Annotated in this window: 51 protein-coding genes (2 of these 51 cut by a window edge); 30 read left to right on the top strand and 21 right to left on the bottom strand. The window is 41.8% G+C overall.

Features of this window, described 5'->3' with window-relative positions; genetic code table 11:
* The 3 genes in view from QWZ01_RS13665 to QWZ01_RS13655 are tightly spaced (at most 2 nt apart) and all read left to right on the top strand, a layout consistent with a single transcriptional unit that may run on beyond the window.
* On the top strand, positions 1-2,314 hold the 3' portion of the coding sequence (locus tag QWZ01_RS13665; RefSeq protein ID WP_290324020.1) for a TonB-dependent receptor. The gene continues 44 nt to the left of window position 1, outside the view; only the last 2,314 of its 2,358 coding nucleotides appear in the window; its start codon lies beyond the left edge, outside the window; the stop codon is at positions 2,312-2,314.
* 2 nt (positions 2,315-2,316) lie between these two features.
* Complete coding sequence (locus tag QWZ01_RS13660) at positions 2,317-3,768, top strand: PepSY domain-containing protein (RefSeq protein WP_290324018.1); 1,452 nt, start codon at positions 2,317-2,319, stop codon at positions 3,766-3,768.
* 2 nt (positions 3,769-3,770) lie between these two features.
* Positions 3,771-3,980: a heavy metal-binding domain-containing protein gene (locus tag QWZ01_RS13655; protein ID WP_290324016.1), complete on the top strand. Its 210-nt coding sequence runs from the start codon at positions 3,771-3,773 to the stop codon at positions 3,978-3,980.
* Positions 3,981-4,038: 58 nt separating this feature from the next.
* Here QWZ01_RS13655 and QWZ01_RS13650 read toward each other — a convergent pair whose 3' ends face one another.
* Positions 4,039-4,407 (bottom strand): hypothetical protein, encoded by a 369-nt coding sequence (locus tag QWZ01_RS13650; protein ID WP_290324013.1) that lies wholly within the window; start codon positions 4,405-4,407, stop codon positions 4,039-4,041.
* A 164-nt stretch (positions 4,408-4,571) separates the two neighbouring features.
* On the opposite strand from QWZ01_RS13650, the gene QWZ01_RS13645 reads away from it, so the two are divergent.
* Together QWZ01_RS13645 and QWZ01_RS13640 are read left to right on the top strand one after the other, a co-directional pair.
* On the top strand, positions 4,572-6,587 hold the full coding sequence (locus QWZ01_RS13645; RefSeq protein ID WP_290324011.1) for a glycoside hydrolase family 127 protein: 2,016 nt from the start codon (positions 4,572-4,574) through the stop codon (positions 6,585-6,587).
* Positions 6,588-6,595: 8 nt separating this feature from the next.
* Positions 6,596-8,812 carry a putative Ig domain-containing protein gene (locus QWZ01_RS13640; RefSeq protein ID WP_290324009.1) on the top strand — a complete coding sequence of 739 codons (2,217 nt, stop codon included), beginning with the start codon at positions 6,596-6,598 and terminating at the stop codon, positions 8,810-8,812.
* Positions 8,813-8,954: 142 nt separating this feature from the next.
* On the opposite strand, the gene QWZ01_RS13635 is transcribed toward QWZ01_RS13640, so the two are convergent.
* The 5 genes from QWZ01_RS13635 to QWZ01_RS13615 form a co-directional block, all read right to left on the bottom strand.
* Positions 8,955-9,857, bottom strand: a complete 903-nt coding sequence (locus tag QWZ01_RS13635; protein WP_290324007.1) for a hypothetical protein — start codon at positions 9,855-9,857, stop codon at positions 8,955-8,957.
* Between the two features lie 135 nt (positions 9,858-9,992).
* Positions 9,993-10,433, bottom strand: a complete 441-nt coding sequence (locus QWZ01_RS13630) for a hypothetical protein (RefSeq protein ID WP_290324005.1) — start codon at positions 10,431-10,433, stop codon at positions 9,993-9,995.
* Between the two features lie 87 nt (positions 10,434-10,520).
* Positions 10,521-11,357: a sterol desaturase family protein gene (locus QWZ01_RS13625; protein ID WP_290324001.1), complete on the bottom strand. Its 837-nt coding sequence runs from the start codon at positions 11,355-11,357 to the stop codon at positions 10,521-10,523.
* 159 nt (positions 11,358-11,516) lie between these two features.
* Entirely contained in the window at positions 11,517-12,557 is a 1,041-nt protein-coding gene (locus QWZ01_RS13620; RefSeq protein WP_290324000.1) for a fatty acid desaturase, read from the bottom strand.
* Positions 12,558-12,675: 118 nt separating this feature from the next.
* Positions 12,676-13,680, bottom strand: coding sequence for a YncE family protein (locus QWZ01_RS13615; RefSeq protein WP_290323998.1), 1,005 nt, complete (start codon positions 13,678-13,680; stop codon positions 12,676-12,678).
* Positions 13,681-13,927: 247 nt separating this feature from the next.
* On the opposite strand from QWZ01_RS13615, the gene QWZ01_RS13610 reads away from it, so the two are divergent.
* Entirely contained in the window at positions 13,928-14,341 is a 414-nt protein-coding gene (locus QWZ01_RS13610; protein WP_290323996.1) for an EamA family transporter, read from the top strand.
* Between the two features lie 126 nt (positions 14,342-14,467).
* A complete protein-coding gene (locus QWZ01_RS13605) occupies positions 14,468-16,984 on the top strand; it encodes a TonB-dependent receptor (protein ID WP_290323994.1) in 2,517 nt (838 codons plus the stop codon).
* Positions 16,985-17,084: 100 nt separating this feature from the next.
* Here the strand turns inward: QWZ01_RS13605 and QWZ01_RS13600 are convergent, their stop codons facing one another.
* Positions 17,085-17,714 carry a DUF47 domain-containing protein gene (locus tag QWZ01_RS13600; protein ID WP_290323991.1) on the bottom strand — a complete coding sequence of 210 codons (630 nt, stop codon included), beginning with the start codon at positions 17,712-17,714 and terminating at the stop codon, positions 17,085-17,087.
* 189 nt (positions 17,715-17,903) lie between these two features.
* Here QWZ01_RS13600 and QWZ01_RS13595 point away from each other — a divergent pair, with 189 nt between their 5' ends.
* The 6 genes from QWZ01_RS13595 (at position 17,904) to QWZ01_RS13570 (ending at position 23,673) form a co-directional block, all read left to right on the top strand.
* A complete protein-coding gene (locus QWZ01_RS13595) occupies positions 17,904-18,143 on the top strand; it encodes a hypothetical protein (protein WP_290323988.1) in 240 nt (79 codons plus the stop codon).
* A gap of 110 nt (positions 18,144-18,253) precedes the next feature.
* On the top strand, positions 18,254-18,457 hold the full coding sequence (locus QWZ01_RS13590) for a hypothetical protein (RefSeq protein ID WP_290323986.1): 204 nt from the start codon (positions 18,254-18,256) through the stop codon (positions 18,455-18,457).
* Between the two features lie 271 nt (positions 18,458-18,728).
* Complete coding sequence (locus QWZ01_RS13585) at positions 18,729-19,247, top strand: DUF2911 domain-containing protein (protein ID WP_290323984.1); 519 nt, start codon at positions 18,729-18,731, stop codon at positions 19,245-19,247.
* Between the two features lie 147 nt (positions 19,248-19,394).
* The gene (locus tag QWZ01_RS13580; protein WP_290323982.1) at positions 19,395-20,486 is read left to right on the top strand and encodes a DUF3810 domain-containing protein; all 1,092 of its coding nucleotides are present in this window, start codon (positions 19,395-19,397) and stop codon (positions 20,484-20,486) included.
* 377 nt (positions 20,487-20,863) lie between these two features.
* Positions 20,864-23,053, top strand: a complete 2,190-nt coding sequence (locus QWZ01_RS13575; RefSeq protein WP_290323980.1) for a penicillin acylase family protein — start codon at positions 20,864-20,866, stop codon at positions 23,051-23,053.
* Positions 23,054-23,226: 173 nt separating this feature from the next.
* A complete protein-coding gene (locus QWZ01_RS13570) occupies positions 23,227-23,673 on the top strand; it encodes a DoxX family protein (protein ID WP_290323978.1) in 447 nt (148 codons plus the stop codon).
* Between the two features lie 97 nt (positions 23,674-23,770).
* Here QWZ01_RS13570 and QWZ01_RS13565 read toward each other — a convergent pair whose 3' ends face one another.
* From QWZ01_RS13565 to QWZ01_RS13550, 4 genes are all read right to left on the bottom strand, one after another.
* Complete coding sequence (locus QWZ01_RS13565) at positions 23,771-24,046, bottom strand: UBP-type zinc finger domain-containing protein (protein WP_290323977.1); 276 nt, start codon at positions 24,044-24,046, stop codon at positions 23,771-23,773.
* Complete coding sequence (locus QWZ01_RS13560; RefSeq protein ID WP_290323975.1) at positions 24,046-25,707, bottom strand: response regulator; 1,662 nt, start codon at positions 25,705-25,707, stop codon at positions 24,046-24,048. Before QWZ01_RS13560 ends, QWZ01_RS13565 begins: the two co-directional genes overlap by 1 nt.
* Before the next feature lie 52 nt (positions 25,708-25,759).
* Entirely contained in the window at positions 25,760-27,160 is a 1,401-nt protein-coding gene (locus QWZ01_RS13555; RefSeq protein ID WP_290323973.1) for an ATP-binding protein, read from the bottom strand.
* 512 nt (positions 27,161-27,672) lie between these two features.
* Positions 27,673-28,872 (bottom strand): outer membrane protein, encoded by a 1,200-nt coding sequence (locus tag QWZ01_RS13550; protein WP_290323971.1) that lies wholly within the window; start codon positions 28,870-28,872, stop codon positions 27,673-27,675.
* A 153-nt stretch (positions 28,873-29,025) separates the two neighbouring features.
* Here QWZ01_RS13550 and QWZ01_RS13545 point away from each other — a divergent pair, with 153 nt between their 5' ends.
* From QWZ01_RS13545 to QWZ01_RS13510, 8 genes are all read left to right on the top strand, one after another.
* Positions 29,026-29,892, top strand: coding sequence for an AraC family transcriptional regulator (locus QWZ01_RS13545; RefSeq protein WP_290323969.1), 867 nt, complete (start codon positions 29,026-29,028; stop codon positions 29,890-29,892).
* 234 nt (positions 29,893-30,126) lie between these two features.
* Positions 30,127-30,459, top strand: coding sequence for an L-rhamnose mutarotase (locus QWZ01_RS13540; protein WP_290323966.1), 333 nt, complete (start codon positions 30,127-30,129; stop codon positions 30,457-30,459).
* 21 nt (positions 30,460-30,480) lie between these two features.
* A complete protein-coding gene (locus QWZ01_RS13535; protein ID WP_290323964.1) occupies positions 30,481-31,842 on the top strand; it encodes an alpha-L-fucosidase in 1,362 nt (453 codons plus the stop codon).
* Positions 31,843-31,895: 53 nt separating this feature from the next.
* Positions 31,896-33,557 carry a UxaA family hydrolase gene (locus QWZ01_RS13530; protein WP_290323962.1) on the top strand — a complete coding sequence of 554 codons (1,662 nt, stop codon included), beginning with the start codon at positions 31,896-31,898 and terminating at the stop codon, positions 33,555-33,557.
* 107 nt (positions 33,558-33,664) lie between these two features.
* Positions 33,665-34,429, top strand: coding sequence for an SDR family NAD(P)-dependent oxidoreductase (locus QWZ01_RS13525; protein ID WP_290323960.1), 765 nt, complete (start codon positions 33,665-33,667; stop codon positions 34,427-34,429).
* Between the two features lie 121 nt (positions 34,430-34,550).
* Positions 34,551-35,396: a fumarylacetoacetate hydrolase family protein gene (locus tag QWZ01_RS13520; protein WP_290323958.1), complete on the top strand. Its 846-nt coding sequence runs from the start codon at positions 34,551-34,553 to the stop codon at positions 35,394-35,396.
* Positions 35,389-36,219 carry an amidohydrolase family protein gene (locus QWZ01_RS13515; RefSeq protein ID WP_290323956.1) on the top strand — a complete coding sequence of 277 codons (831 nt, stop codon included), beginning with the start codon at positions 35,389-35,391 and terminating at the stop codon, positions 36,217-36,219. The genes QWZ01_RS13520 and QWZ01_RS13515 overlap by 8 nt, the downstream gene beginning before the upstream one ends.
* A gap of 313 nt (positions 36,220-36,532) precedes the next feature.
* On the top strand, positions 36,533-36,730 hold the full coding sequence (locus QWZ01_RS13510) for a hypothetical protein (RefSeq protein ID WP_290323954.1): 198 nt from the start codon (positions 36,533-36,535) through the stop codon (positions 36,728-36,730).
* A 185-nt stretch (positions 36,731-36,915) separates the two neighbouring features.
* Here the strand turns inward: QWZ01_RS13510 and QWZ01_RS13505 are convergent, their stop codons facing one another.
* On the bottom strand, positions 36,916-37,119 hold the full coding sequence (locus QWZ01_RS13505; RefSeq protein WP_290323953.1) for a hypothetical protein: 204 nt from the start codon (positions 37,117-37,119) through the stop codon (positions 36,916-36,918).
* 150 nt (positions 37,120-37,269) lie between these two features.
* On the opposite strand from QWZ01_RS13505, the gene QWZ01_RS13500 reads away from it, so the two are divergent.
* Together QWZ01_RS13500 and QWZ01_RS13495 are read left to right on the top strand one after the other, a co-directional pair.
* Positions 37,270-38,412, top strand: coding sequence for a glycosyltransferase family 2 protein (locus tag QWZ01_RS13500; RefSeq protein ID WP_290323951.1), 1,143 nt, complete (start codon positions 37,270-37,272; stop codon positions 38,410-38,412).
* 82 nt (positions 38,413-38,494) lie between these two features.
* Positions 38,495-41,251, top strand: coding sequence for a glycoside hydrolase family 78 protein (locus QWZ01_RS13495; RefSeq protein WP_290323949.1), 2,757 nt, complete (start codon positions 38,495-38,497; stop codon positions 41,249-41,251).
* A 137-nt stretch (positions 41,252-41,388) separates the two neighbouring features.
* Here QWZ01_RS13495 and QWZ01_RS13490 read toward each other — a convergent pair whose 3' ends face one another.
* Complete coding sequence (locus tag QWZ01_RS13490) at positions 41,389-41,727, bottom strand: hypothetical protein (protein ID WP_290323946.1); 339 nt, start codon at positions 41,725-41,727, stop codon at positions 41,389-41,391.
* A 327-nt stretch (positions 41,728-42,054) separates the two neighbouring features.
* Between QWZ01_RS13490 and QWZ01_RS13485 the strand changes: the two genes are divergently transcribed.
* Both QWZ01_RS13485 and rlmF read left to right on the top strand, forming a co-directional pair.
* Entirely contained in the window at positions 42,055-42,525 is a 471-nt protein-coding gene (locus QWZ01_RS13485; RefSeq protein ID WP_290323944.1) for a pyrophosphohydrolase domain-containing protein, read from the top strand.
* A 24-nt stretch (positions 42,526-42,549) separates the two neighbouring features.
* The gene (rlmF, locus tag QWZ01_RS13480) at positions 42,550-43,512 is read left to right on the top strand and encodes a 23S rRNA (adenine(1618)-N(6))-methyltransferase RlmF (RefSeq protein ID WP_290323941.1); all 963 of its coding nucleotides are present in this window, start codon (positions 42,550-42,552) and stop codon (positions 43,510-43,512) included.
* 147 nt (positions 43,513-43,659) lie between these two features.
* Here the strand turns inward: rlmF and QWZ01_RS13475 are convergent, their stop codons facing one another.
* A complete protein-coding gene (locus QWZ01_RS13475) occupies positions 43,660-44,811 on the bottom strand; it encodes an acyltransferase family protein (protein ID WP_290323939.1) in 1,152 nt (383 codons plus the stop codon).
* 134 nt (positions 44,812-44,945) lie between these two features.
* Between QWZ01_RS13475 and QWZ01_RS13470 the strand changes: the two genes are divergently transcribed.
* From QWZ01_RS13470 to QWZ01_RS13455, 4 genes are all read left to right on the top strand, one after another.
* Positions 44,946-45,623 carry a pseudouridine synthase gene (locus QWZ01_RS13470; RefSeq protein ID WP_290323937.1) on the top strand — a complete coding sequence of 226 codons (678 nt, stop codon included), beginning with the start codon at positions 44,946-44,948 and terminating at the stop codon, positions 45,621-45,623.
* 74 nt (positions 45,624-45,697) lie between these two features.
* The gene (locus QWZ01_RS13465; protein ID WP_290323935.1) at positions 45,698-45,952 is read left to right on the top strand and encodes a hypothetical protein; all 255 of its coding nucleotides are present in this window, start codon (positions 45,698-45,700) and stop codon (positions 45,950-45,952) included.
* A gap of 190 nt (positions 45,953-46,142) precedes the next feature.
* Entirely contained in the window at positions 46,143-47,444 is a 1,302-nt protein-coding gene (locus QWZ01_RS13460) for a DEAD/DEAH box helicase (RefSeq protein ID WP_290323933.1), read from the top strand.
* 15 nt (positions 47,445-47,459) lie between these two features.
* Positions 47,460-47,726, top strand: coding sequence for a DUF1456 family protein (locus tag QWZ01_RS13455; protein WP_290323931.1), 267 nt, complete (start codon positions 47,460-47,462; stop codon positions 47,724-47,726).
* 212 nt (positions 47,727-47,938) lie between these two features.
* Here QWZ01_RS13455 and lolA1 read toward each other — a convergent pair whose 3' ends face one another.
* On the bottom strand, positions 47,939-48,616 hold the full coding sequence (lolA1, locus tag QWZ01_RS13450; protein ID WP_290323929.1) for an outer membrane lipoprotein periplasmic chaperone LolA1: 678 nt from the start codon (positions 48,614-48,616) through the stop codon (positions 47,939-47,941).
* A 70-nt stretch (positions 48,617-48,686) separates the two neighbouring features.
* The gene (locus QWZ01_RS13445) at positions 48,687-51,278 is read right to left on the bottom strand and encodes an FtsK/SpoIIIE family DNA translocase (protein WP_290324626.1); all 2,592 of its coding nucleotides are present in this window, start codon (positions 51,276-51,278) and stop codon (positions 48,687-48,689) included.
* Positions 51,279-51,616: 338 nt separating this feature from the next.
* On the opposite strand from QWZ01_RS13445, the gene QWZ01_RS13440 reads away from it, so the two are divergent.
* On the top strand, positions 51,617-52,264 hold the full coding sequence (locus tag QWZ01_RS13440) for an ankyrin repeat domain-containing protein (protein WP_290323927.1): 648 nt from the start codon (positions 51,617-51,619) through the stop codon (positions 52,262-52,264).
* 178 nt (positions 52,265-52,442) lie between these two features.
* Here QWZ01_RS13440 and QWZ01_RS13435 read toward each other — a convergent pair whose 3' ends face one another.
* The 5 genes from QWZ01_RS13435 to QWZ01_RS13415 form a co-directional block, all read right to left on the bottom strand.
* Positions 52,443-52,934: a molybdopterin-dependent oxidoreductase gene (locus QWZ01_RS13435; protein ID WP_290323925.1), complete on the bottom strand. Its 492-nt coding sequence runs from the start codon at positions 52,932-52,934 to the stop codon at positions 52,443-52,445.
* A 13-nt stretch (positions 52,935-52,947) separates the two neighbouring features.
* Positions 52,948-54,093 (bottom strand): cytochrome-c peroxidase, encoded by a 1,146-nt coding sequence (locus tag QWZ01_RS13430; RefSeq protein ID WP_290323922.1) that lies wholly within the window; start codon positions 54,091-54,093, stop codon positions 52,948-52,950.
* A 220-nt stretch (positions 54,094-54,313) separates the two neighbouring features.
* Positions 54,314-56,317, bottom strand: a complete 2,004-nt coding sequence (locus QWZ01_RS13425) for a TonB-dependent receptor plug domain-containing protein (RefSeq protein ID WP_290323920.1) — start codon at positions 56,315-56,317, stop codon at positions 54,314-54,316.
* 108 nt (positions 56,318-56,425) lie between these two features.
* Positions 56,426-56,770, bottom strand: a complete 345-nt coding sequence (locus QWZ01_RS13420) for a winged helix-turn-helix domain-containing protein (protein WP_290323918.1) — start codon at positions 56,768-56,770, stop codon at positions 56,426-56,428.
* A 64-nt stretch (positions 56,771-56,834) separates the two neighbouring features.
* On the bottom strand, positions 56,835-57,671 hold the 3' portion of the coding sequence (locus QWZ01_RS13415; protein ID WP_290323916.1) for a sterol desaturase family protein. 228 nt of this gene lie beyond the right edge of the window; the window shows 837 of its 1,065 coding nt (coding positions 229-1,065); the start codon falls outside the window, past its right edge; it ends in the stop codon at positions 56,835-56,837.

Genomic DNA, 57,671 nt, shown 5'->3' with positions numbered 1-57,671 from the left:
AACCCTGGTCCAAGGCCAAACCACCATACAAGGAACCATTACCGATGCCAATACACACGAGGCATTGGCGGGCGCATCTGCCTGTAATGCTGATGCTGCCAATGGCGTTAAATTGGCTACAACAAATGCCAAAGGCTATTTTAAGCTAAATGTTCAGGGTATAACCAGGCTTAAATTTGCTATAGTTGGTTACAGTACCCGCATTGTAAATGTTGTTGATATCAAAAATCAAAACCTTGATATAGCTTTAGAGCCATCCACTGTTGATTTGCAGCCGGTAGTGGTAACCGCCAGTCGTGAGGGACAAGCCCGGCAGAATGCTCCAATCGCTATCAGTAAAATTAACTCCACCCAAATAAAGGATACCAAGGCTACAGCTTTATACCAATTGCTTAATAAGGTAGCCGGTGTTTATATGGTGAATTTAGGCAACGAACAGCATACTATGGCTATTCGTCAGCCTATTACTTATAACGCGCTTTACTTGTACATGGAAGATGGTTTGCCTATCCGCCCAACAGGTATTTTTAACCATAACTCGCTGTATGAGATTAACATGTCGGGCGTTAAGGATATTGAGGTGATCAAAGGCCCGGCTTCGTCGCTTTATGGGAGTAACTCTATCGGTGGGGCTGTAAACTTTATTACACAAGGGCCGCCCACAGGTTATGCCGGTAATGTATCTGTTCAGGGCGATAACTATCACTATCGCCGTGTTGATGCTGATGGTGGTTTTACACAAGGTAAGTTTGGCTTATATGTTGGCGGCTACATAGCTCACCAAAAGGACAGCTGGCAGGATTACTCTGACTTTGACAAATACTCCGGCAATTTTAAAACTACCTATGATTTTAACGCTACAACTCGTTTAACCACATCGGCAGCATATAATTATTTGAATACGCAAACGCCAGGCAGCCTGGATAGTGCTCATTTTTATGATCGCAGTTATGGCGCAAACCAGCGCTTCACCTATCGTAAAGTAAAGGCTTTCAGGGCCAGCACCCGGTTGGATCATCAGTGGGACGATAAAAACAGCACCTTTGTAACCCTGTTTTTCAGGGATAACTCTACCGCCCAACTGCCCAGCTATTTTATATCCGACGTGCGGGATAATACAGGTAAATACCTGAGCTCGAACGGGCAGGTGAATGATCAAAAATTCCAAAGCTATGGTTTACTGGCCCAACACCGGGTTGATTTTGATTTTCTACATTCACGCTTAATTGGTGGTGTTTATATGGATGATAGCCCAAGTTCGTACTATGCGCAATTCCTGAATATAGACAAAGATGTGCAGAACAACTATTACACAGGTTTTTCAAACACAGGCAGGTACATTGATAACTATAACATCAAACTATTTAATACGGCGGCTTACCTGCAATATGAATTAAAACCTACCGAAGCGTTGCGCATTGTAGGTGGTTTACGGTATGATCGTGTACATTATGATTTTACTAACAGCCTGCCCGCCGGTGAAACCAAATACAAACAGCAGGAAACCAATAACTTTAATATCCTGGCTCCCAAACTGGGCTTAACATATGATCTGGGCCGCAATAAAGGCTTTTACGCTAATTACAGTGTGGGCTTTCAACCACCTGAAACCGGCGACTTATACAGCTCGCGCCAGCTAACTCCATTAAAACAGGCTACGTTTAATAACTATGAAGTAGGGGGCTGGTTCTCGGCGTTTAATAAAAAGCTATATTTTGAACTGAGCTTGTTTGATATGGAAGGCCATAACGAGATCATTAGCCAGCTATTACCAGATAACACCACACAGAACCAAAACGCGGGAGCAACCCGTCACCGCGGTGTGGAATATGCTGTTACCGTGGCGCCAATTAATGAACTTACCTTCAGGTTTAGTGGTACCAATGCAAGACACACCTATGTAGAGTACAGTGAAGTAACCACCAACTACGCCACTGGTACCAATACAGTAACCAGCTACAACGGCAACCGCATGAATAACGCACCGGCCTGGATAGCTAACTCAGAACTTACTTATAAACCTAACTATCTGCCAGGCTTCAGGATAGCTACAGAGTGGCAGCACATTAATCAGTATTATACCAACCCGGCAAATACCAAAAGCTATAGTGGTTATGATATTTACAATTTGCGTTTGGGCTACGATATTAAAAGCGGTGTGCTAAAAGGGGCGGGCATTTGGTTCAATGTATTGAATTTAACTAACCAACTTTACGCAACCACAGTAACCAGTAACCAATATGGCGATACGTACAATGCCGCGCCGCCGCGTACTTACACCCTGGGCATTAGTTATTCTTTTTCAAAATATTGATCATGGCATCATCAGCAGTAAAAAGTAAATTTTATAAATGGCATCGTGTACTGGGCTTAATAGGCCTGGTACCAGTCATTTTCTGGACTTTGAGCGGATTCTCGCATCCCTTTATGTCAAACTGGTTCAGGCCGTTCATCCCTAAAGAAGTTTTTAGACCTTTAGCGCAAAGCCAAATGAAACCGGTACTGACCATTCAACAAGTGTTGGATCAGAACCATCTGCAGCAGCTTCGCAACTTTAACCTCATACATTTTACCAAAGGCACTTTTTATCAGGTGTTGGATAAGGATAGCGTTTACCGGTATTATTCTGCTAATGATGGAGTATTGCTGCCTAATGGCGATGTGCAATATGCAGAATATCTGGCCCGGTATTTTACGCAGGATTCTTCCTCTGCAATTAAAAGCATAGCACTGCAAACCTCGTTCGATGGCCAGTACCAGCCTATCAATCATCTTTTACCAGTGTGGAAGGTATCATTTAACCGGCCCGATGGTATGGATGTATACGTTGAAACTGCTCAAAGCCGCATGGGCACGTTTAACAACAATACCCGTAAAGCTATGCTTTGGGTGTTTGAGCAGTTACATACCTGGCAATTTCTGGCAGATATTGCAGGCGATACATTTCGGAATGTGTTTTTGCTCGTGATCATCAGCGTATTGTTATTTACGCTCATTAGCGGGTTAACCATTTATGGTTTGTTCTGGAAAAAGTTCAAGGCAATTCAGCAGAATCGAAAAGCGAAGGGTACAGAAGATAAACGATTTGTACATCGCTTTCACCGGCAAATCGGGCTTATCGTATCATTCGTGATGTTTACTTTTGTGGTAAGCGGGGCTTTTCATTTGGCGGTAAAACTGTACAATAATCAACCAGATAGACCTGATTACGGGCAGATCATTAATCGCAGCCAATTAGGTATTTCAAACCTTGCCCTGCCTGTTGCGGATAGTACTATCAAAAAAACAGGCCTGGTTAGTTTTGGCGGTAATCCCTATTACCAGTTGGTTGACAATAAAAAACAGGTTTTATATTTTGATACCAACACAGGTAAAGAACGTGAATTGGGCGATGAAGAATATGCCCGCTTTTTAAGTACTTATTACCAAAACGGTAAATCGCCTTTAAATACCTTTAAGGGTAGAGTAAAGGTTGATGTAATCAAGCAGTTTGATAACGAATACGGCTTTATCAATAAACGTTTACCGGTTGAGCGAGTAGGCTACCCCGGCGGCGACAATTGGTATATAGAAACCACCTCATCTAAATTGGCTACCAAAGTTACCGGTATTGACAGGGCCGAGGGCTTATCATTCATTTTTCTGCATAAATATTTTGGTATGAGCTGGGCCGGTAAAGATATCCGGGATATAGTTAGTATGCTGGCTGCCTTGGGTGTGCTTGTAGTATCGATATTTGGCTTTGCTTCCTTTATTAAAAATAAATAACTATGAAAAAATCAGTTATCATTGCTGCTTTGGCCGTATTAACATTGGGTTTCATAATGGCTTGTGGTAATAGCCATCAGTCAACCGAAAAGCATCAAAAGAAGGGTAAATATACGTGCATTATGCATCCGGATGTAAGCGCCGATAAGCCCGGCGTATGCCCCAAATGTGGTATGGATCTGGTAGAACGGGATACTACCGAGGATAAGTAAACGTGTTGTAATGAAAGCCATATACGTCATGCTGAATTTTATTTCAGCATGACGTTGTTTATTTACTTATTTGTTGCTTCCTTTTGAGTACGGTATGCGCTTTAGCTCCGTTAGCGGCTATATCAACACTTACCGAGTCGGTATAAAACTTGCCGGTGTGTTCAATCTCCATATCGCCCAGCACTACGGTAAATTTAAAATCATTACCGTTTACCTTACCGTCGTCAATAGGCAAATCGCCCTTAGGTGTTTTAGCTGTTCCGGTTAATTTATCACCATCAACCTTAAAGTTATAAAGCAGGGGATAAACCTCGCCGGTTTCAGTTTTGAGGGTGCCGGTCCACGTGCCGGAATAATCGCTTAATGCAGCAAAACTGGCTAAAAAGCAGCAAATTAACAGGGCGGTTGTTAAAAATGTCCTTTTCATGGTTCTTATTTTTCGATATACAAAATTAGCCTCGATATTATAACTAATCGTCAACCGCAGGTTAAGTTTTAACTCATGACTTTAGCCGGATATAACAATAATTGTAAAATTTACATTTCATATGTTACCGAAAAATGTAACTTTAAAACTTCCTGTTATAACCAATGATGAAAAAGAGTGCCTGTTTATTATTGATGATATGCTGCAGCTACGGAGTTTTAGCACAAAAACAGCAGGATTATCCCATTCAGCCTGTACCGTTCACCAGCGTAAAGCTTACTGATCAATTTTGGACATCACGTATCGAAACCAATCGTACTGCAACTATTCCCGCCTCTTTTGAGCGTTGCATAAGCACCGGCCGTGTTAAGAACTTTGAAATGGCCGCGGCGCATTCGGGCAAGTTTTGCACAACCTATCCGTTTGATGATACTGATATTTATAAAACCATTGAAGGTGCATCATATTCCCTTGCCCTGCATCCTGACAAAAAGCTTGATCTCTATCTTGATTCACTTATCACCATTGTAGGCAAGGCCCAGGAGCCGGATGGCTATTTGTATACGGCCCGTACTATCGATCCGCTGCATCCGCAGGCCTGGGCGGGCCCGGAGCGCTGGGTTAACGAACAAAAGATGAGTCATGAGCTGTATAACAGTGGGCACCTGTTTGAGGCCGCGGCCGCTCATTTTATGGCTACGGGTAAACGCAATTTCTTAAATATAGCCCTAAAAAATGCCGACCTGCTGGTACGAACCTTTGGTCCGGATAAGAGACAGGTGGCCCCGGGACACGAAATAGTAGAAATGGGTTTGGTCAGGCTTTATCGCATCAGCGGTAAAAAAGAATACCTTGATCTGGCCAAGTTTTTTATTGATGCCCGTGGTAAGAAAGACTACAACAAAAAGAGTAAGAACCCTTTTGAAAACGGCATTTACTGGCAGGATGATCAGCCTGTAGTACAACAGGATGAGGCCGAAGGCCATGCTGTAAGGGCTATGTACCTTTACTCGGGAATGGCCGATGTAGCTGCACTCACCGGCGACAAACAATACCTGACAGCCATAGATAAAATATGGGACAACATGGTGAGCAAAAAGATATACGTACAAGGCAGTATTGGGGCCATTGGCGATGGTGAACGCTTTGGCGATAATTATGAGTTGCCCAATACCACTGCTTATAACGAAACATGCGCTGCCATAGGCAATGTTTTCTGGAACCAACGTATGTTTTTGCTTCATGGCGATTCAAAATATATAGATCTGTTGGAGAAAACTTTATATAACGGATTGATATCAGGTGTCGGGTTAGATGGTAAATCTTTTTTTTACACCAACGCTATGCAAATAAGGGATAGCTTTACACATGCAGATATAGAACGCGAACGTTCAGGCTGGTTTACGTGTTCATGCTGCCCAACCAATATGGCACGTTTGCTGCCTTCTCTACCCGGATACATGTATGCTCAAAATGGTAAAAGTATTTATATAAATCTGTTTATAAGCGGTACCGCAACTATAGAGGTTAATCATAAACCTGTTAAAATTATCCAGCAAAATAATTACCCATGGGATGGTGCACTGGCATTTACCATTAACCCGGTTTCGGCCATTGATATGGATCTGCGCATACGTATACCTGGCTGGGCACAGGATAAGGCAATCCCATCAGATCTTTACAACTATGAAAAGCCATCTGCGCAAAAAATAGAAATAAAGGTGAACGGAAAGGTTGTGAATTACCAGGTACAAAACGGCTATGCGGTTATCAGCAAGCAATGGAAAAAGAACGACCGTGTAGAAATGAACCTGCCTATGGATGTGCAAAGGGTAGTGGCCAATGATAAGCTAAAAGATGATAATGGCAAAGTGGCCCTGCAACGCGGTCCTATCATGTATTGCGCCGAATGGAAGGACAATACCAGTAGCCCTTCCAGATTTATTGTTTCTAAAGATGTGGTTTTTACCCCATCTTATAACGCCGGTTTACTGAATGGTGTCACTGTTTTAAGGGCCGGGGTAAAGAGTATTAAAGTGGATGATGCCGGGCAAAATGTAAGCACTGTAAACAGCACTCTGACCGCCATCCCGTATTATGCCTGGGCCAACCGCGGCAAAGGTGAAATGACCGTGTGGTTTCCCGAGCAAGTTAAATTTATTGATATACTACCTAAATAAATACCTCAATGAGAAAACTATTTGTACTGATATTGCTGTGCGCTTGTTTTTCGCGCGTTGTTGCACAGGATATTCCGTTAACCAAAGGCTGGAAACTGGCCATTGGCGATTCGGCGCAATGGGCATCGCCAACTTTTAACGATCAGCATTGGGCAGCAGTTAATGTTGCACAGAGCTGGGAGCAGGAAGGGCATCCGGATTATAATGGCTTTGGCTGGTACCGCATTCACATTGTTATCCCTTCATCATTAAAAGAGAAAGCGTTTTTAAAAGACAGCGTGCGCATTAACCTGGGCAGTGTTGACGATAACGATGAAGTTTACCTGAATGGTAAGTTGATAGGCCGTTTTGGCGGCAAAACGGGCGATATTGTGAAAGGCGCATTTTACGGCCCGCGTACTTATACCATTGCGGCCAATAATCCGGCTATTTTATGGGATAAGGAAAATGTACTGGCCGTACGAATTTATGATACCGGGGGAGATGGGGGCATATATGGCACCAACTTCAGTATTGGAATGGCTGATGTGATGGATCATGTAAAGATAAATACCGAGGCTGATTTTGACTACGGCGAACGCAACAGTCTGAGTAAATCTATCAAACTGATCACCACCAGCCATTATAACTATAGCGGTAAACTGGGCTTTAAAGTCACCGATCCGGAAACTAATTCAGTTTTGTACGAAAAAACAAATGATGCTGCCTTTAGTAGCGCCAAACCATTTACCTATACTTTTGAGATAGCCCGTTTGGAGAAAAAATCATATACCATTACCTATACTTTTACGGATGATAAATCGGGCAAGGTGTTAACCCAAACAGAAACCACACCTTACCTGCTTACGCCTTATCCATCGGCCAAGCCCAAAATAAATGGTGCCGACGTTTTTGGTGCAAGGCCGGGCAGCCCGTTCCTTTACCTGATACCGGCAACCGGGCACAAACCATTGGTTTATAAAGCCGAAGGCTTGCCCGAAGGTTTAAAGCTTGATGCCGCTACAGGTATTATAAGCGGTGCAGTAGCGCAAAAGGGCACTTACCCGGTTACCTTAACGGTTAGCAATAAGTTGGGCAGTAAAACGAAAGATTTCAGCATAGTTATAGGTGATAAAATTGGCTTAACACCTGCCTTAGGCTGGAATAGCTGGAACGCCTGGGGTTTAAGTGTTAATGATCAAAAGGTACGTACATCGGCCAAGGCTATGGTTGATAGGCTGAGCGCACACGGTTGGGCATATATCAATATTGACGATGGTTGGGAGGCAGACCAGCGCCAGCCTGATGGTAAAATAACGGCTAACAGCAAGTTTCCGGATATGAAGGGACTAAGCGATTACATTCACAGTTTAGGTTTGCGTATGGGTATTTATTCATCGCCGGGGCCGCGTACCTGCGGTGGCTTTTTGGGCAGCTGGCAGCATGAAGATCAAGACGCGCAAACGTATGCCGACTGGGGTGTTGACTATTTGAAATACGATTGGTGCGCATACTCAGAGATTGTACCTAAACCGGATCTGGATGGTTTAAAGAAGCCATATCAGGTTATGCGCGCTTCGCTTGATAAAATAAACCGCGACATTATGTACAGCCTTTGCCAGTATGGCTGGGGTAATGTATGGGAGTGGGGAGCCGAAGTTGGCGGCAACAGCTGGCGTACCACCGGCGATATCCAGGATACCTGGAGAAGCATGTCGTCCATAGGGTTTAACCAGAATAAGGCAGCTGCTTTTTCACAGCCGGGCCATTTTAATGATCCGGATATGCTGGTGGTAGGTAAGGTAGGCTGGGGGCCAAGCCTGCACAATACACAGCTTACTTTTGATGAGCAGTATACACATATCAGCTTGTGGAGCTTGCTTTCATCGCCACTATTAATTGGTTGTGATATGGGGCACCTGGATAGGTTTACGCTAAACCTGCTCACCAATGATGAGGTATTAGCTATTGATCAGGATGCATTGGGTAAAGGTGCAAGCCAATACATCAAGAATGATAATTACCAGATATGGGTAAAGGAGCTTAAAGACGGTGGTAAAGCTATCGGTTTGTTCAATTTATCAGATAAGTATCAAACCATCAGCCTTGACAAAACCGATCCGGCATTGAACGGTTTCAACAAATTTAGGGACGTTTGGCAGCAAAAATATATCATTACAGCAGGTAAAACTTTCAGCGCGAAGGTAGCGCCACACGGTGTTATGCTGATCAAGGTAAGTAAGTAAAATTACAAAGTTAAAACAGCTTGTCATCTCGACGAGGCACGAGGAGAGATCTTATACACGTAGTTTTGTTCTATTGTGTAAGATTTCTCCCTTCGGTCGAAATGACAATCAGGATTAGTTAACAAGCGTTAAAAACCTCAATTTAATCCGGCGTTTCGTAATAGTAGATGGGCGCAAATACACCTTCACTGGTAGTATAATAACCTTTACCATCGGGTGTAAAACCTATGGCCTCACCTTGTTTTTCGGCTTTGTATGATGGCTCCTCGGGCTTTCTAAGCATGGTTTCCCAAATATGCTCGTTAGGTTCGCGTTTCCAGTAGTAAACCTTTTCGTAGCTCTTTAATAAAACATGCTGTCCATCTTTTGATATATCACCGCCGGTGATCCATTTAAAGGGCTTAAACCCATGAAAAAACAATTTGGCCCGCTTGGTTAAAACTACAGTATCCTTAACATTGCTATTCAATGGGGCGGTGTAAACACCTACTGTATCACCACGTTTGCTTACTATATAAAACAGTTTATCAATGGGGTCAACCATCATCGTTTCGGCATCTTTGGGGCCATCAGGGTATTTGAAATTGAGTGGTGTAGCATTGGCGTTGGCAACACTATCTGTAGCCCATGACTTTTTTTCCGGGGTACGATATATAGTTATATATGGCCAGGAGCTGCCGTTATCGCCAATGTCACCTATATAAACATAGCTTTTTCCTTTTACAGGTCCGGGGCCTACTGATATATCTTCGCAATCGCGTACGCCTAATGGTATTTTTTTATCACCGGTAAAAAAAATGGTGGTCTTTAGTTTTCCGTCGGGTGTTATAGCAAAAAAACGGCTTGTATCGCCGCTGTCATTATGTACATAATAAATATCGGGGTTAATGGTTGAAGCGGCTATACCCGATGTTTCGTCCATTTGTTTACTGCTGAGCGTACCAGATTGAGTGTGCCTGTCAAACAGCCTGTGCTTGGCAAAGGCCCCTACAAAAAGCAGGGTTATCAAGGGCACTATTAATTTTAATTTTTTTGATCTGCTCATCTTATTTGTTACAAATAATAACGCAAATTAACCAAAATAGTATGAGTATTGTATTGGTTAAATGGTTTTAATGAGCAAATGATGAATAAGTTAGCCTTTAAATTACTTTCAGTCAATAATAGATTTATTGCCATTTCATGCCGATTCAAATGCCAGTAGCAACGCATGCTGCTGAAATATTTCTGCCGGAGAACGATAATCTGCAAGACCAATTTCCTGCACATACTGGCAATTACAGCCATGCCCCGGCGAAATGAAAACCGGCATATCAAATCCTAATTGCTGGTAATATGGTGTTATAAACGCTTGCACCGGTAAACTGTTTGCAGTAGTAGTAATAGCCGAGGTCAACTTTTTTAAAGGCTTCAGTAACAATTTAATTTCACAAACCTTAAAATTGTCTGTCATCGGTATCCATCTGCTCACATCATCAACCATAACCTGCATTCCGTTTTGCTTTACACCGGTAAGCGTACCAATGGTTATTTGATTATTCAACAGGCTGGTGATCATTACCTGTTGGCCTATGTACCGGCTAAATATAACAAGCTGTTCGGCAGTATTCAATAAATCCATATTGCTAAAAATATTAGCAATTATAATGAATTTTTAGATTGGTTGCACCTGTGTTAATTAATTTTGTCAGTGGGTAATTTGTATCTGTTAATAATTATTGTGCTGTTGAGTTGGTCTTTCAAATTTTTGGAAAGGTAATTTAACCACACCTGCAAAATTGCCATTTAGCTGCTCATTCATGTGCGTATCAATACCAAATACAGTTTCAGTTTTGCTGAGTTTGCCATAAGTGCCAAATAGCCTGTCCCAAATGCTTAATACATCACCATAGTTACAGTCAGTATAAGGTAGTTGATAATGGTGGTGTACATGGTGCAGGTTTGGGGTAATAAAAACCAGGCCAACAATACGATTAACTTTTTCGGGCAAACGGAACTCTGTATGTGCTATAATATTAGAAAACGACTGAAAGGTTTGGCGTAAGATTAAAACGCCAATAGCGGGGCCGCAAATAAATACCCAAAGCATCAGGAAACCGGTGCGTATGGCGGTTTCGCAGGGATGTTCGCGGGTGGTGGTAGATACATCAACTTTAAGGTCGCTATGGTGAACGAGGTGAAATTTCCATAAAGCTTCAACTTTATGCATGGTAACGTGATAAATGTACTCGCACAAGTCAAGCAAAATAAACAGGCTGATGTAATAAACCCAATGATTACGGTGATGGGGTATAAAATTGATGATTCCCCAATGATGGGCAATGTCCCATTTAGAGATAAGAATAACAAAGGTTGTTAATAATAACTGTATGGGTAATGCGGTGAATATGAAAAGGGCATTTACGGTTGAATGTTTCCATTTGTATTTGATGCTTTCGGCCGATACCATGATTTCGGCAAACCAGAGGCTTGTTATGATGCCTGCGTATAAAAGTACTTGAGTTAGATCTTCGTGTCTTGAAAAAAATGAGCGCAGCTCTGCCATAGTTAAATTAATAGAGCGTTAAAAGTAAATCAATTTAGCTATAGCCTTGTAATTGATTTTCGGCTCTTCATCATTCGTTCATTTTTTCCGGGAGGTATGTAGGGCAGGATAACTTAAGACTCATGAAATAAAAAAAGGCCTTTAAGGCCCTTATGAATATTATTTGCTGATGCTTACTTCCAGATCTGGTTTCAAGGTTTCGGCCTTAACCATGTCTATATCTGGTTTAGATATATCGGTTATGGCTACACGGCCGCGGTCTTTCCTTAAGATTCGGTTGAACAATGATATTTCACGATCAAACAAAAAGCGGAAAAATAATTTGGTCCATGAGGTGTGGTAATGTAAGGTATCGTAGTATTCTGGAGCGGTTTTCTTAATTTCCGGAAGTTTGTTCCATGGTATTGAAGGGAAGTCATGATGCTCATTATGAAAACCTACGTTGAAAGCTACCACATTAAAATTACCATAATAGCTGTATGTTTCCTGCTCAACACTGTGGGTAAGGTAGTGCTCCTGTATCCAACGGGCGCCAAGTGGGTGCAAGCCAACAGAAAAAGAAAAGCTTAACAGTAAAAAAGCTACAGCAGGCCATCCCATAAAGTACCAGATGGCAGTTGTGAATATTACCTGCGATACGAAATTGGTAAATATCCAGCCATCAAAAGGGTGAATTTCACGTAATCTTGACAAACGGAAAAGCTGGAAAACCGGGAAAAACAGCAACCATAAAGCTTTACCAAAAAACGAATTGCTGATCAGTTTTGCTTCCCATTTGTTTGGCAAATCGGCATCAAGTTCATGTACGCCCTGAAAAGAGTGGTGTTTAATATGGTATTTTTCAAACGATATGGCACTTGGCAGTATTTGCGGTAAATTGGCAAACATTGCAGCCCAACGATTGGCATTACGATTTTTGAACAACAACTGATGTGTGCATTCGTGAATCATAACAAACAGGGCATGATCTGCAAAGGCGCCTAATAAATAGGCAGCGCCAAAAATAAGCCACCATGATTGGTCGCGCAAAAACCAGGCTAAAATTACCTGAAAAGCAACGAGGCCAATAATGGCAAATATGGTGTTCGGGTTTTTTCCGATAAGCTTTCTGAGCTGTGGAAATTGCTTTAAAATTTTCTTAGTGCGGATACGATGTGGTTCAGACTCCTGGGAATAAACAAAATCAGTTTTCTTTATCATATAAAATATAAACGTTAAATATATGAATAACGTGTTGAAAATATCATTTTCTGGTAAAAAAATATTATGTGTAGCAAAAACTTCATAAACATTTCACGAATATTTTATATAAAAAATGTTACTGAAGTTTGAATACCAGCACTTTAAAAGTGTTTGGTATGGTTTTTCTTGTGCCGTTTTCAAATTGGGCAACGCTTAAATAAATTTTGTGGGTTTTACTATCGAGGGCGAGGGTTCGGGCCCGTTCGGCAGTTTTTAACACCTGTACAACAGCATACTCATCGGCCGATTTTTGTTTTATAATGGTTGTTGTTCCATCGCCGCATGAACAAAATATCAACTTAGTTTCAGCATCATAAGCAACAGCATCAACCCCTGCGCCTATGGGCAAGGTACTAACTATTTTGCCCGTATTGGCATTAATTACACTTACACCTTTATTTTCTCGACAAACGGTGAATAAACGTTCATGAACCGCATCAAGAGCAAGGCCGGTAGGGCCTCCGCATGGCGCCAACGGATAGTTTTTAATAACCTTTAGTGCTTTACTATCAATTACATTAAGGCTGCTTTTATCTTCAAGATTGTTATATATTTTTCCCTTACCATCTGCCACGGCAAACTCGGGGCCGCCTCCAAGCGCAACGGTACCTGTTTGCTTTAAGGTAACCGGGTCAATTACTGACGAGTTATTGCTTTCGCCATTAAAGGTAAAAACACGGTTGGAGTACGGGTCATACATAATAGCGTCGGGGCCATTCGCTTCAGTAAGTGAAATGGTAGCAATTACCTTAAATGTTTTTAAATCAAACGCAACCACCGCGTTGGCTTTACCATCACTTATAAAACCGCGGTTTAATTTGTTTACAATGGCAATGCCATGCACCCCTTTCATGTCGCTGATTGAACCAACCGGCTTTTCTGTGGCGAGGTCAATAACGTTTACCTGTGTAGCGTGTGATACGTATAACCGGTTATTTTCTTTATCAATTGCCAGGTAATCATAGCCTCCATCGCCAGGCAATGCAATGGTTTTATCAGCTACATAGGTTTGCGCCTTTAACAATTGAGGAACCAGGCTGGTGACGGCGAACAGGGCAGCGCCTAAAATTAATTTTTTCATGGTTGTTTTAGTGAATTACCACTAAGGTGAGTACCGATTCTGTAGAAAGTTTGTGAGAAATTAATTTTTCCATGCTGCCAAAGCGTAATTATCTATTTTTTTATAAATATTTTAAATTGAAACAGATTTAATACAGAATGAGCAAGCAAATTAGCGTTTGTTTGGGTTTATATAATAAAGTATATGTTAAGCTTTTGATAAAAAAAGATCATTCAACTCATCGTCCAAAGCAATTAAAATAAAAAATATGTGGTGGATATACGCTTTACTTTCGGCACTGTTTGCTGCCCTTACCGCAATATTTGCCAAGGTTGGCATAAAAGGGGTTGATACCGATCTGGCAACTGCCATACGTACCGTAATTATACTTATACTGGCCTGGGCTATTGTACTATTCAAAGGAAGCAATCAGGGTATAGGTAATTTAACCAGGGTTAACTGGACGTTCCTTATACTTTCGGGTTGTGCCACCGGCCTCTCATGGATCTGCTATTTTAGGGCCCTGCAACTGGGCAAGGTATCGCAGGTAGCACCGGTTGATAAATTGAGTGTTGCACTGGCCATCGCATTATCTGTTCTGTTTCTGGGCGAACCACTTACGGTAAAAAATGCAATAGGGGCTTTGTTAATTATTGCCGGCACTTTGGTGCTTATTTTTTAAGATAATGGCAAGCTTAACGTAAATTTTTTAACCTTATTGTAACAAATCCACAACAATTCATAAAATTCAGTATTTATCCAATCTTTCTTTTCAAATTCGCAGCTCAATTATACTGTCTATAAAGTAATGAAGGTTTTTTACACGCTGTTTTTATCTGTTTTTATTTCTGTAAGTGTTTTGGCCCAGGTAAATCCTGCGGTTAAGGGTAAAATAAGTGGTAAAGTTACCGATGCTACCAATAAACAGCCTGTAGACTATGCCACCATATCTGTATATAAGCAGGGTAACGCTTCACCATTTAACGGAATCAGTACAGATCCTAAGGGTAACTTTACGGTGGCAAATATCCCAGCTGGTGAATACAAGATTACTGCCGATTTTATGGGCTACCAGCGTGCTACAATTGAGCACGTAATTGTTAAGGATGGTGCCGTTGTATCAATTGGTGAGATAAAACTTGCACCGGTATCGCATCAGTTACAAGGGGTAACCATTACGGCCAAAACCCCAACGGTTGAAAACAAGATCGATAAAATGGTATATAACCCGCAAAATGACCTGAGTGCGCAGGGAGGTGTAGCTATTGATATATTGAAAAAGGTACCTCAAATAACTGTTGATATTGATGGCAATGTGGAGCTTCAGGGCAACGCTAATATCCGTTTTTTGATAAACGGTAAGCCATCAAGCATTTTTGGAGCAAGCCTGGCCGATGCATTGCAAAGCATCCCGGCCAGCCAGATCAAAAGTATTGAAGTGGTTACCAGTCCCGGTGCAAAATATGATGCAGCAGGAACTGGTGGTATTGTTAATATTATTTTAAAAGATAGTAGGGTAGAGGGCGTGAACGGCAGTGTTAACTTATCAGCAGGTACACGTCGTGAAAACGGATCATTTAACCTTAATGTTCGCAAAGGCAATTTTGGTGTGAACGCGTTTTTTAGTGGGAATGCCCAGCTTAACAGTAATTCGCCTAATTCGCGTACCCGTACATCAAGAGATTCTGCAAATAATATAACTAATCTGCTGCAAAATGGCAGCAACAACTTTACCCGCAATGGTTATCAATCAGGTTTAAACTTTACCTGGAATATCAGCAAGCATGATGATTTGAATGCATCTGTTGGATTTAACCATTTTGGCAACCACGCCAATGGGGTTACTAATGAAGATACCCGTAAGGTTGATGACTCAGGTAATTTACTATCCAATATTTTAGATATCCGTAATTCGCGCAGTAAATTCAATGGCCGGTCAACCGATGTAAGTGTAGGTTACAAGAAAACATTTGAAAAAGAAGGGCAGGAACTTAATGTGTTATATACTGAAAGTTTTGGCAATAACAGCTTCAGCTCGTTTCAGCAAACAGACTTTTTAAATATAAACAGGCCCTCATCAGGTATATCAAATAATAACCCAGGTACAGACAGGGAAACCAACGTTTCTATCGACTATACTCATCCGGTAAGCAAAAATTTTACTATCGAAACCGGGGCCAAGCTTGATTTTACTCACATCAATAACAATGTGGTTACTGATACCCTGAAGGACGATGCTTTTGTACCTAATGCAAATCAAACCTATGGCTTTATTTATGATAGCAAAATATATGCTTACTACCTTTCGGCCACTATCTCATTGTTCCATAATTTTTTGGATGTGAAGGCAGGTCTAAGAGATGAGTATACTATTATTAAGGCCGATTTTAAAGGCGCTGATATTCCTGATTATAATATCCTGGTGCCATCTTTAGTATTCTCGCATAAAATAGGTGATAGCCAATCAATAAAATTAAGCTATACCCGTCGCATCGAAAGGCCTGATTATGGCGCGTTGAACCCCTTCCTGAATATCAGCGATCCGCATAACATCAGCACAGGAAACCCTAACCTTAAACCAGAGCGTGGCGACAACTTTGAACTTGGATACAATAAATCATTTGAAAAAGGAGCTAATATTAATGTAGCGGCATTTTACCGCTACAATTCTGATGATATACAACAGTTCGCCACTTTCTATCCAACCTTTAATGCTAATGGTACACCATACACAGATGTTTCATTAAACCAGTGGTACAACTTAGGTTCGCAGATCCGTACCGGAATCAATTTATATGGTTCATTACCGGTTACCAGTAAATTAAGCCTGCGCACCAACATGATATTTTCTGACCGCATCAGCAGAAATCCGGGCTCGGCCACGGTAAGCGGTTTTACATACCGTTTAAACCTGAATGCACAGTATAACTTTGGTCATGATCTTAGTGCCGAGTTTTTTGGCAATTACAATTCATCGCAAAAAGGCATTCAGGGTGTTAATCCTAAGTTTGTATTCTACAACATAGCCATGCGTAAAATGATCCTGAATAAAAAATTCAGCTTCGGCCTTACCGCCTCTAACCCGTTTGCCAATTTTGTTGGGCAGCGTTCAACAACGTTTGGCAGTAGCTTTAACCAGGTTAATATCAGGCAGGTGCCGGTACGTTCATTTGGCATAAGCCTGAGTTACAAGTTTGGTAAGCTCGACTTTAAGAAAGAGAACAATAACAAAGAAGACGACAATATAAACGGCAGTCCGGATACCCCTCCAACAGATAAAGCCAAAGAAGGTAACAACGGTGGTGGCGGCGGTAAAAGTAAATAATACCTTACCGTTAGGGTTATAATAAAAAGAGCCTCTTTTGTATTAACAAAAGAGGCTCTTTTTATTATAGGATTAAAACCCTATATAGTAATTTATATCATTAACCGTTCTTGATCAGGATACTTTCAATTACCAGGGTGGCATCTTCACAGCTATCTGTAGCTGTTTCCATAGCCATAAAAACATCTGTATACTTAATAAGTTGTATTGCATCGGTTTCGTTAGCCAGCAGGTCGGCAAAAGCTTCGTTGTAAACAGTATCAGCTTTATATTCCAACTGTTTAATGTTGCTGCAAAGTTCAAATATACTTGCCGAGTTGCTTAAATTACTCATGGCATTAATAGCTTTTTGCAGTTCGGTACTTGTTTCCAATATCAAACTTGCAAGGCTTATAATAGGCGGGGTAATTTTAGGTACATCATAAAGGTGTATCCGGCGCGATGCCATGGCAATACTATCGGCAACATCATCAAGAGCGGCAGCCAGATCGCACATATCCTTACGCTGAAAAGGTGATACCAGTTGCTTGCCTGATTCTGCAAATATCTGATGAGTAAGCCCGTAGCTGGTTATTTTCAGCTTATCGATGTGCGTGAAATTGAACTTTTGTTCAAACAAATCTGAGGTGTTTACGGCTACATCCAACAACGTTGCCATTTCTGCTACATTGGCTGCAGCCTTGTTAAATAAGTCGTAAAAAATTTTATTTGAATTGGGGAATATCGACATAGATCCTGATTTAATGATCGTTGTTTTAAATGCTGGTGAATACAAGAGCTTGTATATTAGTTAATTATACTGATTGAGCTCTCAAAAATACAGCGGCTAAATGTATATATTAATTTGTTGTTAAAGGTCATGGTATTGTTAATGTAGTGTTAATTTAATATTATTAATTCATTGACATACCTTTGCAGCATGCCCAAAAGCCCATTACCAACTTATGCCATTGTTGAATTATTGATAAGGCTATCTCAATACAATCATTTAATAGGAAACTACAAAAATCACAGTGTTTTTGATACTGGGGTTGTGGTTAAAACATCGTCGGGCAGCGTTAAACTTCCTTTAGGTATTGTGCAAAGGCAGTTTGAAAATCCGGGCTCTATAAGTGATAGTGAGCTGGCCACACTGGCTCTGCTTTTTAAACATACTTAGTAATTTTCCTGCCCCTGTTTTTACCGGAGAAATTTATATTGTAACATTTGATGTAATTTAAAACAATATGCTTAAACCGTTGATTGTATTGATATAAGCTCATCATTGTTATGGAATCCGCCGGCGATAAACATTTTAAATTCATAAACAGTAAAACTGGTTATGTAATTTATTATCACTCCATCAGCGGCGAAAGGACCGACGAAGAAGTTAGGGCCGAGCTGCGGGAGGTGAAATATCGGGTGGCAATTCAAAACGGACTGTATTGCGAAACAATTTATTGGGAAACAATGCGGGAAGATGTTGAATTGTGATATAGCACACCGGTATTAAAATAAAAAACCCTTGCCACGAGGCAAGGGTTAAAAAAAACCACAACAATTGTTTAACCTTTTGGCTATGAAACCCTAAGGTCAATTCCTAACTGCAATGCGATTTTCATTAAGGATAACAATGCCGCATGCCAATTGGTTTTAACTGTTTTTGCGTGTTATGGCATAAATGTGCGGAAATGGTTTATTTATCAAGCGATAGGTAATCAACCAAATTTCATCATATATTTATGCCAACAAAAATATGAAAACTATGAGAAAAGCATTTCAAATTAAGACAGCGCTGCTGTTTGCATTTGCGCTGTTAACAGCAACGGTTACTTTTGCGCAGGATAAAAAACCTGCCAGCCCGCATGATAGCACAACAGCGGTTGTAGCCGGTTCAACTATTAAAATTAAATACGGCAGCCCGTATGTAAAAGGCCGCAAGATATTGGGCGAACTGGTTCCTTTTGATAAAGTATGGCGTGCCGGTGCCGATTCGGCTACCAGCATTACCACCAGCAAGGCTATCAAGGTTGAAGGTAAAGCGCTTCCGGCCGGCAGATACGCGTTTTTTGTTATCCCATCAAAAAGTGGTGAGTGGACAATCATTTTTGATAAAAATCCAAAACAATGGGGTGCCTACACCTACAAAGAAAGTAATGACCAGTTAAGGGTAACAGTTAAGGGAAAAACCAGCCCTAAACAAGAAAGCCTTACTTACACCATTGGTAAAGGGGGCTTTAGCCTTAAATGGGATACTTTTGAAGTGCCTGTAGCCATCAAATAAAAACCTTTTTTAAAATTAACCTTATCACACAAAAGCCCCGAAAACGGGGCTTTTTTTATGACCATGAGGGGGTGATATTAGCCCTGATGGTTATCAATGTAAATAGTATTTTAGTAAACCACTATTCGTGCTATATTTACAAACCCCATGCGTTATAGTATAACCAAAAAGCCCTTATTAAAAAGAATAATTATTCTGTTATTGTTGGCACTGGCCATCTTTATACTTATGCAGCTGGCAGATGATGCGGCATTGGTTGAGCGCTATTACTCCAATGGGTTTTATATATATATTAGTCGTATATGGCACCCGGTTTTAAATATATTCCCCTTTAGCGTTGGCGATTTACTTTATATAGCCGTTGTTGCCTGGTTAATTTATAAAGCAGTTGTGCTGCTCAGGCTACTGTTTAAAAAACAATTTAAACAAGTAGGTATGTTGTTGCTTGGCTTAGTTATAGGTGTACAGGTAGGAATATTAGCGTTTTACCTTTTTTGGGGGATGAATTATTTCAGGCCATCAGCTGCTCAGCGTTTAAACCTGCGGGATACCTCCTTTACCACTGCCGACCTGAAAGCTGTAACCCAGGTGCTTATTGATAGCGCAAATGTTTGCAGGACCCGTGTTACCAATGCAGATATGGCTCAAAGTAACAGCGATATTTATGCTGCCGCTACACAGGCCGTCAAAGCGCTCTCTGCCGATTCAGTTAACTTTAGGGCTTATCATCCCGATATCAAACCGTCATTGTTAACGGTGTTTTTGAATTACATAGGTACATCGGGTTATTATAACCCGTTTACTTCGGAGGCACAGCTCAATTACCAGATGCCGGTTTTTAATCGCCCGTTTGTGGCTTGTCATGAAATGTCGCACCAAATGGGTTATGGGGCAGAAGATGAAGCTGATTTCGCAGGTTTTACAGTCGCTGTAAATTCACATAACAGACTGCTACGTTATTCGGCTTATCATTTGGCTGTCAGCGAGTTTATGTATTCGCTGAGCCATAGGGATACTGTCGCATTTAAAACCCTGAAAGCTACTATATCAAAAGATGTTCGGCATGATTATGCAACAGAGCGTAATTACTGGTTGTCCTACCAAAATAAACTGAGCGCCATCAGCAGTATTTTTTACGATAATTTTTTAAAGGCCAATAATCAGCCGCAGGGTTTAGAAACGTATAACCGGATGGTATTGCTGGTAATGGCATCAGAACGAAAACATTGGGTACATTGAGTAAGTAGGTATACCAATGATACTAATGAACCACTAATAAAAAAAGCGTTCCGGTATCTCACCCCCGGAACGCACTGCAATACCATCAAATGATATTGTATCAACTAAATCTCAGATATCATGCTTATGATTACCCAAGCTCTTTATAATTACTGATGCTCCGGCAGCAGTAAACAAAATTTTATTAATTTGTGGTTAGTGCTGTTCCGAGCAGTGAATTGATCAGGTACCGATTCAATTATGATGAATAATTGAAAAGAAACGCAGGTGCATTGTAAATATTGCGCTATTGACTGTCAAATTTACTGTTATTATTATCAATGCTTTACAGGATTTATACTAAAAGCCTGAGCTGTTAAAGTAAAAATATTGTTACTATGAAACATATTGTATTTATTGTTCTATTATTTTCTCCTGCGGTAATTTTTGCTCAAAATTTTAATCAAAAGGAAATAAAAAGAGCAGGCAAATATGCGAAAACAGTAAAAATTATTCGTGATAATTGGGGAGTTCCGCACATTTATGGAAAAACAGATGCCTCAGTGGTTTTTGGTTTGATGTATACCCAATGCGAAGACAACTTTAAGGGTATCGAACGTAATTACCTGTACCAGCTTGGCAGGCAAGCCGAAGTTGATGGCGATGATAAGTTGTATACCGATGTTCAGCTGCAACTCATAGCAGATAGTGCAGATGCCATTAAAGATTATAAAAACAGTGCACCATGGTTTAAAAAGCTGCTGGATGCATTTGCCGATGGTATTAACTATTACCTGTATAAACACCCGGAAGTAAAGCCGATGGTATTTAAACGATTTGAGCCCTGGTACGCCTTAATGTTTACCGATGGAAGTGTGGCCGCGACAGAAACCGGAGACATAAAGCTCAGCGAAACACAAGATTTTTATAATAGAGGTGAAGAGAGGTTAGGTGCGTTACTAAATAAGCCAATGCCCGAGTTTGATGTGGCAAACGAACGCGAAACCGGATCAAACGGATTTGCCATAGCACCGTCCCGATCTGCTTCAGGGCATGCTTTGTTGTATATTAATCCACATGTGCCTTTCTATTTTCGCAGCGAGGTAGAACTCGTAAGTGAGGAGGGACTGCAGGCCTATGGTGCAGTTACCTGGGGGCAGTTTTTTATTTACCAGGGCTTTAACCAGCATTGCGGCTGGATGCACACCAGCAGCTATGCCGATGTTGGCGATCTGTACGCCGAAAAGGTGAGTAAAAAAGATGGTAAATGGTATTATGAATATAATGGAGAACTTAAACCCCTTACTACCCGAAAGCTATTGTTAAATATTAAAAAAGGCGATAAACCGGAGCAACGCACTATTACAGGTTACTATACTCACCATGGTCCGGTATTAGGTAGCCGCGATGGCAAATGGCTTGCCCTTAAAGCCAACAACCGATCCTATAATGCCCTGCTTGAATCCTGGCTGATCACTAAAGCCAATACTTTGGCCGAGTATAAAAAAGCTATGGAACTGTTATCAAACGCATCAAACAATACACTTTATGCCGATGATAAAGGCAATATTGTATTTTGGTATGGCAATTATATTCCTAAACGTAACCCTGCTTTTGATTGGAGCCAGCCCGTTGATGGCAGTATTACCACCACCGAGTGGCAGGGGATACATCCGCTTAAAGATTTAATAACTAATATAAACCCGGCAACCGGTTGGATACAGAATTGTAATTCAACGCCATACACAGCATCGGGCAAAAGCAGTCCTGATAAAAATAAATATCCTGTTTATATGGCTCCTGATGGAGAAAACTATCGGGCCATAACCGCTATCAGATTATTAAAAGATGCCCATCATGTAACATTGGATGGGTTGATAGCAAAAGGATATGATCATTACCTGGCTGCTTTTGATGATCTGTTACCTCCTTTATTTGAGGCTTATGAAAATGCACCTGATTCTTTAAAACAATCACTTGCCGAACCTATTAGGTTATTACAGCAGTGGGACAAGCGCAGCGCTGCAAACTCAATAGCCAGCACCCTTGCTATTGAATGGGGAACGCTGATGATGAAATTGATGCCGGCTCCAATAAGCAGCGAGCAAAGTACCTTTATTACGCAAAGGATAAAAAAGCTTTCGCAAACTGATGGCAAGCAGCGATTGGCACTCTTGGCCCAGGTTTTGAAAAATTTGCAAGCCAGCTTCGGTACATGGAAAATGCCGTGGGGTGAGGTAAACAGGTATCAACGGCCTGCCGATGGTATTACGTTTGATGATCAATTGCCGAGTATTGCTGTTGGTGCAACAGGCTCAGGGTTTGGTCAGCTGCCATCGTTTCAGAGCCGTGCTGTTAATACAAAAAAGCGCTATGGTTACTCAGGTAATAGCTTTATAGCAGCTGTGGAGTTTGGCCTAAGGGTAAAGGCCAAAAGCATTATTACCGGGGGCCAGTCTTTTGATCCGAAGTCAAAAAACTTTACCGATCAGGCACAAGGTTATATTGATGGTAAGTTTAAAGATGTATTATTTTATAAAAGCGATGTACTTAAACACGTTCAAAAAGTTTATCATCCTGGCGATTGATTAACTTATGGAAAAGGAAGCAACGGTCTGTTTTCAAGGTTTTCTATTTTCCACAGCAAACAATTTGCATTTATAACAAGTTTGTTACTATATTTAGTAAAATAAGCAGCCCCTTTGATCTCCATGAAGCTGCTGCTTATGATAACCAATTAACCCTTAAAAAGGAGGCCGTAATGAACTTGGTTCATAAAATTGAAAACTGGGGCGATACTCATCACCCTAAAATTCTTGATTTGGTACGTATTGCGCTTGGCGTGTTTTTACTGTTGAAAGGTATAGCCTTTATGGATAATACGGCTTACCTCAAAGGCTTAATTGATGATCAAAACGTAATTGATCTTTCGCCTACGCTATTAATGATACTGGTTTATTATGTAACCTTTGCCCACATGGTTGGTGGCATACTTATAGCCGTTGGTATATTAACCCGCCTGGGCTGTATTATTCAGATACCTATAGTTTTGGGAGCGGTATTTTTAACCAGCATTTTTCAGGAACCCATTAACGCTATGGCCTGGCCTTCTATAACCGCGTTGGTGTTGCTGGTACTCTTTCTCATATTAGGTTCGGGTCCGATATCTTTAGATAAATATTTGAGTAACGATAGTCGTTCTGTTTGAGTAGTGATAAAATAGATATATAATTTAAGTAAAATATTTAATCTCCCTCATTTAAAAAATGAGGGAGATTAATATTCGGAGAACTAATCACTCAAAACTAATAACCTACCATCTGCTGGTCAACGTAGCACCAGATCCAGCGTTCGCCTTCTTCAGCAGAGATAACTATAGGATGACCGGTTGCTTTAAAGTGCTTGGTCATGTGCGTATTTGGTGAGCTATCGCAACAAAGTGTAACACCACAGGTTTGGCAGGTACGTAAATGCACCCACGATGAATGTATCTTCATACACTCTTCACAAACGCGTTCTTCAGGTAGTTTCACTTCAGTGATACCAGCCAGGTGCTGGCATAATTCCTCATTTTGTGTCATTATACTTCTGCTAAATATTTGTGTACAAAACTGATAGCCATTGAGCCTTCACCTACGGCAGATGCAACCCGGTTCATGGCACCGGCGCGAACATCGCCTGCTGCAAAAATACCCGAGCAGCTTGTTTCCAGTAAAAACGGATCACGTTTAAGTTTCCATATTTTACCAAACCCCTCGTAACTGCGTAGTTCACGGCCGGTTTCAATAAAGTCTTTACTGTTTTTTATAATATCAAGCTTTATCCAATCGGTGTAAGGCTTGGCACCTATAAAAATATAAAGCGCGTTGGCTGTTTTTTTAACTGTTTCCTTGGTTTTACAGTTCATCAGCGTAAGTTCTTCAAGGCTGTTGGTACCATTGGCCTCAATTATTTCGGTATTAGGTATAACCTCAATATTAGGCCTGTCGGCAATTTGATTGATCAAATAAGCCGACATGGTAGCCACCAGATCATCTCGACGGATGATGATGTATACATTTTTGGCAAATTTTGACAGGTGCATAGCAGCCTGACCAGCTGAATTTCCTCCGCCTATAACGTATACCTGTTTACCTGTACATGCGGTAGCCTCAGTAGTGGCAGCACCATAATATATGCCGGCACCGGTGTAATTTTCAACACCATTAACCTCCAGTTTACGGTAATCGACACCGGTGGTAATTACCACTGTGCGACTAATAATTTCGGGTCCATCATCCAACACAATGGTTTTATAACCGTCTTTTTGCCTGATATCACTTACCGATTGTGGTGATAGAAACTCGGCGCCCAAGCGCATAGCCTGGCTAATGGCGCGCCTGGTTAGGTCAGCACCGCTTAAGCCTGCCGGGAAACCCAGATAGTTCTCAATACGTGAACTGGTACCTGCTTGTCCGCCGGGTGCCTTACGTTCAATAAGCAATGTTTTTAACCCTTCGGATGCGCCGTAAACCGCGGCAGCAAGGCCTGCGGGGCCCGCGCCTATAATTACCACATCGTATACATCAGTAAGCGTTTGCGGGTTTGTATCCAGCTTTGCCGCGATGGCTTGTATGGTAGGTTTGGCCAAATAGCTGCCATCCTCAAACACAACCAGCGGTAAGCAATCTGTAGTAAGGTTATTTAATGCCAGCAAACTGCCCGCATCAATATTCTTTTCAACATCAAGCCATCTGTAAGGGATCAGGTTACCAGCAAGGTAATCTTTAACCACGTGCGATTGCGGCGAAAACTGGTAGCCCACTACTTTAATGCCTACAAACTCGGGTACGTAATTATTATGCCAATCTTCCAACAGATCATTTATCACGGGGAAAAGTTTTTCTTCCGGCGGATCCCATGGTTTCATGAGATAATAATCAAGCTGTACATCATTAATGGCTTTTATGGCAGCTTCAGTATCGGAGTAGGCGGTAAGTAACACGCGCTTGGCATCCGGATATATTTTTTTTGCTTTTTCTAAAAATTTAACGCCTTCCATTTCGGGCATGCGCTGATCGCAAAGGAACAGCGCAATCACATCCGAACTGTTTTTAAGTTCGGTAAGGGTCTCAAGAGCCTCATTTGCCGATGTAGTGCTCAGTATTTTGTACTCTTTACCATACTGCGACCGAAGATCGCGGCTTATGGACCGCAGTACTTGCGGGTCATCATCTATGGAAAATATAATTGGGCGGCTCATAGGGGACTTTTTCTAAACGTAAAATTATTAATATTTTATTCAAAAATTGCCGTTATCCATCAATCAGGAAACAAACACTAAACACGGTATGACCCGGATCTGATTTTACTTTTATGGAGCCACGGTGCTGTTTAACAATGCGTTGCACAACCTCAAGGCCCATGCCGGTGCCTTTACCCATCTCTTTTGTAGTAAAAAATGGATCAAATATCAGGCTTTGTATTTCCGGGGCAATTCCGGGGCCATCATCAACTATAAAAACCTCCACAAACTCGCGGTCGCGGCGGGTTTTAATAGTCAGGGTACCTTTACCGTTTACAGCCATAGCGTCAATGGCATTATCAATCAGGTTGGTCCATACCTGGTTAAGTTCACCTATCAAGGCCTTAACTTCCGGCAGGGTTTCATCAAAGTCTTCAATAACGCTAATGTTCCCTTTCCTTATTTTATAACCCAGCATGGTAAGGGTGTTTCGAATACCGATATGTATATCGGCATATTGCTTATCCTGCGCACGATCCATATGGGTAAAGGTTTTAACAGAGCTTACCAGTTCTGCTATCCGCCTTGCCGATTCCTGAATATCGCGTACCATTTTTTCGGTGATCAGCATATCGCTTGCCCAATTCAAAATGTGTGTCAGGTTTTTATTGGGCGAATATTTTTCAAACGTTTCCAGTGTTTCAATGGTGAAATTGAAATCAACAAAGCTTTCGGCAATATCATAGCTGTTTTCAATTTCATGTTCATCAAGCCATTCAATGATCTCGTCTTCGCGCTGGGTACGTTGTTTGAGGCTTAACCTTGTATGGTCTTTGGCATCAATGAGTGAGAACAAGGTATTGGTGATGGCGGAAACATCTTCGGGTTCAATTTTCATCGAAAATATGGCCTTAATACTTTCGGGCTCTTCTGATAAGTGCTTTTTCAGGGTTAACGAATCACGAACAATGGCCGATGCCGGATTATTTAACTCATGTGCAAGGCCGGCAGATAGTTTACCCAAAGCCATCATTTTTTCATTCTGTTGCTGCAGGGCCGTAAAGTCACGCACACGGGTGGTCATGATACTCACCAGGGCCTGGGTAAGTTCATAATGATTTTTGATCATCTCAGGTATTAAGCCGGTATCAAGGCTGCGTATATGCAGTTTGGTCATGGCCTGAGCATACCCTTTGGCAATTTTACCTCTTGAAAAGGGGAGATACCCGGTAATGTTACCCGGACCAATGATGGTATAATCTCTGCGGGAGGTACCCTGCATCATAAAAAAACGCATGCTGCCCTCAACCGTAATGTGAGGCCCGGTAATAGGCTCCTCGGGCTGCATTAAAAATTCGCCTTCTTCAAAAAACTGGTCTTTACTATTATCTAATAGCCATTGTAACTGATCATCAGGTACATTATTTAAAACTTCGAGCGATTTTAGCCAGGATACAGTTACCGTTTGCATGAATTAAAATTAGCTATAATTATTTAATGTTATTGAAGGCGTTATCACAACAAAATCGATCTTGAAGCTGATAGATTTGCTTTTGCTAAAATACGCATGATTTTTAATTTGGATGCCCAAATAGGTTTTAAGTTACACTAAACTGTCATTATCAGGTATAAAATGTACCATAACGATAAGCATAGTAAAATCCTTTGATTGAAACGGTTTTAAACAGAAAATTGCTTAAAACAAACAGGAATGTCTTTTGTTTATCAATAAAATAAAATCACCTCCAACGGCGCTGGATGATGCCGCTACTTACATAAGATAAAGCCTGATAAAGTATTTAAAACCTTATCATCCTTGAGAAAGATGATAAGAAAGATCAAACATGAACTTGATCTGGATTTAGTTGATTGTTATTGGTTTAATCAATAACTGTAAATTTGGTTTAATCGGTAACTGTGCGTTCCGGAGGTGAGATGCCGGAACGCTTTTATGATTGTTGGGACTACAATTTAAATTCTTGTTTAAAAATTATAGTTTAAGCCTGCTTGTAGTATAGAAATCGCTATTTCATAAGAATTGGTATTGGTAATTCCTACTGAAGGGCTGTAAGCTACTGATATATCAATTTTTTTATTCAACACTACACCTAATTTCAGGGGGAAGTAAGTCCATCCGTCTGTTACGATCAGATTCGTGTTGTTGTTATATTTTGATCCACTGAATGCTGCACCAGCTCCACCATAAAACTTAAATTTATCGGTATTATAAAAATTATATATTACCTGCGGTATAATAGATACGGTATATTGATCAATGGCAAGCATAGCATTATTCATTGAATTGATGGGATCATTAAAGTTGTTGTTACTGCGAATTTTATTACCGGTGAAAGCGGCTTCAACCCTAAATACAAACCGGCCCACATTTGGATTGCCCAATACATTTAAACCGACAGATACTCTTGGGAAAAAAGAAGTTGAACTTGTATGTTGCGGAAATATATCTTTAGTAGTAGTTGTACTTAAATTTAATCCAATGCCCACAAAAAATGTAGTACCCTTATTAAGTGTGGGTGTTTTTTCAATATCCTTTTTATCTATATTGTTAATTTTAGCAGTTATCTTTTCCAGATCCAGCAGTTTATAGTCGGCTCTTTCAATTTGTATTCTTAGGGCATCGCCTACACCATATTTAACGGCCAGTGCGTATAATTGGCGTATGTAACCGGTTTCTGTTACCGTTTTATCACCGTCGTTATATATCCTGTAAACCAGTTCTGTTGGTTTACCATCGACATTATCGGCCACAAAAAAATGGTTTTTTATTTTATCATTATATTCATATAGGCTAACCTTGCTGCCTTTTTGCAAAAATTTTAAAAACAATGTATCGGTAATAGTAGTGGTATCGCGTCCATTAATCATCAATGTAGTACTGGTTCTGTCTACATTAAGCTTGCCGATATATCTTTGATAAGAAACCAATCCGGATATATCAAAAAAAGTAATAGCTGAAGGGCCGAGGATGCGGGTTTCATTGGCATTTGCCGAAGTTTTAAAGTTGATATTCCGTGGGTCTAATTGCCATTCGCGCAGATCAATAAAACCCCTCAGCGTATCGCCTTTAACGGTAATAGCGTAGCCTGGTTTATAATTACTTTGAGCTTTTAAAAAAAATGGGAATAATGTTGCAGCAAACAACAATGCGTAGAGTTTTTTCATGTGATAGGTTTAAATTCTTTGACTAAGATATTTAAATTATTTAATCGGTAATAATTGTGATAACAATTATTTTACATGCCGAAAACGCTATTAAAATCAGTTATTTTTACAGATTTTAACTACATTTATCCAATCAATTGTAAATTAAGTTGAATGAAACCCCTTTTACTAAAAGTTTCTTCGGGCCCGGCACATTCATTTAGTGTAAGGCACGATGTGTTGCCCGACATCAATAACCGATGGCATTGCCACCCCGAGTTGGAGCTTATTTATTTTAAAAAAGGCAACGGTACACAGTTTATCGGCGATAGCATTAAACAGTTTAAAGCCGGAGATATGGTGTTGGTTGGGTCAAACCTGCCGCATTACTGGCGCTTTGATGATGTTTATTTTTCTGACGAAGCGCCGGAAGTTGAAATGATCGTAGTGCATTTTTGCGAAAATTTTTGGGGCGACCAGTTTTTACAGCTTCCTGAAAATAAACTGATCAAGGTTTTGCTTGAACGTTCAAAACGTGGTTTGCAAATAAGTGGTAACACCAAAGAAAAGGTAGCCGGAGAACTGGCCGCCATGCTGGATACCGATGGCGCCGAAAGGATAATTATGCTGCTTAAAGCATTGAATACCATGGCTGTAAGTAACCCTGCAAATTACCTTACATCCATAGGTTTTAAATATGATCATGATGAGTCTGAGAATGACAGGCTCAATAACATTTACGAATATTCGGTACGTAATTTCAGAAAGAAAATCTACCTTGATGAAATAGCTGAAATAGCCGGAGTGAGCTCCAATTCTTTTTGCCGGTATTTTAAATCAAAAACCCGCAAAACGTATTCACAGTTTATTATTGAGATCAAGGTAGGATATGCCTGTAAGCTGCTTATTGAAAATAAGTTGAATATCAAGCAACTGTGCTATGATAGCGGCTTCAATAATTTCTCCACGTTTCACAAACACTTTAAACAGGTAACCGGTAAAAGCCCCCTGATATATCAAAAGGAGTTTACTAAGAATTGACTTTGGGACTTTTGGACAAAAGATTAATAGACAAAGGATGAGTACTTTATCTATTAATCTTTTATCCATTATCTCATAGTCCAAAATCCCGTAGTCCCAAAGTCCCTCAGTCCAATAATCCCATAGTCCATCGATGCCAAAAAAGCTGAACACTTTGACGATTTAGGAATAACTATTTTAGGACAAACTTTATTTCTTTGTATTACCAATATATCCTGATTTTATAATACATCTATGGGCCACAGATATTGCTTAACACTTGACTTGGTTGATGACGAAAACTTAATTGCCGAATACGAAAAGTATCATGAGGCAATTTGGCCTGAGATACATGAAAGCATTGTAGGTTCGGGCATTACCAATATGGAGATTTATCGTTTTGATGTGCGTTTGATGATGATCATGGAAACTGATGATAGTTTTAGCTTTGAGCAAAAAGCCGCTGCGGATGCTGCCAACCCCAAGGTGCAGGAGTGGGAAACCCTGATGTGGAAATACCAGCAACCCGTAAAAGGTGCACTGAAAGGCGAGAAGTGGGTTTTGATGAATAAAATATTTGCGTTGTAACCAATTGTCAACTAAATAACTATGCTTAAAAGAACTCACTTACTATTAGCGCTTGCGCTGATTATCGCGCTGCCCACATTGGCGCAGCAAAAAATGATTGGCACAGAAACAGATGCCCAGAAAGAAAAACGTATGGAGTGGTGGAAGGATGACCGCTTTGGTATGTTTATTCACTGGGGCTTGTATTCGGGCGCGGCCAGGCATGAGTGGGTAAAGCATAATGAAAAGATAGATAACCCGGGCTACCAAAAGTATTTCGATCAGTTTAATCCCGATCAGTTTGATCCGCAGAAATGGGCAAAGCAGGCCAAAGCCGCGGGTATGAAATACGCCGTGCTCACCACCAAGCACCATGAAGGTTTTTGCTTGTTTGATTCAAAATACACCGACTATAAAGCACCCAATACCCAGGCCAAACGCGATCTGGTGCGCGAGTATGTAAATGCTTTCCGTGCGCAGGGATTAAAAGTTGGTTTTTATTATTCATTGCTTGACTGGCATCATCCGGACTATACTATTGATGAGATCCACCCGCAATCGCCAAAAGATAAAAGCGATGCCTCTTACGCCGCCTTAAATAAAAACCGTGATATGGCCAAATACCGCGAATATATGCGTAACCAGATCACCGAGCTGCTAACTAAATATGGTAAGATCGACATTCTATGGCTTGATTTCTCGTTCCCTCGTAAAGACGGTCATGGCAAGGGCAAAGATGAGTGGGGATCTGTTGAGCTGTTAAAACTGATCAGAAAACTACAGCCGGGCATCATCGTTGATAACCGCCTTAACCTGGAGGAATATAAAGACGGTGCCGATTTTGAAACCCCGGAGCAGGTAAGTACCAAAGAACTGTTAAAATATCGTGGTAAAACCTGGGAAACCTGCCAAACATTTTCAGGCTCATGGGGATATTACCGTGATGAAAATACCTGGAAAACACACCGCCAGCTGCTTGATCTGCTCATTACCTCAACCAGCAACGGAGGTAACCTGATACTCAATGTGGGCCCAACAGCCCGTGGCGAATTTGATTATCGTGCAACTAACGCGCTCGATAGCCTGAGTCATTGGATGCATGCCAACAGTAATGCTATTTACAACTGTACTTATGCACCAGATACATACAAGGCGCCGGATAGTTCTAAACTTACTTATAATAAAACTACAAAGCGCCTGTACGTTCATTTATATAACTACCCTAATACTGGCAAGCTTGTATTGCCGGGTTATAACGGCAAAATTAAATACGCGCAATTTTTAAATGATCATTCAGAGCTTTTATACAAACCATCTGAAAATGATCAGCAGGATCTGGTATTAACCCTGCCGGTTAAAAAGCCGGATTATGAAATACCTGTAATTGAATTAACCCTGCAATAATGTAACTGGCCTTCGGGCCGGTTATTGGTATAAGCGGGAAAAGATAAAATACAATGTCACAACAAAAAGAAACATTTTTAAGGATACACCCGCATGATAATGTGCTGGTAGCCCTCCAGAATTTGGAGCAGGGTACCCTGATCAATTTTGAGGGCAGCACATTTGCTTTAACAGAGCGTGTAGCGGCCAAGCACAAATTCGCTATTAATGAGTTAAAGCCTGCGCAGGAAATTTATATGTACGGTGTACTGGTTGGCCGTGCAACAAGCACTATACCGCAGGGTGGTTTACTGAGTACACAAAATGTTCATCACGCATCAGAAGGTTTTCATCTGGGCGAGCGCAAACTGCAGTGGCACCAACCCGATACCAGCAATTTTGAAGGCAAAACGTTCAATGGCTATCACCGTGCCGATGGCTCAGTAGGTACCAGTAACTACTGGATAGTTGTACCCTTGGTGTTTTGCGAAAACCGCAATATCAATGTGCTTAAAGAAGCTTTGGTTGATAAGCTGGGTTATAAAAAAGCCAAAAGCTATGAGGGTGATGTAGAGCAGCTGATGGAACTTTATCAGGCAGGTAAATCTGTAGAGGAGATCCTGAATGCAGATATCCAGGCATCTACAGATAGGCCCGATTCAAAACGTTTATTCAAAAATATCGACGGTATCAAATTCCTGAACCACAGCATGGGTTGTGGGGGCACCAAGGATGATTCTGACGCGCTTTGCGGCTTAATAGCTGGGTATATTACCCATCCTAACGTGGCTGGGGCTACGGTACTTAGCTTAGGCTGCCAACATGCCCAGGTAAGTATTTTACAAGCTGAAATAGCTAAGCGTGATCCTAACTTCAGCAAGCCGATGGTAGTGCTGGAGCAACAAAAGGTAGGTACCGAAAGCGAGTTGTTACAACAGGCTTTAAAGCAAACCTTTGCCGGTTTGGTGCAGGCCAATCAAACGCAGCGCCAACCTGCACCGCTATCAAAGCTTTGCATAGGTATGGAATGCGGAGGATCCGATGGTTTCTCGGGTATTTCCGCAAACCCGGCTTTAGGTTATGTGTCTGATATTTTGGTAAAGCTGGGCGGTTCGGTGATCCTGGCTGAGTTCCCGGAACTTTGCGGGGTTGAGCAGGAACTAAGTGATCGCTGTACCGACGAGGAAACAGCTAATCGCTTTATGCACCTCATGACCACCTATAACGCAAAAGCAGAGGCAGATGGATCGGGTTTTTACGCCAACCCTTCACCTGGGAATATCAGAGATGGTTTAATTACTGATGCCATTAAATCGGCAGGGGCAGCTAAAAAGGGTGGTACATCACCGGTAACTGCCGTGCTTGATTATCCTGAAAAGGTAACCAAACCAGGTCTTAACCTGCTTTGCACTCCAGGCAGCGATGTGGAAAGTACCACAGCCGAAGTAGGTTCAGGCGCTAATATTGTTTTGTTTACAACGGGTTTGGGTACACCTACAGGAAATCCTATTGCACCGGTAGTGAAATTATCAACCAATACTGCTATGTTTGAGCGTATGCCTGATATTATCGATATTAATTGCGGTACCATCATTGAAGGCGACGAAACCATTCAGCAGGCTGGTGAGCGCATACTGAATTATGTGATACAGGTAGCCAGCGGCGAAACAGAACCAAAAGCGGTAAAGTTAGGTCAGGACGATTTTATACCCTGGAAAAGAGGTGTATCTTTATAAGCCTCACCCAACCCTCTCCTTCAGGAGAGGGCTTTAGAGAACGAATTAGTAACATTAAATAACAAAAAAATCTCATCCTTTAGGGGGAGATTTAGAGGGGGCCAAACATGTTTAAATTAACCAATAAATCGGTAGTAATCACAGGAGGCGGCAGCGGCATAGGCAAGGCGATGTCTATCCTGTTTGCACAGCAAGGTGCCATAGTGCATATCATCGAACTAAATGATAAGGCTGCTGCCGATACCGTACATGAAATTGAAGCAGCCGGTGGCAAGGCAACAGGTTACGCTTGTGATGTTAGCAATCAGCAACAGGTGATCGACACTTTTAGCAAGATAGGCGCTATCAATGTTTTAATCAATAACGCGGGTATTGCTCACATTGGGCGGGTAGATAATACCAGCACAGAAGATTTTGAACGTGTATTTAATGTGAACGTAAAGGGTGCTTACAATTGCCTTTTCGCGGTTATTCCTATTTTTAAGGCTAATGGCGGTGGTGTAATATTAAACACAGCCTCCATAGCGGCAAGTGTAGGTATTACCGACAGGTTTGCTTATTCAACCAGTAAGGGAGCCATCTACGCCATGACGCTTTCCGTAGCGCGCGATTATATCCATGATAATATCAGGTGTAACAGCATATCGCCTGCAAGGGTACATACTCCTTTTGTAGATGGGTTTATTGCAAAGAACTATGCTGGCCAGGAAGCAGAAATATTTGAGAAACTTTCAAAAAGCCAGCCAATTGGCCGTATGGCTAAATCTGAAGAGGTTGCGGCACTGGCACTATACCTTTGCTCAGACGAGGCCGGTTTCATCACCGGTACCGATTATCCTATTGACGGCGGATTTATTACCCTGAACAACTAAGTAGGTTGTACGTTTTACGTTATAGGTTGTACGTTGAACACGAACAACAACCGCTCAAATAAATGAGGAAAACGTATCACGTACAACGTAAAATATATAACCAATAAACAACTACAACAACATGAAGCTTATACGATTTGGCGCTAACGGACAAGAGAAACCAGGACTGATTATTAACGATAAAAGGTACGATGTATCAGCCTTTGGTGAAGATTACACTGAGCAGTTTTTTGAAACTGATGGTGTAGCCCGCTTAGCAGCCTTTATAAAAGATAAACAACTGCCGGAAGTAGGTGAGGATGTACGTTTGGGCAGCCCGATAGTTCGTCCGTCAAAAATTGTTTGTATTGGGCTTAACTATGCCGATCATGCTAAAGAAACCAATGCACCGCTGCCACCAGAGCCGGTAATTTTCATGAAAGCCACTACAGCTATCGTAGGCCCTAATGATAATATTGTGATCCCTAAAAATTCCGTAAAAACCGATTGGGAAGTGGAGCTGGCTGTGGTGATAGGTAAAAAAGCATCCTATGTTGACGAAGCAAACGCGATGGATTATGTGGCCGGATATGTACTGCATAATGATGTATCTGAGCGTGAGTTTCAGTTAGAGCGCAACGGTACCTGGGATAAGGGAAAAGGCTGTGATACATTCGCTCCGCTTGGTCCGTTCCTGGCCACACCAGATGAAATTGCCGATCCTCATAACCTGCGCCTGTGGCTTAAGTTGAATGGTAAAACCCTGCAAGATGGTACTACATCAAACTTTATTTTTAACCTGCCTCATTTAATTTCATACACGAGCCAGTTCATGACACTGCTGCCCGGCGATATTATTTCAACAGGAACACCTGCAGGTGTGGGCCTGGGCATGCAACCTCCATTTTATTTAAAACCGGGTGATGTGGTTGAGCTGGGCATTGATGGCCTTGGCGAATCAAAACAAAATGTTGTAGCATATGCCTAAAATTGATGCGCACCAGCATTTCTGGATATTTGACCCGGTTAGAGATAGCTGGATCAACGATGAAATGCTGGTGATCAAACAAGATTTTTTACCTGCCGATTTGTTGCCCGTGTTACAGCAAAATGGCATTGATGGCTGTGTTGCGGTACAAGCCAGCCAGTCGGAAGAAGAGACCTTGTTCCTGTTAAAACAGGCTGTAGGGAATGATTTTGTGAAAGGGGTAGTGGGCTGGGTTGATCTGAAGGCTGATGATCTGGAAGCGCGCCTGGAGTATTTTAAGCAGTATGATAAGCTGAAAGGATTCAGGCATATTTTGCAATCGGAGCCCGATAAGCAGTTTATGTTGCAATCGGAGTTTAAAAAGGGCATAGCCAGTTTGCAAAAGCATGGTTATACTTATGATATCCTTATCTATCCGGAACACTTACCTTATGCTGGGCAACTGGTAAAAACTTTTCCTGATCAGCCTTTTGTGGTTGATCATCTGGCTAAGCCTCATATTAAAGATCAGGACATAACTGAATGGCGGCGAGATATTGAAGCGTTGGCCATGCATGAAAATGTGCATTGCAAAATTTCAGGAATGTTAACCGAGGCCAATTGGACTGCCTGGAAAATAACTGATTTTACGCCTTATCTTGATGTGGTTTTCAATGCCTTTGGCAGCAGCAGGATAATGTTTGGGTCCGACTGGCCGGTGTGTTTACTGGCGGGGGGCTACGAGGGTACCATGCAGGTTGTAAATGAATACACTTCAAAGTTATCAGCCACAGAACAGGAGTTGTTTTGGGGCGATAATGCTACAGTGTTTTATGACTTATAGTCTTGTATGTCAGGTTTATAAGTAAAATATTTTTATAAGGGATCAAAAATTACTTTCATATTAAATTCGCATTAAAACCTTGCTTTCGATATTAAATAGCAAGGTTTTTTATTTTAAGATTATCAATAAGATCAAATTTTATTTGTCAATAGATCAGTTATTTATGATCTGTATCATAATAAAAGCAAATAAATCACGTCAGTTAAAAACATGGCACATATTTAGCTGTTAATTGTCTGATCGCGGCAGCACAATGATCCTATCAGTTTAATAATTGTGCCGATGCTATCGATAACATTTATTAAACAAAGTCATGTATATTATTTTATTAGAAGTTACCGCCCTGCTTGCCGTAATTATTTTGCCATTATTGGTTGTCCGTAAAAAATTCAAAAAAAGATCAAAGTCAGCCTATAAGATTGATACCAATACAGAGTATGCCCGCTACGCCATTAATGAAGATGGTTTTCTGGAAGAAATTAACGTAAACAAACTATCAAATCACAGATAATAGTGTTGTGCAATGCGGAAGCCCTTGTATTAGGTAATATGATGGTTTCCGCTTTTTTATTTTAAAAATACTTGTTGGCATTCAGCCAATAGCTGGTTATACGACTATTGTAACCATATCTCTCCCAGTCTGGATTTTCGCTGGTTGGTCACTCTTCAAAAAACTTCAGTAAATCAGTGCTATTCTCAATCTGTTATCGGCAGATCAACATGATCGGTAGCAAGCACCCGCGTAACCCAGGCTGGTAATTCAGTGTGCTGCATGATCAGCTTTTTTTCAAGCGTTAAACAATAGTATTTATTTTCTGGTATGCGGATCATCCTTTTGCAGGTTGTTTGAGCATCCTGTTCTGTTTTTTCTGATACTAATGCGGTGATTGATATTGACATGGCTTTGTTGTTTAAATTTAAACTGAGTTTTTGTTGATGATTCAAAGTAACAACACGATGATGACAGCCCTATGTCAACAGGTTTTGTGAATGAAAGATTTATTGAAAAAATCTGCAATTTTACTCACCTTTATGTAAATCCCATTACATATGATTTTTCTTGGCTACAGCATATGGGTTAGCTTTTCATGGGTGGGTATGGTTATTTACCTGCTCATCAATCTGAAAAAGATCAAGCAGGTAAAAACACAGCCTTTAATTGAAACTGAACCACCGCTGGCTATCATTATCGCTGTGCGTAATGAGGAAGAAGACCTTGAAAATGCCTTGCAAAGCGTTTGCAATATCAATTATAATAACCATCGTATCATAGTAGTAAATGATCGTTCAACAGATGGTACTGCCAGTATATTACAGGGTTTTATTTCACATTATCCCAAACTTACAGTTACCACAATAAGCACTCTGCCAGAGGGTTGGCTTGGTAAAAATAATGCGTTATATCAGGGGTATTTGAGCAGTACAGAAGAATGGATGCTTTTTGCCGATGCAGATATCGTTTTTCATCCCGATGCCATTAACAAGGCTGTAGGATTTGCAGTAAGAAATCAGCTTGACCATTTAACCATACTGCCCGAGGCTATATCCCGATCTACGATCTTAAATAGCGTACTGGGGACATTTGGTATCATGTTAATGGTTCATATGAAACCCTGGCAGGCCAAAGATCCCAAGGCAAAAGGTTTTGCAGGCATAGGAGCATTTAACTTAGTGCGGCGCAGTGCATATGAAAAGATAGGAACTCATGCCCGTATCAAATTAAGGCCCGATGATGATCTGCAGCTTGGCCAGGATATCAAGTCGTCAGGTTTAAGACAGGATGTGCTGGGTGGGCAGCAATATGTTTGTTTGGAATGGTATAAAAGCGTTCAACAATTTAATAACGGGCTCCTGAAAAACTCGTTTGCTATAGCCGAATATAAACTTAGTAAGTCAATCTTAAATGCCACAATGGCATTGGTATGTTTTACCTTACCAATCCCTCTTATGTTAATTTTCGGATCGTCAGAAATACGCTTGATGGCAGGAGTGGTATTTCTGTTTCAGGTAATTTACATGGTAGCTGTTCGCCCCAATAAATGGTGGTATGCACTCATGATCCCTTTTGGCAGCTTGCTTATGGCGTATGTTAGTTTAAAATCGGCATTGATAACCATCAGGCAGGGGGGTATTTACTGGCGCGATAGTTTTTACTCATTGGATCTGCTTAAAGGGAAAAATAACGGGGTATAACGCTTGCCACGTTTTAGCAAGAAGATAGACGGGGTTGCGGTTGCAAAATAGTATTGATATACTTGATTTACCAATTTAAATCATGAAGCGTATATTCCTTTATCTCTTGCTGATGTTCCCGGTAGTGTGCATGGCGCAAACACCTGTTGCAGAAAGTTTAACCTGCGATTATCTGACCAACCCAATGGGTATTGATGCATTGCATCCACGCCTGAGCTGGAAAATAAACACTCCACAAAGAAATACCTTACAGCAAGCCTATAATATCAGGGTGGCTACAGATGTTGCTTTTTCACCTTCAAAAACAATATGGAATACAGGTAAGGTAAAGGCCGATTCATCCGTACTGATAACTTACAATGGCACGGCTTTAAAATCAGGTACAAGGTATTACTGGCAGGTGAAAGTTTGGGATAATCATGGCCATGCTTCGGCCTGGAGTAAACCGGCCTATTTTGAAACCGGCCTGCTTTTACCAACCGATTGGAAAGCCACCTGGATGCTGCCTAAGCAGGATACTTTGCGCAAAATACCTGCTGTGATGCTTCGTAAACAATTTACGGTATCAAAAAAGATTGTATCGGCACGTGCTTATGCCACAGCTCATGGTTTATATGAGCTGCACCTTAATGGTAAAAGGGTAGGTGATCAGCAGCTCACCCCCGGCTGGACAGAGTATAAGAAACGGCTGCAATACCAGGTTTATGACATTACCCCCTTACTGCAGCAGGGCGATAATGTGGTTGGGGCTATGCTTGGCGATGGCTGGTTTCGCGGCACAACAGGTTTTGCCTCTCAGTGGGCCGTTTGGGGTAAAAAACTTGCCCTGCTATGTCAGTTACAGATTACCTATGCCGACGGATCGGTACAATACATAAATTCAGACGGCTCATGGAAAAGTACCCAAAACGGGCCTATAACGCTTGACGGGATTTACGATGGTGAAAACTATGATGCCCGCAAAGAAATAACAGGTTGGGACATTAAAGGCTTTAACGATGCCACATGGCAGCCAGTAAGTGAGGTAACCTATGATAACAAAATGTTGGTTGGGGTTGAGAGTGTACCTGTACATAAAATTCAGGAGATAAAGCCAATTGCCATATTTAAAAGTCCGAAAGGCACTCAAATAATTGATTTTGGTCAGAACCTTACCGGTTGGGTAAGCTTTAAAGTAAGCGGACAGGCCGGGCAAACGGTAAATATCCGCCATGCTGAAGTACTGGATAAGTTCGGTGAGTTTTATACCGCCAATTTGCGTTCGGCAACCGCCTGCATCAATTATACATTAAAAGGCGGTGGCATAGAAACCTTTGAACCACACTTTACTTTCATGGGTTTCCGATATATAGCTGTTGAAGGTTACCCCGGCAAACTGAAGCCTGAAAACTTTACGGCAGTTGTTGTTCATTCAGATATGCCGGTAACAGGCGAGTTTACCTGTTCAGATACCATGATCAATAAACTGCAGCATAATATACAATGGGGGCAAAAGGGTAACTTTCTGGATATCCCCACAGACTGCCCTCAGCGGGATGAACGGTTGGGTTGGACGGGCGATGCTCAGGTATTTTCGCGCACTGCAGCATTTAACATGCAGGTAGCACCATTTTTTGCCAAATGGATGAAGGATGTTGCTGCCGATCAGTTTAAGGGTGGAGGCATACCTTTTGTAGTACCCGATAATTTGCCAACTAACGAGTCTACATCGGCAGGATGGGGAGATGTTGCTGTTATTGTGCCATGGACTATGTACCAGGTTTATGCCGATAAAGGTATCCTGCAAACACAATATCCCAGCATGAAGGCTTATGTAGATTATATAACCAAAAAGGCTGGTGATAAATACATATGGCATGGTGGCAGTTTATTTGGCGACTGGTTGTTTTACCGCCCTGGTATCTATGATTTTTCTGAACCAAACGGTTATACAAATCCCGACCTGATCGCTACTGCTTTTTACGCTTACTCATCTAAACTACTGAGCCAGGCAGCGGGTGTTTTAGGCAATACTGCCGACGAAAAGAAATATAACGATATTTTTGAGTCGGTAAAAAAGGCTTTTATTCATAATTATATTACGCCAACCGGCCGGGTATTTGCCGATTCGCAAACAGGTTATGTACTGGCATTAAAATTTGACCTGGTTCCCAATAGCCTGAAGGCCAAAGCGGCCGCCTACCTGGTGGAGGATGTGCGCAGCAGGAATAATCACTTATCTACCGGCTTTTTAGGTACACCTTATTTGTGCCAGGTGTTATCGCAAAACGGATATAGTAATGTAGCTTACGATTTGTTGCTGCAAAAAACATATCCGTCATGGTTATACCCGGTAAAAATGGGGGCAACCACCATTTGGGAACGCTGGGATGGCATTAAAACCGATAGTACTTTCCAGGACAAGAGTATGAATTCCTTTAATCATTACTCATACGGAGCCGTTGGCGATTGGATGTATCAGCAAATGGCAGGCTTGCAGATAGGTGCTCCGGGCTATAAAAATATTGTTATTAAGCCACAACCCAATCACAAGTTCAGCTTTGCCAAAGCCACATTTGAAACCATGTATGGGCAGGTGTTATCATCATGGGAAGTAAACAACGGAACCATGCACGTTCATGTTAAAATACCGGCCAATAGTACTGCAGATATTACCCTGCCTGCTGCCCGCCCTGAGGATGTGAAGGCAGATGGTAAATCCATTACTGGTGTATTTAATGTTACCGGGATAAAAAATGAAGAAGGTGCAACCATAAAACTCGGCTCGGGCGATTATACTTTTAGCTATCCGTGGATTGTGGTTAAAGAGAAGGAGAAAGAAAAAGACAGAGCAAAATAAAAGGTTAATCGAAGGTAATTGATTTGATTGCCTTTGTTGCTGAATAGGCCAAACATGAATGCCTATTAAGGAATTATGCGAATTAAGATAAAAAGATAAAAGCCGTTGTTTACGGCTTTTATCTTTTATAAATGAGATTATTTTGCTGGTTCAGTTTCCGCTTTCTTTTTGGCAGCTGGTGCTGGTGCAGTTTTCTTGTCGGTTGCATTAGCAGGCGCTTTTATTTCTGCTGTTTCCGAATGTTTTTTGTGTTTGGCTGCTTTTTCATCAGAGGCAGCATTATCCGTGCTGATTTTTGCAGCAAGTGTTTTAGCTAAATTTTTTGAAGCTTTTTCAACTGCTTTACTTACCTTCTTAAATTCTGGTTCAAACTCACCAACTATGGTTTTAATTTGGGCAAAAATCTTGTCGTTTAATTGTTTTTTAAGAGCTTTGCGCGCCTCTTTAGCGGCCGATTTGGTTTTATTGTTCTTCATATTGTGGTATAAGGAAACTCTGCTTATTGTGGATTTATTTTTCGATGCAAAGTTAGGTTAATAAATAGTGACTTTAACATTATGTTTATGTTAACAACACATATCAATGTTAAGAAAATATTATCAAATTATCAAGCTATCTTGTTCATTTTTAAGGCGCTAATTTCGTTTTTATTGAATATATCATGATATGATAATAGTTTCTTTAACAGATGGGCCAGCTATTATATACTCTTATAAAACATTTAAACAATTAAACCAGAAATGATTTTTGTAAAGGTTTTAGGTTAATTGATAACTTTGCAGGCTAAAAATGCTTCAATATCCATGATCAAAGATTTAAATTCCTTAAACCAGGTAGCTGAATTTCATACCACCTTTAAACACCCTATTGTTGCATCGCCGCAAATACCTTCAAAGGAGCGTAGTCAACTGCGTATTGAATTACTGGCCGAAGAATTAAAAGAATTACAGCAAGCCGTAAACGATAACAACCTGGTTGAAATAGCCGATGCCCTTTGCGATCTGCAGTATGTACTTTCGGGAGCCGTATTGGAGTTTGGCTTTGCCGAAAAATTTAAGGAGTTGTTTGATGAGGTGCATCGCTCAAACATGAGCAAAGCCTGTAAAACAGTGGAGGAAGCTAATCAAACTATTGAGCATTACCGCAACACAGCCGGTACCGAATCGCACTATAAAGAGATTGACGGCTTATTCCTGGTTTACCGAACTGCCGATAATAAAACATTGAAATCAATTAACTACTCACCTGCCAATTTGAGCAGTATTGTAGGGTAATATCATACTTAAATATAGATCAACTTGGCAGAATCAACCCCAAACCCCTCAGAAGTTAAAGTTACCATGCACCCGCGTAACAGGCACCGCATGGGGTATGATTTTAAAGCGCTGTTAAAGGCTGTACCACAACTACGGCCTTTTGTAACGGTAAATCAGTATGATAATCAAACTATCAACTTTGCCAATCCCGATGCGGTAAAGATGCTGAACAGGGCATTGTTAAAGCTGCATTACAATATAGAACATTGGGATATTCCTGCTGATTATTTATGCCCGCCTATCCCCGGCCGTGCCGATTATATTCATTACGCCGCAGATCTGCTGGCTTCAACCAATAACGGTGTTGTACGCAAAGGAAAAAAAGTAAGGGTGCTGGATATTGGCGTAGGAGCCAACTGTGTATATCCTATTATAGGTCACCAGGAATACGGCTGGAGCTTTGTAGGTACAGATATTGATGAAGAAGCTATCCAGTCGGCACAGAAAATTATTGATGATAATGAAGAGCTGAAAAATGCTATTGAGCTGCGCCTTCAAAAACACCGCGCCGATATATTTTTATTCGCCATAAAACCCGGCGAAAGGTTTGATCTTACTATCTGCAACCCACCATTCCATGCATCCATCAAAGAAGCTGCGGAAGGTTCACGTCGCAAATGGAATAATCTTGGATTAAAAACCGGTAAGGAGAAAGAGCCTGTACTTAATTTTGGTGGTCAAAACGCAGAGCTGTGGTATCCCGGAGGCGAGGCCGCGTTTTTAAAACAAATGGCGGCCCAAAGTACCCACTTTGCCAAACAATGCCTATGGTTTACTACACTGGTATCTAAAAAGGAAAACCTGCGCATATTATATAATGCCCTGCAAAAGGCTGGCGCTGCAGATGTGCAAACCATTAACATGTCGCAAGGTCAAAAAGTAAGCCGCATCATGGCCTGGACATTCCTTTCAACTGAAGATCAACAACACTGGATAAACCGTTGATTATTTTTGATTATGATGATTTTTGACCGTTGATTTGAAAATGATTTTTTGATTTCGTTGATCTTCTTAAGCAAGTATAAGATCAGCGAAATCAACGTAATCAAAATAATCAACGGTCAACAATCAGCGTAATCATTCCACTCACGGTCACACACGTAAAAAGGTTTTCTTCTGATATAGATAGTAAAGGAAAACCCATTTCACCATTACAAAACAAACAGCCATTACTACCAGATTATAGGGGTCGCCAACAAGCTGGCCTATCCAGCCAAAAAAACCGTTGGTGGTATACTGCCATTTAATGAAGTGACCTGATATGTAGATAAGTATAGAGTTCATACCGATCACCTTAAAGTAAAACGCCCATTTTTTATAACCCAGCACATCAATAATATAATAAAACAGCGCCATCAGCAGCAGGCTTATGCCACCCACATGCATCACGAACGAACTGCTCCACAGATTTTTATTGATGGGAAAATCCAGGTTCCATATTTGTGCTATGATCAGGAAGATAACTCCCGTAACCGACATGATAGCCACTTTACGCATTTGCCTTATCCCGGTCTTTTTTAATAATTGCCCCGTTAATATGCCCAGCAAACCGGTACTGATGGCCGGTATGGTGGAGAATAATCCCTCAGGATCATGAATGCCAAGATATAACCTGCCTGGTAAAATCAGGCGATCCATGTAGGAGGCAAAGTTACCCTGCATGGTTAAATCACCGTGCGGAAAGCCCGGCGCTGAGGTGAATTTTAATAACAACCAGTAAGCAATAATGAAAAAGGCGAACCATACCATCTGCATACGCTCTTTACTATACAGGTAAATGATATTGGCAAACATGTAAGCTATCCCAATGCGCCCCAGTACACTGGCAAAGCGTATTTGCGATATAGGCATTATAGTAAGGCCATTATTTACCACCAGGCCCAGCAACACCAAAATGAATGCTCTTTTAATAACCCTAAGTGTAAGTTGCTGCCTGCTCTTGCCCTTTTCCAGTTCGCGGCCTACAGAAAATGGTGTTGATACGCCGGCCATGAACAGGAACAATGGAAATATCAGATCGTAAAGGTGGAAGCCATTCCAGTCGGGATGGGTAAATTGTAGTGCAATGGCCTCCCAAAATGGCGATTTTGTTGCTTTTGCCAGGGTATGGAAGATCTCTTCGCCGCCCATTATCCAAAACATATCAAACCCACGCAGGGCATCTAATGAAAATAAGCGCGTTGGCGCTGTGTTAATATCATCAGGCGCGGTATTGCCTGCAGATGAGCTTGTTGTAGTGGTCATTTTTTTGAAAAGGATTTAGTGATTTACTAAAGATATAAAAAGGACACTATTTAAAATATTTTTTTTAGCCAACCATACTTTATAAAATAAAATTGTTACGAAGCGTTGTAACTTCGCGTTTTGAAACAGAGCCGATGTTAGAGATCATATACCGCGATGAATACCTGATCGCCATTAACAAACCACATGGATTGCTGGTACACCGGTCGCCCATTGCAGCTGATGCCAGCGAGTTTGCTTTGCAATTGCTGCGCGACCAGATAGGGCAAAAGGTAAATCCTGCTCACCGTATCGATCGTAAAACAGGCGGCATACTGCTTTTTGCATTGGATAAACAAGCTGAGATAGCCATGCAGCAACAGTTTATGGAAAACCAGGTACATAAAAAATACCTGGCCATAGTGCGTGGCCACACAGCCGACATCGAAGAAATTGATTATCCTTTACGTAAGGAGAACGGTACCCTGCAGGATGCTTTTACGCAATACACCACGCTAAAACGGGCCGAACTCAATATTGCTTTGGGTAAGCACCCTACGTCCCGTTATTCGTTGGTAGAGGCTGTGCCTGCTACCGGGCGTATGCACCAGCTGCGCAAACACTTTAGCCATATTTTTCATCCCATCATTGGCGATCGTACCCATGGTTGCAACAAGCAAAACAAGCTATTTACCGAAACCTGGGATATGAACACCATGTTGCTGCATGCTTCATACCTGGAGTTTACCCATCCGGTTACAAATGAGCAGGTAAAAATTAATGCTGGGCTACAGCCTGAATTTGAGCGGGTAATGCAAATAATGGGTTGGTAAAACAAAAGCTTTTTGATGTAATAAATTAAACAAAAGCAGTAAGCAATTGTACTGTAATGTAAATGCATTAACAGATGGTCAAGCTTGCAAATTATAATTTATATACACCAGACGGCGACCGATCTATCAGCATAAAACCCGTCCATCAACATTTGCCCGGAAGCTCCTTAAACGTAACCGGTGTTTTTAAGCTGAAGGAGGGTATGGTTGATCTGGGTGAGATTGTTTTTGACGATGAAATGCGCCAATGGGAATACACCGGGCTTGGCGACCTGACCCATGAGCAGGCCCTGGAGATTGCCACATTTATACAGGGGCAGGTTCGTTAGCAATTGTAAGGCAATAAAATGGATATGTCAGCCTGAGCTTATCGAAGACTTGTACGCAGAGGCCTTTGCCCACCATGGTTCAACAAGCTCACCATGACAGTCTTTTTGCAAGCTATACTGGCATGGTGTATAACCCAAAATCACCGATGATTTTATTTACCTTATCTTTGCGCATATTCCAACACAGATAATGATAAAGCAAGCCCTCCTGAACCTCAAAATAAATGCCCTTAATCCTATGCAGGAGGCTGCTATCAGCGCGGCCAAAAAAAGCGATGTAATTTTGCTTTCGCCTACAGGCTCGGGTAAAACGCTGGGTTTTTTATTGCCTTTGCTCAGTTTGCTTGACCCCGATGTGCCAACGGTGCAGGCGCTTATTATGGTGCCCTCACGTGAACTTGCCTTGCAAATAGAGCAGGTTTTTAGGGCCATAGGTAGTGGTTTTAAAGTTAACTGCTGCTATGGTGGTCACCCGGTAAAAATTGAGCGTAATAACCTGTCGCAGCCTCCTGCGGTGTTAATTGGTACGCCCGGCCGTATCGCGCACCACCTGCGCCGCGAAAGCTTCAGTACCGATACCATCCACACCCTGATATTAGATGAGTTTGATAAAGCCCTGGAATTTGGTTTCCAGGAGGATATGACCTATATCATCAGGCAAATGCCGGCCATCAAAAAAAGGATATTGACATCCGCCACCCGGATGGACGAAATTCCATCTTTTACAGGTATGGTAAAACCAATTGAATTGGATTACCTCACAAACGCCGCCTCTACGCCCGATCTGAAACAAAAAGCGGTAATTGCCGAGGCTGCCGATAAACTGGATGCCTTGTTTGCTTTGATCTGTAAAATAGGGGATAAGGCAACACTGGTATTCTGCAATCACCGAGAAGCGGTAGAGCGCATCAGTGATCTGTTATATGACCGGGGCCTGCCGCATGATATATTTCACGGTGGCATGGAGCAGGATGACCGGGAACGCGCATTATTAAAGTTCAGGAACGGGAGCCATCGTTTGCTCATTACTACCGACCTGGCCTCACGCGGCCTGGATATACCCGAAATTGAGCATGTGATTCATTACCAGTTACCACATACCGAAGAAGCTTACACCCATCGCAATGGCCGCACAGCCCGTATGCATGCCAAGGGTACCTCATACCTGATATTATCGCCTGATGAAAAACCGGCTTATTTAAGGGAGATGCCTGAGATTGAGGAACTGCCAGAAAATCCGCAGTTGCCGCCGTTATCTCCCTGGGCTACATTGTATGTTGCCGCCGGTAAAAAAGATAAGGTAAACAAAATTGATATTGTTGGCCTGCTGCTTAAAAAGGCTGAGCTGGATAAAGAGGATGTGGGCTTGATAGAGGTACTTGACCATTCATCGTACGCGGCAGTTAAACGTAACCGTATTGAGCGTGCTGTACAGCTGATCAAAGGTGAAAAGATCAAAAACAAAAAAGTTAAAATAGATATTTCAAGATAATAAACCAAGAAGAGCATGAGCAATAATGATATCATGAAAAAGCTACGTGTAGCGATGAAATTTACCGACGATGATATTATAAAAGTTTTGGCGCTGGTTAATTTCAGGATCACCAAAACAGAACTGGGCGCCATATTCCGTGCCGATGACCATCCGAACTTTAAACCTTGCGGCGATCAGATACTCCGTAACTTTCTGAACGGATTGATCATTCACCAACGCGGTCCTATGCCTGATAAAAGAACACCTAAACAAGAAGGTACACAGCCCGAAGGGAAGTAGTGAGTTTTGGTTGTATGTAGTACCTTTATTTAAAATCATGTCATTGCGAGCGTAGCGTGGCAATCGCACGTGGGCAGAGAGAATTGCACAGTTTGCGATTGCTTCGTCGTTCCTCCTCGCAATGACAAAAGAGAGTAAACAAAAAGAGCGATGGTAAAACCATCGCTCTTTTTGTTATTGCGTAAAACGTACTACGCCTAACGTAAAACTTCTTACCTCAAATCCACCACTTCAACACCGGGGTGTGCTTTGGCATCCCAGGCAAAGGCGTTATCAGCTATTGGAGCGTTGGGGGTAAAGCTGCGTACGGTATAGTTGTATTTGTTGCCGTTTTTATCAAATAATTGCGCGCTGTAAATCTGTTTTTTCTCTTTATCTATTAGCAGGCGAACCTTGAAAATATTTTGTTTATCGTTTTCTGGAGTAAGGTCAATAGCCTGGTAAGCCTTGCCTGCAATCTTTTGTTCGCCGGTGTACAGGTATTTGTAACCATGTTCATAAATGGTGAAAATTTGGGATGGGTTGTTAACACCATCGCCGCCTTTAGGAGCATCGCCAACCTGTACCTCTTTATCTTTTTTAAGGTAGGTCCACTGGGTTTTACCATCGCTGATGATCTCTTTATCTACATCTTTTGCACTCGCCGAAGTATATAAGGTAACCTTGTATTTACCGGCTTTGGCTTTGGAGATCAGGGTGCCTGTTTGGGTTTCTTTAACCCCGGCCTGTGGATTATCTAAAGTAAAGCTGAAATCTGTTTTTATAGCATCGTATGATTTATATTTCTGGCTTACCTGGCTCAATATGGCTTTGGCCTGGGTATCTTTTTGTGCAAACGCGTTGCTGCAGGTGCTTAACGCTAAAATGGAATATAGGACTATCTTTTTCATTAGTGTTTATTTCATCAACAACTATTATTAACAATAGTTATTGGTTTAGAGCAATTAAATGGTGTTTGGTTTAATCTTTAGGTTTTTGAAGGGTTTCCAGGTAACGTTCCAGGCTGTATTCGTCAGGATATAGCACATCGCGGGCTTTACTGCCTTCAAAGGCGCCAACAATACCGGCAGCTTCCAGCTGGTCAATGATACGGCCGGCGCGGTTGTATCCAAGTTTCATTTTGCGTTGTATAAGTGAGGTTGAACCCTGCTGATGCATTACGATGAGGCGGGCAGCTTCTTCAAACATTGGGTCACGATCATCCGGATCATACTCCTTGGCGCTGCTGGTTTCACCCTCACCCAAATATTCAGGCAGGAGTAAGGCAGTAGGATAGCCTTTTTGATTACCAATATAATCAGATATAGCTTCAACCTCTGGCGTATCCACAAACGCGCATTGCAAGCGTATCAGATCACTTCCTGTACTAAACAACATATCCCCGCGACCAATCAGCTGATCGGCACCACCCGCATCCAAAATGGTACGTGAATCTATTTTAGAAAGTACCCTGAATGCCAGCCTTGATGGGAAGTTGGCTTTAATGGTACCCGTAATAATATTAACCGAAGGCCTTTGTGTAGCAATAACCAGGTGAATACCCACCGCACGGGCCAGCTGGGCAATACGGGCAATAGGCATTTCCACCTCTTTACCGGCGGTCATCATCAGGTCGGCAAACTCGTCTATCACTAATACGATGAAAGGGAGGTAGCGGTGTTTTTCAGGATCGCTTATTTTGCGGTTAACAAATTTGGCGTTGTACTCTTTCAGGTTACGTACCTGGGCATCTTTCAGCAGGTCATAACGTTGATCCATCTCAATACAAAGCGAATTGAGGGTGTTCACTACTTTTTTAGTATCTGTAATAATGGCATCAGCTTCATCAGGCAGCTTAGCCAAAAAGTGCCTTTCAATTTTGCGGAAAAGCGTAAGCTCCACCTTTTTAGGGTCAACCAATACAAATTTGAGTTCGGCTGGGTGCTTTTTAAATAACAGCGACACCAATATAGCATTAATACCAACCGATTTACCCTGGCCTGTAGCACCTGCCACCAATAAGTGAGGCATTTTGGCCAGGTCGGCAATAAATACTTCGTTGGAAATGGTTTTACCAAGCGCGATCGGCAGATCCATCGTGGTATTCTGGAACTTCTCTGTAGACAGAATAGAGCGCATAGAAACCATCTCAGGGTTTTGGTTTGGTACCTCAATACCAATAGTTCCCTTGCCCGGCATAGGCGCAATGATACGGATACCGAGGGCGGCAAGGCTCAAGGCAATATCATCTTCCAGGTTCTTGATCTTGGAGATACGCACACCCGGTGCCGGAATAATTTCGTACAATGTAACCGTTGGTCCAATTGTCGCTTTGATCTTATCTATCTCAATATTATAATGGTTCAGCGTTTCAACAATCTTATTTTTATTGGCTTCCAGCTCTTCTGCATTAACTGATATTTTGTTTGAACCGTGATTTTCCAGTAACTCCAGATGCGGGAATTTATATGATGCCAGATCGAGCCGGTGATCATAAATACCAAACTGGCTCACCAGGTCTTTCGCTTTAACTTCATCAGCTTGTTCAACACTGAGCTCAGGCAGCGGGCGGTTCACATCAATGGTAAGCGGTATCTCCGTTTCTTCCTCCGGTTCATGCTGTGTACTTGGTGTTAATACCACAGGCTCATGATAAATTGGGGTTTGCACCAATGGCTGTTGCTTCATCGGCTCAGGCTTTACCATATTTTCCTGCTGACTTGCCAGCATATCTTTAACGCGGTTGGTACCTCCGCGAGGCCACTCAATAGGGATAGATGGTTCATCCTCGTCGCTGTCTTCCTCGTCTAATTCAACAGGCTCGGGTGCTATATTATCTACAGCCATGGCTGCCACAGCTTTTTCTTTACGGGCAGGCAGTTTAAAATCGATATTGTATGCAATTACCAATACGGCAAGGGCGGCAAATACCAATAACCCTCCGGTACCGGCAGGGCCTATCTGGGCATCAAGCAGGCGGTTGCACCAAAAGCCGAAACCACCCTCCAAATAATGCGGATAATCAATAATAAAGGCATGGAAATAAGCGATAGCTATTGATATAAATACGATACAAAAAAGCGAGTAGGCGATTGTTTTGGTAATAGAAAATAGCTTTACCTTGAACAGCAGGCGATAGCCAAGCACAAAAAATACAAACACAAACAGGAATGAGGCTACCCCAAACCACTCGTAAATGAACTGATTACTGAGCAGTGCCCCAAATTTGCCCAGCCAGTTTTGCGCTATCTGCGGGTTGCCTCCGTTATCGGCAAGTTCCTGCACTGTTTTGCCGGTGGCCAGGTTATGCCAGCCGCCATTGGTGCTTGCAATATAGCTCTGATCTTCCTGCCAGGTAAACAGGTAAGAAGTGAACGCTATAAGAAAATATATAGACATCAGAAGCGACAGCAGACCTGCTATTTTTACGGCACGGCCATTCTCCATATCAAGCTGGGGCATGCTTGGGAGCCTCCGTTTGGATATACGCTCTTTTTCAGCTTTACCCGTTTGCCGGGGCTGATTTTCGTCCTTAAAACTATTTGATTTAAACTGATTTCCTTTTACCGGCATCGCTGATGTAACATCCTTTAACTGCAAACTTACATAAAATTTCACCTATGTAAACTTTGCAAAAACAACATATCCACTTTTTTGAGAATTTAAGATTTAGGACGTTCGATTTAGGATTTGTTTAATTTAAAGATGCAAAAACCTTTTTTTTACACAGATCAAATCCTAAGTTGAACACCCTATATTCAAGATTCTTTCCTATAAAGTTAGCAGATTAAACAAATATTTAGTCGTATTTTTAATTTTTTAGTATTATTGAAAACCATCAGTTCATGCACCCTTAAAACGGGTTTATTGTATGCGTAACCAATAAAAACGCCTATCACTTAACGTAAATAATGAGTATAGAAAAGCTGGAAGAATACATTACTACTGCCGATTTAAGTAAGCTGGAAACCCTGCTGATGCAAAGCCCCGCACTGGCTACTACACAAACCAGCCATGGTGTTTCGCCGCTGATGCTTTCTTGTTATTATAAAAAACCTTCGGTTACTGATGTAATGCTGCGATACGTGAATGAGATCAATTTATTTGAAGCATCTGCCGCCGGAAAACTGGAAGTAGTAACTCACTTTGTAGAAACCAGCCCCAACTCGCTTGATGATTACGCGCCTGATGGTTTTACTGCCCTGGGCCTGGCATGTTATTTTGGTCACGAAGCCGTTGCCCGTTACCTGGTAGCCAGTGGTGCTGATGTTAATCTGTCTTCTAACAACGGTTTCCGGGTTTTTCCTATACATTCGGCCTGTGCCGATAACAATACCGCCATAGCCCGTATATTGGTTAATAATGGTGCCGAAGTAAATGTAAAACAGCAGGCTGGTGCTACACCATTACATACTGCCGCCCAACATGGCAATATAGATCTGCTTATTTTGCTGCTTGAACACGGCGCGCTTACCAATGTGCGCATGGAAGGGGGCAAACTTCCTGCCGACCTGGCAAGAGAAAAGGGTTTTGAAGAGATTGCGGAGATTTTGAGTTGAGGCTCCTCTACGACGTTACGTAGTATCTCTATGTTGTCATTTCGATAGAGCAGGGGTGGATATGAGCTTGGCGCGAAAGAGAAATCTTCTACACCTTGAAATTCACTGTGTAAGGGCGTAGAAGATTTCTCCTCGTTCCTCGTCGAAATGACAATTCCTTTTTACGCATTTATGTCCTCTACTTCACAAAATGCACCTGCATGGCAGTTACCTGCTTAATGCAGCGGGCGGGTTTCTTTTCGTCCTGAACAATGATGCGGTAGGGGCCATCGCCGGGGGCTAAGGGTTGGCCGTCAACTTTATCTGCCAGGATGATGGTGCGGTCGGTAAAGCTTTTATCCAGTTCGGCCAGGGCAAAGATTACCTGGTAGCCGTCGCTGGCTTCCACCTGTAAGTATTTGGTTAGGTTTTCACCTTTAAGTTCCGGGCCTAAGGTAACACCTGCGTTTTTGAGTATCTCGGCCAATATCACACCGGTGTAAGTATGGTCTTTTCCATCCCTGTCCTTACGGGTTACGGTAGTTGGGGCGAGTTTTTGCAGATAAGCCGCGTCAATGGTTAGGGGAGTGGTAACCTCACCACTTACTTTAATGGTTTGTGCCTGCGTTATAAACGGAATGGCCGTAAAACTTAGTAAAGCTAAACAGGCTATTATCAAATGCTTTTTCATGGGTGTATGGTTATTAGTGTTTGGTTTTTGCGGTTAATGAGTTCGGATCAGCAAATTCGGGATTATTGATAAAGGTACTGTCTGTAAGCATATTTAAAAAAGCAATGATCTGCTTTTTTTCAATTGGCAGGAGTTTCAGGCTTTTACCTCCAACCTCGTTTGATTCGCCGCGAAGAAAAGTACTGAGAGAAGCAGACTCCAGGATATGATCGCTGTAATGATCAACCACTTCAGCTAAGGTTTTAAAGCGGCCATCGTGCATATAGGGTGCGGTAAGGGCAATGTTGCGCAGGGTTGGTACCTTAAAGCGGCCTTGGTCAGTTTGCAAGTGGGTAAATGAAGCTATGCCTGAGTCTTTGGGGAGGCTGTCTAATCCATTGTTATGAAAAAGCTCCATATAAGTTTTAGGCCCGCCGTGGCAATGGCCGCAGTTGGCTCCACGGATACCTTTTTCTGGTTGAGGTCCATTATTAAACAACTCCATGCCTTTTAACTCGTCATCAGTTGGTTTATACGCGCCTCGCTGGTATTGATCATAGCGGGAATTGGCGGAGATGAGTGTACGTTCAAACTGCGATATGGCTTTAACTATACGATCGCCGGTAATGTGTTCATCACCATAAACCAGTTTGAATAATGTGGGATAAGTGGCTGTTTTACTAAGTTTTTGCGCTGATATGGCTAACGACTGCCCCATTTCGTGCGGATTTGTGAGGGGGGTAACAGCCTGCTCTTCAAGCCCGTTGGCCCGGCCATCCCAAAAGAATTTACGCGCCCATAACAAGTTGGCCAATGACATGGAATTGCGCGGTGTAAGCACTCCATCAACTCCTTTACTCAAAGCAAGACCATCTGTAAAAGCTTTGTTTTGCTGATGACAGCTGTTGCAGGAAAGTGTATTATTCGCTGATAGCCTGGTTTCGTAAAACAACATCCGCCCTAAATAAACGCCTTGCTTAGTGGTAGGGTTATCTGCCGGGATGCTGATCCGGTTACCAAAGTTTGCCGGATACACCAGGTTGTAAGGTCCTGTTTCAACCGGGTTTGAAGTGAAGCTGAGGCCCGATAAAAGAATCATGAATATAAACAGCACAAGCAAAGTGTGGCTTTTTTTAAGCCACACTTTGGCGAACAGATTTTGCTTTTTGCCGGTATTCATGAACAAATTTAATGAAATAATGGACTCACCCGGTCATCGCTACGCTCGACCACCCTCTCTTATTCTGCGGCGGAAAGAAGGGTAGTTAAACATGTCATTGCGAGGAGGAACGACGAAGCAATCGCGAACTGAGCAGTCCTTTCTGTAAAGTTTACGATTGCCACACTACGTTCGCAATGATATGATTTTTTTAGCGAGGCTAAATAATGCCGGATTATCATCAATAATTAAATATCACGTTGGCAAAATAGTTTCTTCCGGCCTCAGGGAAACCTTCTACCAGGGTATAATTCCTGTCGAACAAATTATTTACACCACCTTCAATAGAAAAGCCCTTTATCAGTGTTAAGTGCGCCTTTACATTGGTCAGATAAAACGCTCCGGATACGGTGCCATAGCTGGTGCTGTAACGTTTGGAGTTATATTCCTCACTGGCCATGACATATAACTTGCTGATAGGTGTGTACTGGATTGATCCAAACACTTTGTTCTGCGGTACATCTGTCAGGAAAATATTGGGGCTTGATAAGTTTTTACGTTTCAGGTAAGTGTAATTGGCATCTATTCTTAACTGATTGGCAATTGGGTAGCCAATGGCAAATTCGGCACCATAATACTCGGCGCGACCAACATTTTGCACCTGCGATTGCTGGGTACCTGTTTTGGGATCTACCTGCACATTATTTACAGTTTGTATCAGGTTGTTGATCTTGCTATAAAACAGCGATGCTTGTATATTCAACTTTCCTACCAGCAGGGTGCGGTAGCTAAGATCATAATTTACAGCGTTTTCAGCCTTCAGGTCAGGGTTGGGAATAGCGGTGCCGAAACGGTATGAATACCTGTCTTTAATAGTAGCGAACCTGGTTTTTCGTGCTACCGAAAGGCTCAGCGTATTGGTGGTATCAATATCATACTGCAATAATCCCTGCAAGTTCCAGGCGCTGTTACTGTTAGCAGGCAGATCGCTTATTACGCCGTTGGTATATTGCTGAGCATCGGTGCTGTGCCTGTTCATGTAACTTACACCAGCATTGGCTTTAAATGCCGATGTAATATGATAGGTATCCTCTGCTCCAACGGTAAAGTTATTATCCGCATCACGGCGGGTAGGCTCACCAACGTTGTGCTCGCGGTGTACATCCTGTTTAAAATGCCCCGCCAGGCTAAAGCTGTTATTTTTGAATGAAGTGTTTTCAAACATGATGCTGCTGCCCAGGGTGTAATCGTTATAAATACTGGTAAAGGCATATGGTTTGGTCATAGTGCTGTAGGATGCATCATCAAAGCTTTGCAGGTTATTTTTAAACTGGTCATAATACCAGCGTGTTTTGATCACGTTGGTGCTGTTAATGCGGTTATTACTCAGTAAGTAAAGGCTTTGGGTATCCCAGTTGGGCCATTTCCAATACCGCGGACTTTTAAACAGTGAGTTTGAGGCATCATCACCTGCATAAACCGGTGTTCCTTTAGTACCGTGTTGGTAGCTGTAACCTATGGCGTATTCTTGATTAGCGGTGGGGGTAAAGCCAACTTTACCGCTCACAGCCACATCATTGTTATAGGAATTATCGCGGTGGCCGCCGTCTTCATTTTTAACAGGCTTAAAATCATGCGATAGCGGGTACCAGTTACGTTTGAGTTGTGATGCCGAAACTTCGTAATAAAACTTGCCCAGGTTTGAACCAATGTTGGTGTTTAACCTGTAACCTCCGCTTAACCAGCCAGCAACGGCATTAAACTCAAAGGGCTTAACCGGTTTACGGCTGATAAGGTTAATAGCGCCACCCTCAGCGTTTGGCCCGTATAAAACTGATGAATAGCCTTTGGCTACCTGTATCTCCGATAGATTGAAGGTGTTAAATCTGGCCAGATCAACATAACCATCATAAGGTACATATAGCGGGATACCATCCAGATAAATAGGCACCGATCTTACGTCAAACCCCCTCACACTTACCGCCGATTCATTACGCGGGCCAACCGCTGTCAGGGTAATGCCGGGCAGCAGATTTAATGCATTTGAAACAGTAAGCCTGTTGTACCGGTTGATGGTACCCGCCCCCAATTTATCAGACCGGAGGCTATCCCGGGTGCCGATGATATTAACCTGACCCAGTTGGAAAACATGCCGGGAGGTATCGGCATTTTGAGCCCTGAGATCAGTATTTAAAAGGGCAAAAAATGCAGTAGGTAAAATGATGGAGCGTAAGATTTTTTTCATATGTAAGATTTTGGTTATATAAAATAAAATATAACGCAAAATCGCAATTTTGGCTGATTATATGAAGAAATCAGTTTGCTTTTTGACAAAAGAGGGAGATTACGGCTCTTAAAATGTCAGGTTTTGTAAATTTTCTTTTAAAAACTCCTGTAATTTTTGGTGCAGCACATGAAAATGATTGATCACTTTTAAGCCATATTCAGTAACAATGGCTTTGCCACCACCTTTGCCTCCGCGGTGAGATGTTACGAGAGGCTGGCCAAAACGGTTATTCATATGGTTAACCAGATCCCAGGCTTGTTTGTATGACATTTTCATTTGCAAAGCCGCCTGCCTGATAGAACCGGAAGCCTGAATACGCTCCAACAACTCTATGCGCCCGTGTCCAAGTATTTTTTCATCAGCAGTTTCTATCCAAACCCTGCCGTTTAAATTAAAAATAGCGTTACTCATTATAGTAATGAAAGTAACGCTATTTTGATTAAAAGCAAAAAGGTATTGAATTGCCTTCGGTATTTTATGACAGGGCAACCGGGTTGCCACCTTGCGATTCTGGTATGTTATTGTTGGTATTTGCTTCCGGTTGTTTTCCTGTTTGCTGCAGTTCCTCAAAATATTTCTTTTTAACTACAGTGGTCATTTTATGATCGCCGGTATGGCTCCAGCCTGGAGGCATAACAAGGTAAAGGAATTTATTTTTAATGCCGGGTGCCTTATGTACATCCTTAGCCAGGGCCACAATTTCGCCAAAATAAGCATCCAGAAAGCTGTTTTTGATCATAGGGCGGCTAATACCGTATTCAATCGGGATTTTGCGGTCTTCATTCTGGTAGGTGCCAAATACCTTATCCCATATAGGAAGCAGGTTACAGAAATTGGTATCCATATACAACGGATTTTTAGCATGGTGTACCCGGTGGTGCGATGGTGTAAGTATGATATTGTTCAGGAAACCTAAGCGACCATCATTTACCAAATTTTCGCCAATGTGGATCATACCTCCCCAGAAACCATCAATAAACATAATTACAAACAACATGGCAGGAGGTACCCCCAACAAGATACAAACCGTTGTGCGGATAAAATCGGCATATGGACCTTCCAAAAAGAAGTGAGCATAACTTACTGATAGGTTCATGGTTTCGGGGGCATGGTGAGTTGAGTGCAAGCACCAGAACAACCTTACCTTATGACCCCAATAATGGTAAAGAAAATGGCCAAACTCCCAAACTATATAGCCGTAAATAAACCAATACCAGGTGAATGAGAGTTTAAAAATGGCGTATTTCTCAAATAAGCCAATACAAAGACCAACCATTGCAATTGCAATTACGCGGCCTACAAAAGCATTTAA

This window comes from Mucilaginibacter aquaedulcis (assembly GCF_030409325.1).
Classification (GTDB): domain Bacteria; phylum Bacteroidota; class Bacteroidia; order Sphingobacteriales; family Sphingobacteriaceae; genus Mucilaginibacter; species Mucilaginibacter aquaedulcis.
The sequence above is the reverse complement of the archived record's forward strand: the minus strand, read 5'-3'. Positions and strand labels throughout refer to the sequence as shown.

Coding starts and splice junctions, on each gene's coding strand:
- QWZ01_RS13440 (WP_290323927.1), top strand. CDS start 51,617: ATGAGTATAGAAAAGCTGGAAGAATACATTACTACTGCCGATTTAAGT.
- QWZ01_RS13580 (WP_290323982.1), top strand. CDS start 19,395: ATGCGTTATAGTATAACCAAAAAGCCCTTATTAAAAAGAATAATTATT.
- QWZ01_RS13620 (WP_290324000.1), bottom strand. CDS start 12,557: ATGATAAAGAAAACTGATTTTGTTTATTCCCAGGAGTCTGAACCACAT.
- QWZ01_RS13545 (WP_290323969.1), top strand. CDS start 29,026: ATGAAACCCCTTTTACTAAAAGTTTCTTCGGGCCCGGCACATTCATTT.
- QWZ01_RS13505 (WP_290323953.1), bottom strand. CDS start 37,119: ATGTCAATATCAATCACCGCATTAGTATCAGAAAAAACAGAACAGGAT.
- QWZ01_RS13540 (WP_290323966.1), top strand. CDS start 30,127: ATGGGCCACAGATATTGCTTAACACTTGACTTGGTTGATGACGAAAAC.
- QWZ01_RS13425 (WP_290323920.1), bottom strand. CDS start 56,317: ATGAAAAAAATCTTACGCTCCATCATTTTACCTACTGCATTTTTTGCC.
- QWZ01_RS13565 (WP_290323977.1), bottom strand. CDS start 24,046: ATGACACAAAATGAGGAATTATGCCAGCACCTGGCTGGTATCACTGAA.
- QWZ01_RS13590 (WP_290323986.1), top strand. CDS start 18,254: ATGGAATCCGCCGGCGATAAACATTTTAAATTCATAAACAGTAAAACT.
- QWZ01_RS13515 (WP_290323956.1), top strand. CDS start 35,389: ATGCCTAAAATTGATGCGCACCAGCATTTCTGGATATTTGACCCGGTT.
- QWZ01_RS13430 (WP_290323922.1), bottom strand. CDS start 54,093: ATGAATACCGGCAAAAAGCAAAATCTGTTCGCCAAAGTGTGGCTTAAA.
- lolA1 (WP_290323929.1), bottom strand. CDS start 48,616: ATGAAAAAGATAGTCCTATATTCCATTTTAGCGTTAAGCACCTGCAGC.
- QWZ01_RS13615 (WP_290323998.1), bottom strand. CDS start 13,680: ATGAAAAAATTAATTTTAGGCGCTGCCCTGTTCGCCGTCACCAGCCTG.
- QWZ01_RS13490 (WP_290323946.1), bottom strand. CDS start 41,727: ATGAAGAACAATAAAACCAAATCGGCCGCTAAAGAGGCGCGCAAAGCT.
- QWZ01_RS13435 (WP_290323925.1), bottom strand. CDS start 52,934: ATGAAAAAGCATTTGATAATAGCCTGTTTAGCTTTACTAAGTTTTACG.
- QWZ01_RS13420 (WP_290323918.1), bottom strand. CDS start 56,770: ATGAGTAACGCTATTTTTAATTTAAACGGCAGGGTTTGGATAGAAACT.
- QWZ01_RS13630 (WP_290324005.1), bottom strand. CDS start 10,433: ATGGATTTATTGAATACTGCCGAACAGCTTGTTATATTTAGCCGGTAC.
- QWZ01_RS13600 (WP_290323991.1), bottom strand. CDS start 17,714: ATGTCGATATTCCCCAATTCAAATAAAATTTTTTACGACTTATTTAAC.
- QWZ01_RS13570 (WP_290323978.1), top strand. CDS start 23,227: ATGAACTTGGTTCATAAAATTGAAAACTGGGGCGATACTCATCACCCT.
- QWZ01_RS13555 (WP_290323973.1), bottom strand. CDS start 27,160: ATGCAAACGGTAACTGTATCCTGGCTAAAATCGCTCGAAGTTTTAAAT.
- QWZ01_RS13525 (WP_290323960.1), top strand. CDS start 33,665: ATGTTTAAATTAACCAATAAATCGGTAGTAATCACAGGAGGCGGCAGC.
- QWZ01_RS13610 (WP_290323996.1), top strand. CDS start 13,928: ATGTGGTGGATATACGCTTTACTTTCGGCACTGTTTGCTGCCCTTACC.
- QWZ01_RS13585 (WP_290323984.1), top strand. CDS start 18,729: ATGAGAAAAGCATTTCAAATTAAGACAGCGCTGCTGTTTGCATTTGCG.
- QWZ01_RS13455 (WP_290323931.1), top strand. CDS start 47,460: ATGAGCAATAATGATATCATGAAAAAGCTACGTGTAGCGATGAAATTT.
- QWZ01_RS13655 (WP_290324016.1), top strand. CDS start 3,771: ATGAAAAAATCAGTTATCATTGCTGCTTTGGCCGTATTAACATTGGGT.
- QWZ01_RS13650 (WP_290324013.1), bottom strand. CDS start 4,407: ATGAAAAGGACATTTTTAACAACCGCCCTGTTAATTTGCTGCTTTTTA.
- QWZ01_RS13640 (WP_290324009.1), top strand. CDS start 6,596: ATGAGAAAACTATTTGTACTGATATTGCTGTGCGCTTGTTTTTCGCGC.
- QWZ01_RS13460 (WP_290323933.1), top strand. CDS start 46,143: ATGATAAAGCAAGCCCTCCTGAACCTCAAAATAAATGCCCTTAATCCT.
- QWZ01_RS13445 (WP_290324626.1), bottom strand. CDS start 51,278: ATGCCGGTAAAAGGAAATCAGTTTAAATCAAATAGTTTTAAGGACGAA.
- QWZ01_RS13635 (WP_290324007.1), bottom strand. CDS start 9,857: ATGAGCAGATCAAAAAAATTAAAATTAATAGTGCCCTTGATAACCCTG.
- QWZ01_RS13575 (WP_290323980.1), top strand. CDS start 20,864: ATGAAACATATTGTATTTATTGTTCTATTATTTTCTCCTGCGGTAATT.
- QWZ01_RS13535 (WP_290323964.1), top strand. CDS start 30,481: ATGCTTAAAAGAACTCACTTACTATTAGCGCTTGCGCTGATTATCGCG.
- QWZ01_RS13645 (WP_290324011.1), top strand. CDS start 4,572: ATGATGAAAAAGAGTGCCTGTTTATTATTGATGATATGCTGCAGCTAC.
- QWZ01_RS13660 (WP_290324018.1), top strand. CDS start 2,317: ATGGCATCATCAGCAGTAAAAAGTAAATTTTATAAATGGCATCGTGTA.
- QWZ01_RS13470 (WP_290323937.1), top strand. CDS start 44,946: ATGTTAGAGATCATATACCGCGATGAATACCTGATCGCCATTAACAAA.
- QWZ01_RS13510 (WP_290323954.1), top strand. CDS start 36,533: ATGTATATTATTTTATTAGAAGTTACCGCCCTGCTTGCCGTAATTATT.
- QWZ01_RS13495 (WP_290323949.1), top strand. CDS start 38,495: ATGAAGCGTATATTCCTTTATCTCTTGCTGATGTTCCCGGTAGTGTGC.
- QWZ01_RS13595 (WP_290323988.1), top strand. CDS start 17,904: ATGCCCAAAAGCCCATTACCAACTTATGCCATTGTTGAATTATTGATA.
- QWZ01_RS13465 (WP_290323935.1), top strand. CDS start 45,698: ATGGTCAAGCTTGCAAATTATAATTTATATACACCAGACGGCGACCGA.
- QWZ01_RS13560 (WP_290323975.1), bottom strand. CDS start 25,707: ATGAGCCGCCCAATTATATTTTCCATAGATGATGACCCGCAAGTACTG.
- QWZ01_RS13625 (WP_290324001.1), bottom strand. CDS start 11,357: ATGGCAGAGCTGCGCTCATTTTTTTCAAGACACGAAGATCTAACTCAA.
- QWZ01_RS13475 (WP_290323939.1), bottom strand. CDS start 44,811: ATGACCACTACAACAAGCTCATCTGCAGGCAATACCGCGCCTGATGAT.
- QWZ01_RS13605 (WP_290323994.1), top strand. CDS start 14,468: ATGAAGGTTTTTTACACGCTGTTTTTATCTGTTTTTATTTCTGTAAGT.
- QWZ01_RS13500 (WP_290323951.1), top strand. CDS start 37,270: ATGATTTTTCTTGGCTACAGCATATGGGTTAGCTTTTCATGGGTGGGT.
- QWZ01_RS13550 (WP_290323971.1), bottom strand. CDS start 28,872: ATGAAAAAACTCTACGCATTGTTGTTTGCTGCAACATTATTCCCATTT.
- QWZ01_RS13530 (WP_290323962.1), top strand. CDS start 31,896: ATGTCACAACAAAAAGAAACATTTTTAAGGATACACCCGCATGATAAT.
- QWZ01_RS13520 (WP_290323958.1), top strand. CDS start 34,551: ATGAAGCTTATACGATTTGGCGCTAACGGACAAGAGAAACCAGGACTG.
- QWZ01_RS13485 (WP_290323944.1), top strand. CDS start 42,055: ATGATCAAAGATTTAAATTCCTTAAACCAGGTAGCTGAATTTCATACC.